Annotated in this window: 43 protein-coding genes and 1 CRISPR repeat array (1 of these 44 running past the window's edge); of the genes, 25 read left to right on the top strand and 18 right to left on the bottom strand. The window is 60.2% G+C overall.

Features of this window, described 5'->3' with window-relative positions; all coding sequences use genetic code 11:
- The 7 genes from HHJ06_RS08880 to HHJ06_RS08850 all read right to left on the bottom strand — a co-directional run.
- Positions 1 to 77: the start of a NuoI/complex I 23 kDa subunit family protein gene (locus HHJ06_RS08880; protein ID WP_215428980.1), read on the bottom strand. It extends 487 nt beyond the left edge of the window; only the first 77 of its 564 coding nucleotides appear in the window; it begins with the start codon at positions 75 to 77; its stop codon lies off the left edge, out of view.
- Positions 78 to 104: 27 nt separating this feature from the next.
- Positions 105 to 1,373 carry a complex I subunit 1/NuoH family protein gene (locus HHJ06_RS08875; RefSeq protein ID WP_215428979.1) on the bottom strand — a complete coding sequence of 423 codons (1,269 nt, stop codon included), beginning with the start codon at positions 1,371 to 1,373 and terminating at the stop codon, positions 105 to 107.
- 35 nt (positions 1,374 to 1,408) lie between these two features.
- A complete protein-coding gene (locus HHJ06_RS08870) occupies positions 1,409 to 3,145 on the bottom strand; it encodes a molybdopterin-dependent oxidoreductase (protein ID WP_251841478.1) in 1,737 nt (578 codons plus the stop codon).
- Positions 3,146 to 3,196: 51 nt separating this feature from the next.
- Positions 3,197 to 4,597, bottom strand: a complete 1,401-nt coding sequence (nuoF, locus tag HHJ06_RS08865; RefSeq protein ID WP_215428978.1) for an NADH-quinone oxidoreductase subunit NuoF — start codon at positions 4,595 to 4,597, stop codon at positions 3,197 to 3,199.
- A 29-nt stretch (positions 4,598 to 4,626) separates the two neighbouring features.
- Positions 4,627 to 5,208 (bottom strand): complex I 24 kDa subunit family protein, encoded by a 582-nt coding sequence (locus tag HHJ06_RS08860; protein WP_215428977.1) that lies wholly within the window; start codon positions 5,206 to 5,208, stop codon positions 4,627 to 4,629.
- A gap of 49 nt (positions 5,209 to 5,257) precedes the next feature.
- Positions 5,258 to 6,502, bottom strand: coding sequence for an NADH dehydrogenase (quinone) subunit D (nuoD, locus tag HHJ06_RS08855; protein WP_215428976.1), 1,245 nt, complete (start codon positions 6,500 to 6,502; stop codon positions 5,258 to 5,260).
- 439 nt (positions 6,503 to 6,941) lie between these two features.
- Positions 6,942 to 8,375 (bottom strand): polysaccharide deacetylase family protein, encoded by a 1,434-nt coding sequence (locus tag HHJ06_RS08850; RefSeq protein WP_215428975.1) that lies wholly within the window; start codon positions 8,373 to 8,375, stop codon positions 6,942 to 6,944.
- Between the two features lie 225 nt (positions 8,376 to 8,600).
- On the opposite strand from HHJ06_RS08850, the gene HHJ06_RS08845 reads away from it, so the two are divergent.
- Together HHJ06_RS08845 and HHJ06_RS08840 are read left to right on the top strand one after the other, a co-directional pair.
- The gene (locus HHJ06_RS08845) at positions 8,601 to 10,214 is read left to right on the top strand and encodes a putative Na+/H+ antiporter (RefSeq protein ID WP_215428974.1); all 1,614 of its coding nucleotides are present in this window, start codon (positions 8,601 to 8,603) and stop codon (positions 10,212 to 10,214) included.
- Between the two features lie 24 nt (positions 10,215 to 10,238).
- A complete protein-coding gene (locus HHJ06_RS08840; RefSeq protein ID WP_215428973.1) occupies positions 10,239 to 10,841 on the top strand; it encodes a riboflavin synthase in 603 nt (200 codons plus the stop codon).
- 142 nt (positions 10,842 to 10,983) lie between these two features.
- Here the strand turns inward: HHJ06_RS08840 and HHJ06_RS08835 are convergent, their stop codons facing one another.
- Together HHJ06_RS08835 and HHJ06_RS08830 are read right to left on the bottom strand one after the other, a co-directional pair.
- On the bottom strand, positions 10,984 to 11,844 hold the full coding sequence (locus tag HHJ06_RS08835) for a 50S ribosomal protein L11 methyltransferase (protein ID WP_215428972.1): 861 nt from the start codon (positions 11,842 to 11,844) through the stop codon (positions 10,984 to 10,986).
- 158 nt (positions 11,845 to 12,002) lie between these two features.
- Positions 12,003 to 13,874 (bottom strand): 4-alpha-glucanotransferase, encoded by a 1,872-nt coding sequence (locus HHJ06_RS08830; protein WP_215428971.1) that lies wholly within the window; start codon positions 13,872 to 13,874, stop codon positions 12,003 to 12,005.
- 279 nt (positions 13,875 to 14,153) lie between these two features.
- On the opposite strand from HHJ06_RS08830, the gene HHJ06_RS08825 reads away from it, so the two are divergent.
- Complete coding sequence (locus HHJ06_RS08825; protein ID WP_215428970.1) at positions 14,154 to 14,771, top strand: hypothetical protein; 618 nt, start codon at positions 14,154 to 14,156, stop codon at positions 14,769 to 14,771.
- 97 nt (positions 14,772 to 14,868) lie between these two features.
- On the opposite strand, the gene rimO is transcribed toward HHJ06_RS08825, so the two are convergent.
- Together rimO and HHJ06_RS08815 are read right to left on the bottom strand one after the other, a co-directional pair.
- Positions 14,869 to 16,227 (bottom strand): 30S ribosomal protein S12 methylthiotransferase RimO, encoded by a 1,359-nt coding sequence (gene rimO / locus HHJ06_RS08820; RefSeq protein WP_215428969.1) that lies wholly within the window; start codon positions 16,225 to 16,227, stop codon positions 14,869 to 14,871.
- A gap of 28 nt (positions 16,228 to 16,255) precedes the next feature.
- On the bottom strand, positions 16,256 to 17,692 hold the full coding sequence (locus HHJ06_RS08815) for an NfeD family protein (RefSeq protein WP_215428968.1): 1,437 nt from the start codon (positions 17,690 to 17,692) through the stop codon (positions 16,256 to 16,258).
- Positions 17,693 to 17,900: 208 nt separating this feature from the next.
- On the opposite strand from HHJ06_RS08815, the gene dnaG reads away from it, so the two are divergent.
- The 7 genes from dnaG (at position 17,901) to HHJ06_RS08780 (ending at position 25,995) form a co-directional block, all read left to right on the top strand.
- Positions 17,901 to 19,706 (top strand): DNA primase, encoded by a 1,806-nt coding sequence (gene dnaG / locus HHJ06_RS08810; protein ID WP_215428967.1) that lies wholly within the window; start codon positions 17,901 to 17,903, stop codon positions 19,704 to 19,706.
- Positions 19,707 to 19,764: 58 nt separating this feature from the next.
- On the top strand, positions 19,765 to 21,837 hold the full coding sequence (gene rpoD, locus HHJ06_RS11880) for an RNA polymerase sigma factor RpoD (RefSeq protein WP_215428966.1): 2,073 nt from the start codon (positions 19,765 to 19,767) through the stop codon (positions 21,835 to 21,837).
- A 74-nt stretch (positions 21,838 to 21,911) separates the two neighbouring features.
- On the top strand, positions 21,912 to 22,607 hold the full coding sequence (locus HHJ06_RS08800; RefSeq protein ID WP_215428965.1) for a M15 family metallopeptidase: 696 nt from the start codon (positions 21,912 to 21,914) through the stop codon (positions 22,605 to 22,607).
- A gap of 93 nt (positions 22,608 to 22,700) precedes the next feature.
- A complete protein-coding gene (locus HHJ06_RS08795; RefSeq protein WP_215428964.1) occupies positions 22,701 to 23,753 on the top strand; it encodes a TQO small subunit DoxD in 1,053 nt (350 codons plus the stop codon).
- 179 nt (positions 23,754 to 23,932) lie between these two features.
- The gene (locus tag HHJ06_RS08790) at positions 23,933 to 24,340 is read left to right on the top strand and encodes a hypothetical protein (RefSeq protein WP_215428963.1); all 408 of its coding nucleotides are present in this window, start codon (positions 23,933 to 23,935) and stop codon (positions 24,338 to 24,340) included.
- A 216-nt stretch (positions 24,341 to 24,556) separates the two neighbouring features.
- The gene (locus HHJ06_RS08785; RefSeq protein ID WP_215428962.1) at positions 24,557 to 24,970 is read left to right on the top strand and encodes a hypothetical protein; all 414 of its coding nucleotides are present in this window, start codon (positions 24,557 to 24,559) and stop codon (positions 24,968 to 24,970) included.
- Positions 24,971 to 24,975: 5 nt separating this feature from the next.
- On the top strand, positions 24,976 to 25,995 hold the full coding sequence (locus tag HHJ06_RS08780; protein WP_215428961.1) for a lipase family protein: 1,020 nt from the start codon (positions 24,976 to 24,978) through the stop codon (positions 25,993 to 25,995).
- 128 nt (positions 25,996 to 26,123) lie between these two features.
- On the opposite strand, the gene rpiB is transcribed toward HHJ06_RS08780, so the two are convergent.
- Positions 26,124 to 27,812, bottom strand: coding sequence for a ribose 5-phosphate isomerase B (rpiB, locus tag HHJ06_RS08775; protein ID WP_286010600.1), 1,689 nt, complete (start codon positions 27,810 to 27,812; stop codon positions 26,124 to 26,126).
- 174 nt (positions 27,813 to 27,986) lie between these two features.
- Positions 27,987 to 30,200 (bottom strand): carboxy terminal-processing peptidase, encoded by a 2,214-nt coding sequence (locus HHJ06_RS08770; RefSeq protein ID WP_251841477.1) that lies wholly within the window; start codon positions 30,198 to 30,200, stop codon positions 27,987 to 27,989.
- Positions 30,201 to 30,753: 553 nt separating this feature from the next.
- On the opposite strand from HHJ06_RS08770, the gene HHJ06_RS08765 reads away from it, so the two are divergent.
- The 12 genes from HHJ06_RS08765 (at position 30,754) to HHJ06_RS08710 (ending at position 49,003) form a co-directional block, all read left to right on the top strand.
- Complete coding sequence (locus HHJ06_RS08765) at positions 30,754 to 31,716, top strand: phosphatidate cytidylyltransferase (protein ID WP_215428958.1); 963 nt, start codon at positions 30,754 to 30,756, stop codon at positions 31,714 to 31,716.
- A 38-nt stretch (positions 31,717 to 31,754) separates the two neighbouring features.
- Positions 31,755 to 34,340, top strand: coding sequence for an ATP-dependent helicase HrpB (gene hrpB / locus HHJ06_RS08760; protein WP_215428957.1), 2,586 nt, complete (start codon positions 31,755 to 31,757; stop codon positions 34,338 to 34,340).
- A 114-nt stretch (positions 34,341 to 34,454) separates the two neighbouring features.
- On the top strand, positions 34,455 to 36,695 hold the full coding sequence (locus HHJ06_RS08755) for an inorganic phosphate transporter (protein WP_215428956.1): 2,241 nt from the start codon (positions 34,455 to 34,457) through the stop codon (positions 36,693 to 36,695).
- Positions 36,696 to 37,221: 526 nt separating this feature from the next.
- Positions 37,222 to 38,454, top strand: a complete 1,233-nt coding sequence (locus tag HHJ06_RS11945) for a TlpA family protein disulfide reductase (RefSeq protein WP_215428955.1) — start codon at positions 37,222 to 37,224, stop codon at positions 38,452 to 38,454.
- Positions 38,455 to 38,462: 8 nt separating this feature from the next.
- Positions 38,463 to 39,845 (top strand): CCA tRNA nucleotidyltransferase, encoded by a 1,383-nt coding sequence (locus HHJ06_RS08745; protein ID WP_251841476.1) that lies wholly within the window; start codon positions 38,463 to 38,465, stop codon positions 39,843 to 39,845.
- A gap of 71 nt (positions 39,846 to 39,916) precedes the next feature.
- Entirely contained in the window at positions 39,917 to 41,641 is a 1,725-nt protein-coding gene (locus HHJ06_RS08740) for an alpha-amylase family glycosyl hydrolase (protein WP_215428954.1), read from the top strand.
- 134 nt (positions 41,642 to 41,775) lie between these two features.
- Positions 41,776 to 44,292, top strand: coding sequence for an Amuc_1098 family type IV pilus outer membrane protein (locus HHJ06_RS08735; RefSeq protein WP_215428953.1), 2,517 nt, complete (start codon positions 41,776 to 41,778; stop codon positions 44,290 to 44,292).
- A 21-nt stretch (positions 44,293 to 44,313) separates the two neighbouring features.
- A complete protein-coding gene (locus HHJ06_RS08730) occupies positions 44,314 to 45,957 on the top strand; it encodes a hypothetical protein (protein ID WP_215428952.1) in 1,644 nt (547 codons plus the stop codon).
- A gap of 15 nt (positions 45,958 to 45,972) precedes the next feature.
- A complete protein-coding gene (locus HHJ06_RS08725) occupies positions 45,973 to 46,701 on the top strand; it encodes a lysophospholipid acyltransferase family protein (protein ID WP_215428951.1) in 729 nt (242 codons plus the stop codon).
- Positions 46,674 to 47,549, top strand: coding sequence for a bifunctional methylenetetrahydrofolate dehydrogenase/methenyltetrahydrofolate cyclohydrolase FolD (gene folD, locus HHJ06_RS08720; protein ID WP_102725101.1), 876 nt, complete (start codon positions 46,674 to 46,676; stop codon positions 47,547 to 47,549). Before HHJ06_RS08725 ends, folD begins: the two co-directional genes overlap by 28 nt.
- 67 nt (positions 47,550 to 47,616) lie before the next feature.
- Positions 47,617 to 48,399, top strand: coding sequence for an enoyl-ACP reductase FabI (locus HHJ06_RS08715; protein ID WP_102714142.1), 783 nt, complete (start codon positions 47,617 to 47,619; stop codon positions 48,397 to 48,399).
- Positions 48,400 to 48,670: 271 nt separating this feature from the next.
- The gene (locus HHJ06_RS08710) at positions 48,671 to 49,003 is read left to right on the top strand and encodes a hypothetical protein (RefSeq protein ID WP_215428950.1); all 333 of its coding nucleotides are present in this window, start codon (positions 48,671 to 48,673) and stop codon (positions 49,001 to 49,003) included.
- Between the two features lie 36 nt (positions 49,004 to 49,039).
- Here HHJ06_RS08710 and HHJ06_RS08705 read toward each other — a convergent pair whose 3' ends face one another.
- From HHJ06_RS08705 to HHJ06_RS08695, 3 genes are read right to left on the bottom strand one after another with little or no spacing between them, the layout of a single operon-like run.
- Positions 49,040 to 49,897 (bottom strand): diacylglycerol/lipid kinase family protein, encoded by an 858-nt coding sequence (locus HHJ06_RS08705; RefSeq protein WP_215428949.1) that lies wholly within the window; start codon positions 49,895 to 49,897, stop codon positions 49,040 to 49,042.
- The gene (locus tag HHJ06_RS08700; RefSeq protein WP_215428948.1) at positions 49,894 to 51,033 is read right to left on the bottom strand and encodes a transglutaminase-like domain-containing protein; all 1,140 of its coding nucleotides are present in this window, start codon (positions 51,031 to 51,033) and stop codon (positions 49,894 to 49,896) included. The genes HHJ06_RS08705 and HHJ06_RS08700 overlap by 4 nt, the downstream gene beginning before the upstream one ends.
- 12 nt (positions 51,034 to 51,045) lie before the next feature.
- Positions 51,046 to 52,104, bottom strand: a complete 1,059-nt coding sequence (locus HHJ06_RS08695; RefSeq protein ID WP_215428947.1) for a tRNA dihydrouridine synthase — start codon at positions 52,102 to 52,104, stop codon at positions 51,046 to 51,048.
- Between the two features lie 70 nt (positions 52,105 to 52,174).
- Between HHJ06_RS08695 and HHJ06_RS08690 the strand changes: the two genes are divergently transcribed.
- Positions 52,175 to 53,374: a 4-hydroxy-3-methylbut-2-enyl diphosphate reductase gene (locus tag HHJ06_RS08690; RefSeq protein WP_215428946.1), complete on the top strand. Its 1,200-nt coding sequence runs from the start codon at positions 52,175 to 52,177 to the stop codon at positions 53,372 to 53,374.
- Between the two features lie 147 nt (positions 53,375 to 53,521).
- On the opposite strand, the gene HHJ06_RS08685 is transcribed toward HHJ06_RS08690, so the two are convergent.
- Both HHJ06_RS08685 and rpsT read right to left on the bottom strand, forming a co-directional pair.
- Positions 53,522 to 53,743, bottom strand: coding sequence for a hypothetical protein (locus HHJ06_RS08685; protein WP_102714130.1), 222 nt, complete (start codon positions 53,741 to 53,743; stop codon positions 53,522 to 53,524).
- Between the two features lie 78 nt (positions 53,744 to 53,821).
- Positions 53,822 to 54,085, bottom strand: a complete 264-nt coding sequence (gene rpsT / locus HHJ06_RS08680) for a 30S ribosomal protein S20 (RefSeq protein WP_102714128.1) — start codon at positions 54,083 to 54,085, stop codon at positions 53,822 to 53,824.
- A 160-nt stretch (positions 54,086 to 54,245) separates the two neighbouring features.
- Between rpsT and HHJ06_RS08675 the strand changes: the two genes are divergently transcribed.
- Both HHJ06_RS08675 and ilvB read left to right on the top strand, forming a co-directional pair.
- On the top strand, positions 54,246 to 54,854 hold the full coding sequence (locus HHJ06_RS08675; protein ID WP_215428945.1) for an HAD family hydrolase: 609 nt from the start codon (positions 54,246 to 54,248) through the stop codon (positions 54,852 to 54,854).
- A 194-nt stretch (positions 54,855 to 55,048) separates the two neighbouring features.
- Positions 55,049 to 56,857 carry a biosynthetic-type acetolactate synthase large subunit gene (ilvB, locus tag HHJ06_RS08670; protein ID WP_251841475.1) on the top strand — a complete coding sequence of 603 codons (1,809 nt, stop codon included), beginning with the start codon at positions 55,049 to 55,051 and terminating at the stop codon, positions 56,855 to 56,857.
- Between the two features lie 488 nt (positions 56,858 to 57,345).
- Positions 57,346 to 57,637: a CRISPR direct-repeat array (repeat unit 31 nt; unit sequence GTCGCACCCTCACGGGTGCGTGGATTGAAAC).
- Positions 57,638 to 57,671: the final 34 nt, after the last annotated feature.

Genomic DNA, 57,671 nt, shown 5'->3' with positions numbered 1-57,671 from the left:
AGACCGCCAAGGATGGATTGCAAGTAGAACCGCTCTCCGAGGGAAATCTTCGGGCGCTTGATCGTTTTGAAGGCCATAATAGTGATGTTGTCGGGATGAAGTGATTACTTGACGAAGTAAAGGATGGCGGCCGTGATGAAGATGTTGATGACGGCCAGTTCAAAGAAGACCATCCAACCGAGTTTCATCACCTGGTCGTAACGGAAGCGGGGAAGCGTCCAGCGCACCCAGACGAAGAAGAAGACGAAGAAGAGGAGCTTGAGCACGTACGCGATGAGCTGGCAGATGACCGCCACCCAGTTGGCCACATGTTCGTTCAGCCACCCGTCCAGGCCGAAGCCGATGGACCAGCCGCCCAGGAACAGGGTGATGACCAGGGAGGAGCCCACCACCATGGCGGCGTATTCGCCCATGAAGAACTGCGCGAACTTCATGGAGGAGTATTCCGTGTGGTAGCCGCCCACCAGGTCCGTTTCACATTCGGACATGTCAAAGGGCGTGCGGTTGGCCTCCGCGAAGATGGAGGTCAGGAAGATGATGAAGCTGATGGCGATGGGAACCAGCAGGATCCAGCGCTGCCAGCTCAGGCCCTCACCCCACACGGGGAGCATGAGCCAGCCGTTGGCGGCCTGGTATTCCACGATGTTGGAGAGGTCCAGCGTGCTGTAAATCATCAGCACGGGGATGATGGACAGGCCCATGCTGATTTCATAGGAGATCATCTGGGCGGAGGAGCGCACGCCGCCCAGGAAGGGGAATTTGGAGTTGGAGGACCAGCCGGCCAGCACCAGCCCGTACACGGAGAGGGAGGAGATGGCGAACATCCACAGGGGGCCTACGCTGAGGTTGGCCACCGCCATGTTCACGTTGCCGTAGGAGGTATGGAGGTCTCCGGCAAAGGGGACCACGGCCGCCGTCATCAGCGGGGGGGCCAGCACCAGGATGGGAGCGATCCAGAAGTACACGCGGCGCACGAAGGGGGGCGTAAAGTCCTGCTTCAGGAACAGCTTGCCGCCGTCCACCATGGGCTGTACGAGGCCGAAGATGGGGATGTCCCGGTCCAGGCGGAAGAAACGGCACAGGTTGGCGATTTTTCCGTCATGGGGCAGGCCGAAGTAGTCCAGCGTCTTTTTGAACGGCAGGTCGGATTTCGCGCCGAAGCGGCGGAAGATGCTCAACGGGATGCCGGCGCGGTTGGGGCCCACGCGGTCCTGGATCCAGGCGGCCACCCGGCGTTCAATGTACACGCAGACCGGAATGAACAGAATGGTGATGGCGAAGCAGATGACGATCTTGATCAGCAGGGTGATGATGTAGAACCACACAGGGTTGCTGAGCACCTCGTCGCAAAAGGTTAGAATCGAATCAAACATGGCGGATTAACGGGTTGTGTGCGTGTGAAGTGTGATTAGCGGCCCTGGCTTTGTTCGTGTTCCACCACGGGGATGGTGACGCCGGTTTCCAGAATGGGCTGGCCCCCGTCTCCGATGGAGCCCCAGGTGACGCCGTTGAGGGCGTCGTATTCCGTGCTCATGACGGTGAGGACGTCCAGGGCGGAGTTGAAGTCTTTGAGCGCGGGGTTGCCTCCCAGTAGGAGGGTGATGTCCCGGAGAATCTGCCAGTCATCCCTGGCGTAGCCCACGGGCTGGATGGCGCGGTTCAGGCGCTGGATGCGGCCCGTGACGTTGATCATGGTGCCGAATTTCTCAGCGTAGGTGACGCCCGGAAGAACCAGGTCCGCATGGCGCGCCGTTTCATTCGCGCTGTGGGCGGTCATGAACAGGTAATCCAGCTTTTTCAGGTCTTCCGCCGTGAAGCCGGCTTCCGGAGCGGTGAGGTCTTCCCCCAGAGCAAGGATGCCCTTGACGGAGCCGTTGCGCACGCCGTCGCGGATGGCGGCCAGCCTGGAACCGGGTTCAATGCCCAGCACCAGCTTGGCCCCGTTCGTGTTCGGGTTGCGGTCCGCGGCGATCAGCATGCCGTCGCTTTCGCCCATGCGGGGGACGATGTCCACCATGTCCGTGCCTATTTGCGCGGCCAGGTGGCGGACCATGTAAAGTTCTTCATTGGTCATGCGCCCGGAGGCGATGATGGCGATCTGGTGCGGGGCGACGCGCTTGACGGCTTCCGTGACGGAGGCCAGGGCGGGTTCCCAGGTGGACGGGCGGTGCGGCGCCCCCGCGTCCGTGCGGATGACGGGCTGGGGAATGCGCGTTTCCGCGTTGATGTACTTGTAGTTCAGGCGGTGGGAGTCCGGCATCCAGCAGGAGTTCACGGCGTCGTTCGGACGCGGCGTGATGCGGTACACCTTTTCTTCACGCGTCCAGAGGGTGATGTTGGTGCCTGTGCCGCAGTCCACGTCAATGGTCTTGGTTTCCTTCAGGAACCAGACGCGCATTTTGAAGCGGAAGTCCTTGGAGGTGAGGGCGCCCACCGGGCAGATGTCCACGGTGTTCAGGGAGTAGTTGCTGTCCAGTTCGCGGCCGGGATAGACCGTGATGGCGTTGAAGGTGCCGCGCTGGGACATGGTGAGCACCTCGTCGTGCATGATGTCGCGCATGAAGCGCACGCAGCGGCCGCAGAGCACGCAGCGCTCCTGGTCCAGGTTCACGCGCGGGCCGATGCTCAGGTTCTTGCCCTTCTTGGTTTTCTTTTCCTCATAGCGGCCTTCCACCTGGCCGTAGTCGTTGGAGTATTCCTGGAGCTTGCATTCTCCGGCCTGGTCGCAGATGGGGCAGTCCAGCGGGTGGCTGGTGAGCAGGAATTCCATCACGCCGCGGCGCGCCTCGCTGGCCAGCGGGCTGTCCGTGCGGATGCCCATGTTTTCCGCCACCGTATTGGCGCAGGAGATGATGGGGCGCGGCATCCACTGGATGCGCTGGTAGCCGTTTTCGTCATAGGAGGGCGTCTGGCCCGGAGCCAGCCTGGGCGGCATTCCCTGTTCCACCATGCACATGCGGCAGGAGCCGACGACGGCCAGCTTGGGGTGGTAGCAGAAGCACGGGATGGGCACGCCTACGGAACGGCAGGCGTCTGCAATCCGCGTGCCGCGCGGGAACCGGTGCCACGTTCCGTTGATCTGGACGTTCACCTTGCCTTCAGCGGCGGCAATGTCTTTGGGGAGTTTGGAAGCTTCTTCACTCATGATGACGGATGGGAGGGAAATGGTATTGAAAACTGGTGTTGCGTGCTGCTGTTAGCGGGTGAGGAAACGGGTTTGCTCCCTGCCTTCCCTGGTGTGGGGCAGGCAGGCGTTGAAGGGGTCCGTCAAGGCCACGAATTCCTCCTTGAATTTGGAAACCATGGCCTGGGTGGGCCAGGAAGCGGCTTCGCCGAAGGCGCAGACGGTTTTTCCTTCAATCTGGTTGGCCACTTCAATGAGCAGGTCCACGTCTGACGGGGCGGCCTTGCCTTCCAGAATGCGGGTGCTGAGCTTCATCATCCACGGGCAGCCTTCCCGGCAGGGGGTGCACTGGCCGCAGGATTCATGGGCGTAGAAGCGGTTGATGTTGTTCATGGCCCAGGGCATGGAACGGGAGTCGTCCATGACGATGACCGCGCCGGAGCCGGACATGGAGCCGTGCTGGGCGATGCTGTCCAGATCCAGAGGAATGTCGAAGAAGGAGATTTTGCCCACGGTGCCGTCCGGGTTCTGCACCTTGTATTCCGCATCCGTGCGCATGACCTTGGAGGAGGAGCCGCCGGGAATCACGGCCTTGAATTCGCGGCCGTCCCGGGGGCCTCCGCAGACGTCGTACAGCAGTTCGCCGAAGGTCATGGAGCCGGAGACGATTTCATAGAATCCCGGGCGTTTCACATCGCCGGAAACGCCGATGATGCGGGTGCCGGGGGAGCGCTTGGCGCCTTCCTGGCTGTAAGCTTCTCCGCCCATGGCGATGACGTGCTTTACCTGGCAGAGGGATTCCACGTTGTTCACGATGGTGGGGCAGCCGTACAGGCCGATGGCGGCCGGGAAGTAGGGGGGCTTGATGCGCGGGTAGGGACGGACCCCCTCCAGAGAGTTGAGCAGGGCCGTTTCTTCGCCGCAGATGTAGGCGCCCGCGCCGCGGTGCAGGCGGATTTCCAGATCGTAGCCGGACCCCTGGATGTTGTTGCCCAAAAAGCCGCGCTCACGCGCTTCCTGAAGGGCCTTGAGCATGATTTCCGCGGCAATGGGGAATTCCTCCCGCATGTAGATGTAAGCCAGATGCGCGCCCACCGCGTAGCTGGAGATGACCATTCCTTCAATGAGCTGGTGGGGGTCCTGGTGGACGATGTAGCGGTCCTTGAAGGTGCCGGGTTCGGATTCGTCGCAGTTGCAGACCAGGTAAACGGGCTTGGTGTTGTTCGGCGGGATGAAGGTCCATTTCACGCCGGTGGGGAAGCCCGCGCCGCCGCGGCCGCGCAGGCCGGATTTCTTCACCTCGTCAATGACGGCCTTCGGCTCCATGCCGAGCGCCTTTTTCAGTTCTTCATAGCCGCCGTCGGCCAGGTAGCAGTCAATGGACGTGTTCCAGCCTTCGCGGTTGACGTTTTTCAGGATGCGGCGCGTTTCCCTGGGGTGGGGTTCTTTACCGGGAAGATAGGTGATGCTCATGGCGAAAATCTGGTGCGGGGTGGAAAGGGTTAGGCGTTCTGGTGCTTGGCGATCACTTCCTCCAGCAGTTCCGGAGTGACTTTTTCATACAGGAGGTCGTTGACCATCATGTTGGGGCCGAAGCCGCAGTTGGCCAGGCATTCCACTCCCTCCACGCTCCACAGGCCGTCCGGGCTGACGCCGATGGGGTGGTGGTGGTCAATGCCGCTCTTGTCAATGCCCAGGCGCGTGCAGATGGTGTCAAACAGGCTGTCCGCTCCCGCCATGGCGCAGGAAAGGGTGCGGCATACGCGGAAGTGGGTTCTGCCCGGGCACATCTGGCGCAGGCCGGGATAGAAGGTGACCACGCCCAGCACGTGGGCGGCGGAAATGTTCAGCTTTTCCGCTGTCCAGGTGATGGCGTCTGCGCAGATGAAGCCGAATTTTTTCTGGATTTCATGCAGGATGGGGAGCACGGCGGACTTCTGCTTGCCTTCCGGATAATGCGTGATGTATTCGCTTGCGGCGGCGTCAAGTTCCGGCGTTACTTCAAAAGGCGGGTAAAACCGTTCGCCCGGGCTGGGCTGGTGGGCAATAGTCGCGTCGATGGCGTTTTCAGCGTAATCGGACATGGGAAGGAAATTTGGTGTTTGAGTTGGAAAGGAAAAAGGGAGCGTGTGTTTAGCGGTCGCATTCGCCCATCACGAAGTCGAAGGAGCCGAGAATGGCCGGAACGTCGGAAACCAGGTGGCCTTTCAGCAGTTCCGGCAGGATGGACAGGTTGCAGAAGGAGGGGGAGCGCATGCGCAGGCGGTTGGGAAGGCCGCCTCCCTTGGAGTCCAGGAAGAAGCCCAGTTCCCCCTTCGGGTTTTCCGCAGCAAAGTAAACCTGCCCGGCGGGAGCGTTCACGCCCATGGTGGTGGTCATGAACTGGCGGATCAGGGATTCCATGTCCGTCATCACCTTCTTCTTTTCAGGCAGCGTGCCCTTGGTGTCCACCATGTTGATGGGGCCGTCCGGCATGGTTTCAATTACTTGGCGGATGATGCGCAGGGACTGGCGCATTTCTTCAATGCGTACGGTAAAGCGGTCGTAGCAGTCGCCGTGTTCTCCCACGGGGACGTCAAACTCGTAATTTTCATAACCCAGGTAGGGATTGGTCTTGCGCAGGTCCCGCTTGACGCCGCTGGCGCGCAGGTTGGCCCCGGTCAGGGCCCAGGAGAGCGCCTTTTCACGGCTGATGGTGCCCACGCCCTGGAGACGGTCAATGAAAATCTTGTTCCGGAGCAGCAGGGCTTCCGTTTCATCCAGGGTCTTGGCGGCTTCATCACAGAACACCAGCACTTCCTTCAGCATTTCATTGGAAACGTCGCGCGTCTGGCCGCCGATGCGGGTGTAGGAGGAAGTGAAGCGCGCCCCGGTGAGCTGTTCGTAAAAGTTGTGGATTTTTTCACGTTCCTCATAGCAGTACAGGAAGACGGTCATGGCGCCTACGTCCATGCCGTACACGCCCACGCCCAGGATATGGGAGGAGAAGCGGGAAAGCTCCAGGGCCAGCACGCGCAGGGCCTGCCCGCGGGGCGGCAGTTCCCAGCCCAGCAGTTTTTCCACCGCGCAGGCATAGGCGATGTTGTTGGACAGGGGGGCCAGGTAGTCAAAACGGTCGGTGTACGGGACGAACTGGTTGTACTGGATGGTCTCCCCGATCTTTTCCATGCCGCGGTGCAGATGGCCCAGTACGGGATCACACGTAATGATTTCTTCACCATCAAGTTCCAGCACCAGGCGCAGCACGCCGTGGGTGGCGGGGTGGGAGGGGCCCACGTTCAGGGTCATCGTTTCTCCGAGCGGTTCGGAAGTATTGGTGAGATAGTCTGCGTTAGCGGCTGTATCTGCAATGGCGAAAGTTTTAGTGCTCGTCTTCATGTGGATGTCCGTGCCTGGCTGAACCTGATAATGGTGCCGAATGATTATGCCACTTCACACCATGCGGGCAAGCCAAATGTCAGTTTTTTTGGCATTCCGGGGGAGCTTTCCGTGTTGATGCGGAAGTCTCCTCAACTTATGAATGTTAGTTAATTCTAACAATGAATCCCGCAGGGGACGGTAATGAATATGGAGCGGGAGGGATTTGGAATCCGGATGCGGTCCACGGGGGTGTGGTTAGCCTCGCGACGGGATGCGCCCCTCCGGTGGATGGCGGAAAAGACGTGGCTTTATTTCAGGAAGAGCCTTTCCGGAGCAAGGAGAAGGTTTTTCAAAGCGCAACCGGGGAATCAGGGGGATTTTTCCGCCTCCAGGGTTTTACGAGGGCCGGGGAACAGGACTTGCCGCAAGGGGTTGCGGCACTCCTGCGGTTATTTATTTACTTCACGACATTCTGGGGAATGAAGTGCATTTCCTGCTCCGCGATGCCGAATTGCCAGGTGGCCGTCTGCCAGAGGTTGGCGGAGAGGTTCTTCCACCGTACCTGCACCGTTACGGGGCTGAGGCGCAGGGGGCGGGAGGGCGTCCACTTCAGGATTTTCTCCTTGGGGTCAAACTGGGCGTTGACCAGGCCGAAGCCGGAGACGCGCATTTCCACCTGCTTGGGGTCAAAGGCGGGTTCACGGGCCAGGGAAATGGAGATGTCCGGGCTCTGGCTCTTCACCACGGTATTGGCCGCCGGATAGACGGGCTGGGCCGGAGCGGGATAGGAGTCCAGCGTGTTTCCGTGATTGTTGCCGGGAGTGGCCGATGGAGTTTCCGGAGCGGTGGGAGTGTTGAAGTTCAGGGCCCTGGTGAAGGTCTTGGGATCCTTGCCGAAGACCATGTAGCGGTGCACGCGCCAGCGGTCCGTGTCCTTGGTCACTTTTTTGGGAATGACGGTGAAGGCCGCCTGGAATCCGGCTTCCTCCGCTTTCGTGATCATGTCCGGCAGGACGAAGCCGCCCGGATAGCAGTAAGCCTCCACGGCGGAGCCGGGAAACCTTTCCTGGAGGATTTTCCGGGAAGCGACTATTTCCGCCTCCGCCAGGTCCAGCACGCCCTGCGTTCCCTTCCGCTGGGCGGCGCGCCAGGATTTGGGGTACAGGTGGCTGACGGAGTGGCTGCCCAGCGTGGCGCCGTTGTCCAGCATTTCCTGAATCTGGTCATGGCTCATGGCGGAGCCGCGGCCCGTAATGAATTTGGTATAAGGGAAAACGGTGAAAGGGAATCCCGTTTCCTTCAGGATGGGGTAGGCGTCCGTGTAGACGCTCTTCCAGCCGTCGTCAATGGTGATCATTACGCATTTGGCGGGAAGCTGCCTGCTGCCGAGTTTCCATTCCAGGAACTCCTTCATGGAAATGACGGGCACGCCGCTGGCTTTCAGCGCCTGCATCTGGGCGCGGAACACATCCGTATTCATGCGCATTTCCGTAGCGGGCAGGGTGCGGCTGAAGTCATGATAGCCCAGGATGGCAACGCGGGTTTCATGCTGGGGAACCGGAACGGGCGAGAAAGCCGTGGGAGGAATGACCGGGGCCGGGCCCGCGGGCTGGGCCGGGGCGCGCAGGTGCGTTTCTCCGGGGATAGGCTCCGCATTCGGGATGGGTTCCGCGGAGGGAATGGAGGCTCCCGTTTCTCCGGGAATGGGTTCCGCCATGGGGATGTTTTCATCCCTGCGGTTGGCTTCAATCAGTTCCCGTACGGGAACGACGCCGGCAGCCGGGTCTCCCTTGATGGAGCCTCCGATGACCGGGCCGGGCGCCAGGGGCAGGGGCGCGGCAGGCGGCAGGTCGGGAGGAAGTTCGGCCCATGCGGCACCGGCTGCAATCATGAAAATGGAAAGGAGGCCTGAGACGGAGCGCATACCTGCAACTACTATTTTTAAGTTTCCTGTTCAACCTTAAACTCAGGCAGGCATGACAGGCTTTCCCTGCCGCATGCGCTCCCTTTCAGTTCCGTACGGATTTTTCCGGACTGAACCCGTTCCCGTTAAAAAGCATACAGACTCATTTTCCGCTCGCCGAAAAAAGGGGAGGTGTTTAGTGTGTCCGCAGACATGAGCTGTATTTGTCATTTCTTCAAAGTTCTGGCGCGCCGTGCGGGGCTGCTCACTACCGTGGCCGCCGCCGCCTTTTTTCTGGGTGCATCGGCCGCCGAGGCTTCTGTACGAGTGACGGAACCCGCGTATCCCGCCACGGAAGTGGGGGGAGAGTCCCAGTACAGCCATTTTCCCATTCCCCTGAACCAGTACAAGCCCGCTCCGCCGGATGCCAGCCTGATGCAGGTGCTTACCGAGCGCAACGAGCAGTCCGGCGGTTTCAACCTAGCCGTGACGCTCGTCTTTATGGGCGCCATTATCCATACCTTCCTGGCAGGGCGCTTTGAACGCTATTCCCACAAGCTGGCGCTGCGCTACAAGGAAAAGCTCAAGGAAACCAACTTCCGCGTGATGCACCCGGAGGAGCGCCTGCCGGTCTCCTTCGCGTCCGCCATTTTCCATTTCCTGGGGGAGGTGGAAGCCGTGTTCGGCATCTGGATCATCCCCTTCATGTTCGTGTGCTGGAAGTATTATTCCTTTGAGGACTTCTCAGCCTATTTGAATTACGACTGCTCTTTCACGGAGCCCATGTTCGTGATGATCATCATGATCATCGCCTCTTCCCGGCCCATCTTCAAGCTGGCGGAATCCGTGGTCAACTACGGCGCCAAACTCGGGAAATCTTCGCCCGGGGCCTGGTGGATTTCTGTGATGACCCTTGCTCCCCTGCTCGGTTCCCTGATTACGGAACCTGCCGCCATGACGATCGGCGCCCTGATCCTGAGCAAGAAGTTTTACGACCTCAAGCCGAAGAAGACCCTGATGTACGCAACGCTGGGGCTGCTCTTCGTGAACATCTCCATAGGCGGCACCCTGACGCATTTTGCCGCGCCGCCCGTGGTGATGGTGGCGGAAAAGTGGGACTGGGGCCTTGCGCACATGATCCAGCACTTTGGCTGGAAGGCTGTTTCCGCCATCATCATTTCCAACCTGGCCTACTTCTTCCTCTTCCGCAAGGAGTTCGGTCGGCTGGCCGCCCAGCAGCGCGAGTTCAACGAGTTTGACGACGCCGTTCCCCAGTCCTGGGAAGACCGCAATGACAAGATTCCGGCGTGGGTGACGTTGGCGCACGTCTGCTTCCTGACCTGGACGGTCCTCTTTGCCCATGAACCGGTCATGTTCATCGGCAGTTTCCTCTTCTTCATCGGCTTTACGGTGGCCACCCCCCAGTACCAGAACCAGATGTCCCTGCGTGTTCCCATGATGGTGGGCTTCTTCCTGGCGGGCCTGGTCATTCTGGGCGGCGTGCAGGCCTGGTGGCTGGAACCGGTGCTGACGCGCCTGGGGGACTACGCCATGATCGGCGCCACGCTGCTGACGGCGTTCAATGATAACGCCGCCGTCACCTTCCTGGCGTCCACGGTGCCCAACCTGCCGGAAGCCGTCAAATACTCCGTGGTGGCCGGCGCCGTAACGGGCGGCGGCCTGACGGTCATCGCCAACGCCCCCAACCCGGCGGGGCAGGCTATTCTGGGCAAGTACTTCAAGGGCATCAATCCCCTGTGGCTGTTTGCCTGGGCGGCTTTCCCCACGGCTGTCGTGTTCATCTTCTTCACCTGCTTCGGCCATTAAGGGGCGGAGCCGGACGTTACTTTTATGTTTACCGGACTCGTTGAAACAACAGGAACCGTGGAAGGGTTTACGCCCATCAACGGCGGAGCCAGGCTGACGCTGGTAATTCCGTTTGGCCGTGAACTTTCCCTGGGTGATTCCGTAGCCGTCAACGGCTGCTGCCTGACCGTGGACGCGCTGGACGGGGAGCGGGTCTCCTTTGACCTGCTTTCCCAGACCCTCCGCGTCACCAGCCTGGGGAACCTCCAGCCCGGGGGCCTGGTGAACCTGGAGCGCGCCATGTCCGCCATGGACCGCTTCGGCGGCCACTTTGTGATGGGGCATGTGGACAATACCGGGACGGTTACGGCCCTGGAACCCGTGGGACAGGACCACCGCCTGGAAGTCCGCATTCCGGATGAACTGGCCCGTTACTGCATTGACAAGGGCTCCATCACCATTGACGGCATTTCCCTGACAATCGCCAATCTGAACGGCTCCCTGCTGGAATTCTGGATTACGCCCCATACCTTTGGCCGCACGAACCTGCAACGCGCCGTTTCCGGCCAGCCGGTAAATCTGGAAGTGGACATGCTGGCCAAGTACGTGGAAAAGCTGTTTACTGCCCGCGAAAACGCGGAGGGGTGAGGCTTTCCGGGAGGGGTGAAGGTGAAGTGTGAGGCCCGCAGGACGGATTGATTTTGTGCAGGGGAAAGATGTATTCCACTGGCTTGTGAAGGTACGTCCTGCCGGGACAAGCGTTATTCCAGCGCCCCCGTAAAGGAACGCCCTACTTCGCCATTCCGCCTTTGGCTGTGACCCATTTGCCGCGTTTGATGACCCGATCAAAGGAGAGGCCGTGATGTTCCGCTGCCGCCTTCGTTTCTTCCCACTGGGAGGCCAGAATCCCGGAAATGACCAGCACGGCATCCTTCTGCATCGCCGCGATAATATGGGGAAAAGCCTTTTGCAGGATGGTGGAAAACAGGTTGGCGACGACCAGGCTGCCCTTCTGCCGGGCTGCGGGCGTCCATTCAAAAACGTCCCCGACAAATAAATCCAGTTGTTCAGGCGTGACGGCGTTGCGTTCCATGTTGTGCCGGGCCACTTCAACCGCCATGGGGTCAAAGTCGAAGGCTGCGGCGTGCTCCGCCCCCAGTTTCAGCGCCGCAATCGCCAGTACGGCGGTTCCGCAGCCGATGTCCGTCATAGTCCAGGCTCTTCCCTTGCGGGAGTGCGCAAAGTCGGCAATGAAGCGCAGGCAGGCGGACGTGGTGGCATGGTCTCCGGTGCCGAAGGCCATTTCCGCCGGAACGCTCAGAATACGGCGTCCGGGGAATTGTTGCCGCAGGGCGGCAAGCTTTTCTGCGGAGCTCTGTTCCGTGATGACCAGGGAATTCCTTATTTTGAGCGGAGCGCGTTCCTCCCGGTTCTGGGCCGCTACCCAGTCCCGCGTCTTGATTTCCCGGACGGAGCCGCCAAAATACTGCTTCAGGGTCAGGGCGTCTTCTTCCTGGTCACAGTAAACGGTAATTCTGATGGTCTTGCCCCCTTTGATGATGGTGATGGAGGCATTGGGATTTCCGGCAATGCGTTCGCTCCACGCGTCTTCCCATTTGGCGGGGGACAGTTTGTTCCAGCTCCAGGTCATGCGGGGAGTATGGAAGCTTTTCCGGCAGGAGGCAAGGACGGATGCAAAGGAAGGAACAGTTAAAGGAAGCTCCGGGGATTATCCATTTCCGGGATTATTCCCTTAAAGGCCGTGAAGCGCCGCAAGGTCTTGAGGGCCTTCCGGAAACTGGCCGGAACTTACAGGGATTTTCCGTTGGGCCACATCAGCATCCGTTTCAGGAAGCGTTCATTGTTGACGGTGACCTTCGGGAAGAGGCGCCTGCTGGATTCCTTGAGCGCTCTGATGGCGTCTTCCCCTTGCAGCGGCGTGCGGTCCGAACCGCTGATGACGTTGCGCAGCCATGCGGTCTGGGGCATGTCATAAGCTTCCACAGCCTTGAAGGGCATGCGCTCCCGCCAGTTGGTGCCTCCCGTGGTTCCGGGAATGTTCAGGCGCTTGTTGACGTCAAAGAGGGCGGGCCAGAGGATGGCCGCATAACGGGAGTTGGAACGGAACAGGGCATTGTACATGGCCGTCTTGATCTCCAGGTTCCAGTAGGAGAGCCATGTTTCCGGCTGCATGCCCGCGAAGTCCGCAAACCATTTCAGCAGGCGCGCTCCGTCTTCCGCCTGGTGCACAATGCTTTCCTGCTCCGGGCCGGACGGCGTTTTGGGAGAGGTGCCCTCCCACAGGCCCAGTTTCCGTGCACGTTCAATCTTGGCGTAGCTGTCATTCCAGGTCCGCATGATGGTTTCAAAGTCATGCGTGCCGAACGCCGCAAAGGAGCATTCATGGTATTCCTTTCCGGGAGTGATGGTGCCGTCCGTCCTGATTTCCCAGTGGGGTATCTTGAAACCGGGAATGTTAAGCTGGCGCATGTTCGGGCGCACGTAATCCGGCACGCACCCCAGGTCTTCCCCCACCACGCTGACGCCGGGGGCGGCGGAGAGCAGGAGGCGCAGGTAAAGGTCTCCGTCCGTCAGGTTCAGGTTGCGGTCCACGGCGTTGTCATCCGCGCGCGGCTTGAAGCCGGGGAGCCTGCCTCCCGTTCTCTGGGCCGCCTGCTCAAGGGTAAGAGGCAGGAAAACCTCGTTTTCCGTGGGTTTCCACGGGAAGGAGTAAATGCGGTAAAAGCCCAGGATGTGGTCAATCCTGTACATGCTGAAAATCTTGGTGCAGTACTTCACCCGGCGTCTCCACCAGGCAAAGTTGTCCTGGGCCATGACGTCCCATTTGTACAGGGGAATGCCCCAGTTCTGCCCCCATTTTGCCGTGAACGGATCCTCCGCGTAATTGCCTTCCGCCGGGGCGCCGCCGCACCAGTCCGTATCAAACAGGTAGCGTTCAAAGAAGACGTCCGCGCTGCTCAGGGAAACGCCGATGGGGATGTCCCCCATCAGTTTCACGTTGCGTTCGTCCGCGTAAATCCGGATGAATTCCCACTGCTTTTCACAGAGCCACTGAAGCCAGCGGGCAAAGTCCTTTTCCTCCTCGTAATCGGCGGCGATGGCCTTGGCCCGCGCGGGGTCCTGCTCCGGCCAGTGCCACCAGATCTCCGTGCCGAACAGGTCGCAGAGAACCTGGAAGCAGACAAAGTCTTCCAGCCAGCTTCCCTGTTCCTTCACCCATTCCCGGAACTTGGGCATGATGCCTTCATATTCCGGCTTGGTCTTAAAATTGTTCCACGCTTCCCGCAGAATCCACATTTTCCAGAACCTGACCTTGGGGTAGTCCACCAGGTTGGGGCCGGAGGGCTGTTCCCACGGCAGCGTATCCCCGGTTTCATTGAAGACGCGTTCTTCCAGGCCGGGGATGGTCCAGGGTTCCAGGGAAAGGTACAGGGGCTCCAGGGCAATGGAGCTGATGGCGGAATAGGGGGAAGGGCATTCGTCCCGCCCCAGAGCATTGACGGGCAGGAGCTGGAGAAATCCCACATGGGCGTCCGCCGCCCAGTCAATCCACTGGCGCAGGGCCGTCAGGTCCCCGATGCCGTGGTCGTTGTTGCGGCGCAGGGAGAACAATGGCAGAACTACGCCGGCTAATCTCTTTTCATCCATATCAGAACGCATGCTTGAACGGTTTCCCGGATGGACCTGTGCCAGCCGTGGAAACCGTGAGTAGCAGAATAGCATCTCCCGGAGGAATGCGGCAAGCCTAATACGTTGCCTTTGCGCCATGATTCCGCGGTTTCCGCAGGAAGAGCGCGCAGAAGTTTTCCTGGCTGCCCGGAATGAACGGAACGCGCATGGACATGAAAGACGGGATTTTTCTTTTGAAATGGCATCCTGCGCAAACAGGCGCAAATTCTGCTTCCATCCGCAATCTGTGGCAGTTAAAATCATACGCAAATGAAATTGGCACTTCTCCCTTCCGCCCTGCTGGCGCTTCTGGCCTCCTGCGGCCCGAACAAGCATATGAATGCCTGGGAGCGCCAGAGTTCGGCGCTGGACCCCGTGGGCATCACGTCCAAGAAAATGGCGGCCAAACACAGGGCGGACCAGGCGTCTTACAAGCCGGGGGAATCCGTCACGTTCAAGAAGGAGAAGCTGATGGTGTTCGAGCAGAATCCGGAGAATAATTTTTCCACGAGCGGAACCGTCAAGGGTGGCGTGAAAACAGCCAAGGTGCTGGTTTGCGGAGACTTGTTCGCCAAGGTGGAATTTGAGGACGGCAGCCAGGGGTACGTGAGCCTGTCTGAAGTAGTCAATCCGCAGGAAATGATGGGCTTTTATCCCGTCACCGCTCCCGACATGGTAGGGCCGGACGGAGCCCTGCTTCCGCTGCCCGCCAATATGGGCGCCGTCAGCCCGGAAGCCGCAGCGGCTTCCCGTGAGCTGGATATGTCCCGCATGGATACCTCCCTGGTTCCGGTGCCGGCCTCCGCTTCCCCGTCACCTTCGGGAGCCGCGCCGCAGGAACCTCCTCCGGTCAGTGCGCCTCTCCCGGAATCCAGCGTGAAGCAATAAGCGCCTTTGGCGCAGACGCCGGAGAGCGGGGATGAATTTGTTACCCGCCTGCGCTGGTCTCTCTAACCTTGTTTTCTCCTGTCTGATTGGCTGAAACCTATTCCGCCGTCAGCTCATACGCCACGGCGTCCGTTACAGTGACCGTGGCGAATTCTCCCACGGGCAGGGTGAGGGGGACGGAGACGGTTCCGTCAATGTCCGGGGCGTCCCATTCCGTTCTGGCGACGCCGGGCGCGTCCACCAGCACGCGGATTTTTTTGCCGATCTGGTCCTGGCCCGTTTCCGAGGCAATGCGGGTCAGCAGCAGGGTGGCCTCATTATAGCGGCGCGCCTTGGTGCGGTGGTGCACCTGGTTGGGCATCTTGTAGGCCTTGGTTCCCTCCTCCCGTGAGAAGGTGAAAATACCGGCCCGTTCAAAGCGGAATTCTTCAATGAACTCCATCAGCTCCTGATGGTCGTCCTCCGTCTCTCCGGGGAATCCGGTGATGAAGGTGGTGCGGATGGCGATTCCCGGAACGGCTTTCCGGATGTCCCGCAGGAGGTTGCGGATGTAGTCCCCGTCCGTCACGCGCTGCATGGCGCTGAGCATGTTGTCGGAAATGTGCTGGAGGGGGATGTCCACGTAGCGGGCCACCTTGGGACTCTCCGCAATGGCGGCGGTCAGCTCGTCGCCCCAGTGGGCGGGATGGGTGTAAAGCAGGCGGATCCAGAATTCCCCTTCAATGGCGTTCAGGGCGCGGATCAGGGTGGCCAGGGATTCCCCGCGGGAAGAGTCCACCGCGCTGCGGCGGTTGGGGCGGGCGTCCGTCCATTTGTCCATGCCGTAATAGGTAATGTCCTGGGCAATCAGGCAGATTTCCTTTACTCCGGACCGGATGAGGGCTTCCGCTTCACGCACCACGTCCTGCTGGGAACGGCTGCGGTGGCGCCCCCGGATCATGGGGATGATGCAGTAGGCGCAGCCGTGATTGCACCCTTCCGCTATCTTGATGTAGGCCGTGTGGGAGGGGGTAAGACGGTAGCGCGGCGTGTCCCAGTCCGGCACGTACTTGCACTTGCCTTCAATAAAATTTTTGTCCGGAGCGGTCCGCTCCATCACTTCCGTGATGATTTCCGGGAGTTTGGTGATCTGGTCCGGGCCGATGAAGGCGTCCACCTCCGGCAGCAGGGCAGGGAGTTCCTTCTGGAAGCGCTGGGACAGGCAGCCCGCCACAATCAGCTTCTGGTTTTCCGGATAGGCTCCGCTTTCCCGGGCGCGCACGACGTCCAGAATGGCGTCGATGGCTTCCTGCTTGGCCTGGTCAATGAAGGCGCAGGTGTTGACCACCATCACGTCCGCCAGCTCCGGGTCCGGGGTCATGGCCATGCCGGCCTTCTGCATGTGGCCGATCATGATTTCAGAGTCGATCAGGTTCTTGGGGCAGCCCAGGGAAATGAGTCCAACGGTGAGAGGCATGGCAGTGAGTGAAGAGAGCGTGGTGAGGTCAGTCCCCGGCAGGGGAGTCGTCCCTGACGACGACGAGGTCGAACGGACGGATGTCCACGACGCGCACAGGGGTACCCTTAATCAGTATGCCTTGTCGAGAGAAAACCTCGCATATTTCGCCATGGATCATGGCCTTGCCGTTGGGTTTCAGCTCCGTTACGGCGTTCCCCCGGTCGCCTACCTGCACGCGCGGAATGTTGACGGCTTCCCCGGCGGGGCCTCCGCTGACCGTGGCGTTCGTCACGCGGCGCATCAGGATGGAATCCGGCAGGTACTTCATCAGCACGGCGATCAGGATGGCGCCTCCGGTCAGGCCCAGGGCCAGTTTCAGCAGGGGAATGCCCAGGACCATTGCCAGCGTGTTGACGTCGTCCCACTGTCCGTCACGGATAACGTGGTCCCATTCCCAGGAGCTGATCATGCCGCCGAACAGGGCCAGGAAGATGCAGATGCCGCCCGCAATGGCCGCAATGAAGGTGCCGGGGATGACAAAGAATTCCACGCACAGCAGGACCACACCCAGAATGAGCAGGGCCGCCGTTTCATACCCCGCCAGGTTCCCCGCAATGTTGTTGCCGAAGAAGAAGAGGGCGAACGCGGCAATAGCCACAATGCCGCCGATGCCGAACCCCGGAGTCTTGAATTCCATGTAAATGCCGCCGATGCCCAGCAGGATCAGGACGGGGGAGGCCCATGCAATCCAGAGGCCGATGCGTTCAAAGGCGGTGGGCTCCGCCGTGACCGCGGGGGCATCCACCTTCTCCTGGGCCAGCAGGTCCGTGACGGAGGTGGCCGTTCCCTGGGCCAGCAGGGGCTTGCCGTCTTCCAGCCGCGTGGCGGCCTCCTTGCCCGTCAGGGTCAGGAGCGCGCCTTTTTCCAGCTTGACGGGGCCGAACTGCTGGTCCTTGTCGGACGGAATCATCATGGCCTTCACCACCTCCGGGCGGTAGCCCTTTTCCGTGACTACGGAGCGGGTGAAGGCCCAGAAGGCGCTTTCCGCCTTCTTGCGCATGACGGGGTCCATTTCCTCCCCGGAGGAGGTGATGATGCCCGCCGCGCCGATGGAGGAGACGGGCGCCATGTAAATCTTGTCGCACGCCGCGGAGATAAGCGCTCCGGCGGACATGGCCTTGGGGTTCACGTAGGCATAGGTGGGAATGGTCAGCGGCTGGATGCTTTTCATCATCATCTCGCTGGTTTCCCAGGCCAGGCCGCCGGGCGTGTTCAGGTCAAACACCACGGCCCGCGCCTGTTCCTCCTGCGCCCGCTTCAGGATGCGGTTCATGAAGCCGAAGCTCTGCTTGCTGGTCAGGGAGTCTTCTCCCACGGGGATGACCACTACCCGGTCGCGGAAGGATTCCTCCGCGGCCGCCCGGAACGGGGACCCGGCAAACAGGGCCAGCAGAGCCAGCAACAGAAGGTGAATATGCTTCATGCCTGCAAGCTAACACGTTCCGCGCCCGCGCTCAATGGGGAAATGCGTTTCACGCGCGCCGTGGCGCCGGATACCGCCGCGCCGCCTCAACCGGCCTGGGGCCGGAGCATGGCTGCGCGCCCGTTTTTTCCGGTTTGTGCCTCTCCCGGGTATCCTGATTCTGTCTCCTTGTGCATGCGCCGGGGCTGTGCTAGACTGGCCGCGCCTTATGGGAAGGATTGATGAAGACAGCATTCGGCGCGTTCTGGAAGCCACGAACATTGTAGATGTGGTGGGTTCCTACCTTTCCCTGAAAAGGGCGGGGTCCCGCTGGAAGGCGTGCTGCCCGTTCCACAATGAGAAAACGCCTTCCTTCATTGTGGACCAGACCCGGCAGAACTTCAAATGCTTCGGCTGTGGGGAAGGGGGGTCCGCCATCACCTTCGTGATGAAGATGGAGAACCTGGGCTTTGCGGACACCGTGCGGCGTCTGGCGGAAAAAGCCGGAATCACCATTGCGGAAGAGGTGTATGACGCCGCGGAGGAAAAGCGGCGCAAGGCGCGCACCGCCCTGCTGGTAGCCCACAAGAAGGCGGCTGAATTTTTTCACAGGCTTCTGCTCCGTTCGCCGAAGGCGGCGGAGGCCAGGGCCTACCTGAATTCCCGCGGCTACGGGGCAGACATGGCCAAGCGCTGGCAGGTGGGCTGGGCGCCGGATTCTTCCCGGGAGTTTCTGGCCTGGGCGCGCACGGAAGGCCTGCCGGACCAGGTTCTGATAGATTCGGGCCTTGCCAACCGCGGAGAGCGGGGGGACCTGTACGCCCGTTTCCGGGACCGGCTGATGTTTCCCATCAACAACGTGTATGGGGAGTGCGTGGCGTTCTCCGGCCGCATCCTGCGGGCCCAGGAAAACGTGGGCAAGTACGTCAACTCCCCGGAGACGGCCATTTTCAAGAAAGGAGACGTGGTATTTGCGCTGGACAGGGCGCGCGGCCCCATGGGGAAGACGGGAAAGGCCCTGTTGTGCGAAGGGCAGATTGACGTCATCGCCTGCCATGAAGCGGGGCTTTCCTTTGCCGTGGCTCCGCTGGGGACGGCGTTCACGCCGGAGCACGCCAGGATTCTTTCACGCTATGCCTCCCGGATTGTACTGTGCTTTGACGCGGACAAGGCGGGCATGGCGGCGGCGGACCGCGCGTTCAGGGAACTGGCCCCCTTCGGCAAGGATATTTTCCTGGTGAATTTGCCCGCGGGGGATGATCCGGACTCCTTCATGAAGAGGGAAGGGAAGGAAGTTTTTTCGGAAATGGTGGAGCAGGCTCATTCCTTCTTTGAAGTCCGCATTGAACGCGCCCGGGAACGGGGGCTGCTGAATGACGCCGGCTCCAGCGCCGCCTTTGCCCGTGAGCTGACGTCCCTGCTGGCCTGCATGAGCGACCCTGTGGCGCGTGACCTGGCCACGGCGGACATCGCCGCGCGCATGCGCATGACGGCGGACAACCTGCGCGGCGCGGTGAGAACGGCGGGCAGGCGCCGGGAGAGGGAAAAGACCCAGTCCGCGGGCCGTTCCGCGCCGGAGGAGGATGTTCCGCAGGTGCTGCCCCCCGTGAAGATGAACCGGGCGGTGGCCGTGCTCTGCGAGTTGTCCCTTCAGAACGCGCGGGCGCAAAGCCTCATCGTGGACCGCATTGAGGAATTGCTGGAACCCATGCGGATGCTGCAAGGCGGGGAAATCCTGAAAAAAATCCTGGCCCGGCTTCCTTCTCCGGACAGCCCCGCGGCCATCCAGGCCTTTCTGGCGTCCCTTCCCCAGCCGGAACGGGACGCCCTGCACCTGCTGAATCTGGACCCGGTGCCCATTCCGGATGTGGACAGGAGCGTTCAGGAGGCCTGCTCCGGCATTGCGAAGGCTGCGCTGGAAAGGCACATCGCCTCCCTGAAAGCGGAGATTGCGGACCCCTCCACGGATGCCGCCAGAAAGCTGGAGTTATCCAAACTTAGTGTTGACTTGAAGCGTTTACTGGGTACAATGTAGTGCTTCGATACCTCCGGGTATTGTATAATGGTGAATTGTGCCCTCTTCTTTTCAAGATATGTCCAAATCCGGTGACCCATCCTCCTCTTCTCCCAAGAAGACTTCCGCCAGCAAAAAAGCTTCTGAATCCAAGGAAAAAGTAGCGGCCAAGCCTGCCGCAAAAACTTCCAAAACCACTCCCAAGGCGGCACCTGCCAAAAAAGCCCCCGCCAAGGCTGCCGCTCCGGCGGCCAAAAAGCTCGCAGCCGCCAAGCCCGCTGCGGAAAAGAAGGCCCCGGTGAAAAAGGCCGCCCCGGCTACTGCAGCCAGGAAGGCTGCGGCGCCCGCTAAAAAGGCCCCCGCCGCCGCTCCGGCCAAAAAAACGGCAGCCCCTGCCGCAACCGGGAAGGCCCCGGCCAAGCCTGCGGAAAAGAAACCCGTGGAGAAGAAGTCCGCCAAGGCGGAAGCCCCCAAGAAATTGAGCGAAATCCTGGAAGAGGAACGCAAGAGGGCTGCCAGCCGCAAGATCACGAATCCGATTGACGCCCCGGAAATCCAGGAAAAAATCCGTGAACTGATCAAGCTTGCCAAGGAGCAGGGCTACCTGACCTTTGACGACATTAATGACTCCCTTCCCAACGACATTGTTGACCAGCAGGATTACGAGGCCATCATGGACCGCCTGCGCAGCATGGCGTTTGACATCATTGACGCGTCCGACGTGGACAGTTACACGGACCGCACCCGCATCAACACGGAGGAAGAAGACGAAGAGGAAAAGCTGGAAGCCAAGATGGACATTCTGGACGATCCCGTCCGCATGTACCTGAAGCAGATGGGCCAGGTTTCCCTGCTCACCCGTGAAGAGGAAGTGGCCATCTCCAAGAGGATTGAGGACGCGGAACAGAACGTCCAGCGCTGCGTGCACCGCTTCGGCTTCATTGCGAACGCCTATCTGGACGTGGCCTACCGCCTGCTTGACAACGAGGAACGCTTTGACCGCGTCATCCTGGACAAGAAGATTGACTCCCGGGAACGCTACATGAAGGGCCTCGCCCAGCTTTGCGCCCAGATCCAGCAGACCCATCAGGACGCTTCCAGCGCCTTCCGCAAGCTGTACCGCAGCCGGGAAGCCGCCAAGTCTGTGAAAGCGCGCCAGGCGGAGTTTGACAAGATTGCCGGCGTGCTGGTGAAGCTCTTCGGTCGCCTGTACTTCAAGCACAAGGTGATTGAAGATTTCTGCTCCATGATTGACGAGGCCCGCGACCGCGTGCTCCGCATGCAGAAGAAGGTGGCCCAGGACCCGGAAAACAAGGAACAGAAGGAACACCTTGCGGAACTGGAACTGCGCATGTGGATGACGGCGGATGAAATGACGGAAGCCTATCAGGAGCTCCGCAAATGGCTCCGCGAAGCCCGCAGGGCCAAGGACGAGATGGTGGAAGCCAACCTGCGCCTGGTCATCTCCATTGCCAAAAAGTACACCAACCGCGGCCTTTCCTTCCTGGACCTGATCCAGGAGGGCAACATGGGCCTGATGAAGGCGGTGGAAAAGTTTGAATACCGCCGCGGCTACAAGTTCTCCACGTACGCCACCTGGTGGATCCGCCAGGCCATTACCCGCTCCATTGCGGACCAGGCCCGCACCATCCGCATTCCCGTGCACATGATTGAAACCATCAACAAACTGATGCGTGTTCAGAAACAATTGGTGCAGGAATACGGGCGCGAACCCACGCCGGAGGAAATCGCGGAGGAAATCCACCTTCCCGTGGAACGCGTGCGTTCCGTGCTGAAGATGGCCCAGCAGCCCATTTCCCTGCAAGCCCCCGTGGGGGATTCCGACGATACCTCCTTTGGCGACTTCATTGAGGACAAGGCAGCGGAAAACCCCATGGAGGAAGCCTCCTTCTCCTTCCTGAAGGAAAAGATCAAGGATGTGCTGGACACCCTCACGGACCGCGAGCGAGAGGTCATTGAACAGCGCTTCGGACTCCGGGACGGCAGCCCCCGTACTCTGGAGGAAGTGGGCCGCCAGTTCAGCGTCACGCGCGAACGTATCCGCCAGATTGAAGCCAAGGCCCTCCGCAAGCTGCGCCACCCCACGCGCATCAGCAAGATCAAGGGATTCCTGGAAATGACGGAATCCTGACCGGATTTACGCCGTATGCCGTGCTACGCTCCAGGGTCATGAAGACCTGCGTGGCCGCGGCATGCGGCATTTTTATGTTACTGGCTTCCTGTTCCGGCACCGGGGACTTCAAGCCTGCGTTCAACCAGCCGCTCCAGCCCGTGATGCAGCCGGGCTTTGTTTATGTGGACCAGGTGGCCCCGCTGGTAAAGACCAACCTGAAGTATGCCGGGTATGACAATTTTGTGGGGCGTCCGCTGGACGGCTACCACGGCAGGCGCGCCATCCTGCGCACACAGACGGCGCGAGCCCTGAAAAAAGTCTCGGAAGACCTGTACAGGCAGGGCTATGTGCTGGAAATTTATGACGCCTACCGTCCCCATACCGCCGTGCTGGACATCTGCAAATGGGGCGCGGACGCGGGTGACCAGAAGATGAAGGCCCGGTATTACCCGAACATTGACAAGGCAAAGGTATTCGGGGACCACTATGTGCGCGATTTCTCGGAACATTCCCGCGGCGTGGCCGTGGACGTCTCCCTGCTGTATGCTAAAACAGGAAAGCCCGTGGACATGGGCGGCCATCATGACCTGCTGGACCCCAGCTCCGCCACGGACAGCCCCCTGGTGACTCCGGTCCAGCACCGGAACCGGATGATTCTGAAAAAGGCATTTGAAAAACAGGGGTTTGCCAACTATTCCCCGGAATGGTGGCACTACCGTCTGCTGAATGAACCTGCGCCCTCCCTGCATTATTACTTCCCGGTATGGGACGGCATGGCCGCGCGGTAGGCACGGGCACTCCCGCTGTCACGGACGCGCATTTTATCCTTTGATTTTTTTCCGGTGGAAATAGGATAACGGAATACTGTAAAATTTGACCAGATGAAAGAAGAACGTTTCCATGATTCCTCCCTCCGGCCTGAGGCCTACCGCTGGGCCGCGGTGATAGCCCTTCCTCTCCGCCTGGTGGTGGGCTGGACGTATTTCTCCGCTTTCTGGCGCCGCCTGGTTCTGGAAAACAAGCTGATTCCGGATGATCCGGGGTACATCGGCGTCAAATTCAACCATTTTCTTCCCAATGCGCTGGGCATCAAGCCGGTCATTGAATATCTGGTGACGCATCCGTCCGAACTCTGGTGGTTTATGGCGGCGTTTACCATCATTGAATGCCTGGTAGGGCTGATGCTCATGCTGGGGTTGCTGACGCGTCTGGCGACCGTAGGGGTTTTCTCCCTGGCGCTGGGGATTCTGCTGGGTTCCGGGTGGCTGGGAACCACCTGCCTGGATGAATGGCAGATAGGCATTCTGGGAATGTGCGCCGGGCTTCTCCTCTTCCTGACGGGGGGCGGTTCCTGTTCGCTGGACGGCAGGCTGGCACAGCTTCCGTGCTGCGCGCGCCGGGCTTCCCTGTTTGCGTGGGTGGCCTCCGGTCCGCTGCCGCTGGGGTACCGGAAGCTGGCGAAGGTTTCCATCTGGTCCGCCGTGTTCATGATGTTCGTCACGCTGGGAACCAACCAGTTCTTCCATGGCGGGGTTTGGGGGCCGCTCCATAACAAATCCGTGAAACCGCTGCTGGAAGTCAGCGGGGCCTCCCTCTCCGGGGATGGCCTGCGCTTCAACGTATACCGCACGGAGGGCGTGGACACCTACGGTTCCTTCCTGGTCCGCGTCCGGCTGACGGACGGACAGGGAAATACCCTGTGGAAGATGGAGGCGGACGAGCTTTCCGCCCTCCCTCCTTCCGCTATTGAAAATAGTTTTATCGCGTGGATTAAGCCGGGAGCTTTCGGTCTGGTTATTCCACTGGGGGCGAAGGCCGGCGTGACGCTCCCCGCCGCACTGCCCGTGGTCCCGGAAGGTCCGGTCTCCGTGGTGCTGACGGACGTGAGCGGCAAGGAATGGTCCGCTCCGGTCCGGAAGGCTGGCGGTGCGTGAGCGGTCCCGGAAGATGGAGAAAGACAGGATAAGGAGAAGAGTTCCCGTGGGGGAAATTCTTCCGGACGATAAGCGTGTTCGTTCGCGACAAGCTGCTTGTCTTCCGCAGGAGCTTTTCTTTTTCAGAAGGATACGTTCATTTCCATCTTGACAAGGGTGGCGATGGCGATAAAAGGGGAATGATGAAAACTACCCTGCTCATATTCTGTCTTGCCTGCTTTTCGCCCGCTTCTCTGGCGGAAGAAACCTTGAATTCCCTCCTCAAGCAAAGGGAACAGCTTTTGTCCAGCATGGCTGAACTGGCGCAGGAACAGTACAAGTCCGGCCTTGCCCACTGGGATGCCGTAATCCGGGCCAACGTGAATTTGCTGGAATTCCGCCGTGACAATGCCGCCTCTCCGGAAGATGCCCTTGCCATCCAGAAGGAGCTGGCCAAGTCTCTGGAACAGGCCTTCCGGGTGGCGGAAAAAGCCTGCGCCTCCAATACGGGTGATAAAATGGAGGTTCTCAAGGCCCGGGACGCATGGCTTGCCGCCAAATGCACCCTGATGTCCATGGAAAGCCGTTTGGGCGGGGAGGGGAAATAGCCGGCTTCCCGTATGGCTTTGTAATGGCATTTGTTCATGCCGTGCCTCTCCATGCCGCTGCAAGGCGCGCATGGCTGTTGTGAATGATGGTTCCCCGTATTGGGAAAGCCCCTGTTTTCTTTCCGGACGCAGGAGGCCAGGGTATTCATGCAGCGTTTGCCGTTGGACGCATCCCTTCCGGATGCGGCGGTAAACCGCAACCCATGTTGAAACATCATGTCTGACGAGAAAAATAATGATTCATCCTTCCATTTTCCGGAACCGGATGAAAAGCAGTTCCTGGAAAAAATGGAACGGCTGGAAGGCAAGCTGGATGATCTGGAGCAGCAAGTGCTCCAGGCTCTGGCTGAAGTGGAAATCCCGAATACCTGGCTGGAGGAGTGGGAAAAGTTTGCGGACTCCGCGCCTGAACCCGACGAAGGGAAAATCCGGGAGTGGGTGGAAACCCAGCTGGGCAAGCTGAAGGGGTTTGAAGCCCTGGACCAACTGGAACAGAACCAGATCGCGTCCCTGTATCAGGATGTTCTCCTGTTCTCCCGGGAGATTTTGTCAAGAAAAGAGCAACTGGGCGGCACACTCACGGATGAAGAACGTGATGTGCTGAATTATGTTCAAAATTCAATTCGATAAATACCATGACTCCATTACTTCATCTCAGACACCTGCTTGATTTTATTGCGACCAGGTATTTTTCCCACCGGGATGGGAGACGCAGGCTGGATGCCTTTCTCGTTCAGGAAGGCCATGCGGCGCTTCCTCATTATAATTACATCATGGAAAGACTTTCGGGGTTGCCTCTGACCCGGCATTCCGCTCTGGTTCAGATATTGGCCGGCATTGTCACGGCCAGGTTAAGTTGCCGCCTTCATTACCGCGATAATACGCATTATCCTGCCCGCATTCCCACTTGGGTCACTTTTTCCCGGTATGCCTACCTTAATCCGGGTGCTGGAGGGTACCTGATGGGAATGGCGCCGCATCCTGACGCAGCCCTGCTGCCGGGCGTTCCATTGGCCTCCCTGAATCATGCTTTCTCTCCTTTTGGCGGTGCAACCGGCTACGATCCCGCCAGCGGGCATGTCCATGTGCGCCATGGGTTTAATGCCTACATCAAGCAGGAGGCCGACGGGAACGGTGGCTGTAACGTGTATGTGGCGTTTCGCGGGACGGATACGGGACATTGGGGTGTCTTTGCCCCCAATTTATTGACGGATATTTTCCAGTTGTATTCCTGTGATATTTGCTACATCAGGGCGGCGGGACTGATCCGCCATTTGTTGAATAATGTGCCGGGAATAGTGTCCTTGCAGACCACCGGGCATTCCCTGGGCGGCGGCATGGCCCAATTCGGTGTGGCGGCCAATGTACCGTCTCCTCTCCCGGTTGGCGGCGTTGCGGTCAATGCTGCAGGTTTATCCGGTAATTCCTTGCGGGTGCTGGGGGCAGCCCATTTGACGGCCGCTGCCGGCGTGCTGGACCATATAACCACTTACTGTGATCGGGTCAGTACGTATGGCGGAGGATTGGTGGGCGGCCGGTACCGCATCCCCAGGCAGAATGCGCCTCTTTCCAACGGCCACGGCATTGCTGATGTAGCCGCCTGTTATATGGCAGCTACAGGGGGAGGAGGAAACATTCCGGCAGATCCCCGTTAGCAGAGCGCTGGGTGCCGGACCGGAAGGCCCTTTGATGCGATCCCCTCCCGTTCTCATTATTCCCATGAAAAGCGCAAGCCGTCCCATTGCTGGCAATGGGACGGCTTGAACGTGAAGAGGCAATTCTCTTAATGAGGCAGGCGGAAGTTGCGGTTGAAGGCGGAGACTTCTTCCTTGAGCTGGGCAAAGCCGTCCGGATTCGGGCAGACCTGGTCGCCCACGTACAGGGCCAGGGCGCGGGCGATGAATTCCGCCACTTGTTCCACATCCTTTTCCTTCATGCCGCGAGTGGTTACGGCGGGCGTGCCGATGCGGATGCCGGAGGGCTTCATGGGGGAGCCCGTGTCAAACGGAATGGCATTCTTGTTCACGGTGATGCCCACACGGTCCAGGGCTTCCTGGGCGTCCGCGCCGTTGATGCCCTTGTTGCGCAGGTCCACCATGAATACGTGGTTGTCCGTGCCGTTGGAGACGACGCGGAAGCCGAGTTCCGTCATCTTGTCCGCCATGGCCTTGGCGTTTTTCACCACCTGGGCGGCGTAGTCCTTGAATTCAGGCTTGAGCGCTTCACCGAAGCAGGCCGCCTTGGCGGCGACCACATGCATGAGCGGGCCGCCCTGCATGCCGGGGAACACGGCCGCATCCAGCTTCTTGGCGTATTCCTCCTTGCAGATCACGAAGCCGCCGCGCGGGCCGCGCAGGGATTTGTGCGTGGTGGAGGAGACGAAGTCCGCATAGGGGACCGGGTTCGGGTGCTGGCCCCCGGCCACCAGGCCGGCGATGTGGGCCATGTCCACAAAGAGGTACGCGCCGCAGGCCTTGGCGATCTGGCCCATGCGTTCAAAGTCGATCGTGCGGGAGTAGGCGCTGGCGCCTGCCGTGATCATCTGGGGCTTCACTTCCATGGCCAGTTTTTCCAGGGCATCGTAGTCAATGGCTTCCGTTTCCTGGGAGACGCCGTAGTGAACCACGTTGTACAGCTTGCCGGAGAAGTTGGCACGGTGGCCGTGGGTGAGGTGGCCGCCGTGGGAAAGGTCCATCGTCAGGATGGTGTCGCCGGGCTTGAGCACGGAGAAGTAAACGGCCATGTTGGCCTGGGAGCCGGAGTGGGGCTGCACGTTGGCATGGTCCCCGCCGAAGATTTTCAGCACGCGGTCAATGGCGAGCTGTTCCACCTTGTCCACCACCTCGCAGCCGCCGTACCAGCGCTTGCCGGGGTAGCCTTCCGCATATTTGTTGGTCAGCAGGGAGCCCTGGGCTTCCCGGACGGAGGGGGAGGCGAAGTTTTCAGAGGCGATCAGCTCAATGTTGTTGCTTTCACGGCGCCCTTCCTCCTGGATGAACGCGGCCAGTTCCGGGTCCGTCCACTGCAGGGGGCTGCCGGAGGATTTGACGACGCGGCGTTCATGGCGTCCGCCTTCAAAGTCTGCGTGCAGCCATGCGTCCAGAACGTCTTCCACGCTTTCATTGTCCACATAGGCGGAGGCCAGGCACAGCAGGTTGGAGTCATTGTGCTGGCGGGAGAGGGCCGCGGCGGGAGCCGTGCGGCAGAGGGCGGCGCGCACGCCCACCCAGCGGTTGGCGGCGATGCTCATGCCGATTCCGGACCGGCAGATGAGGATGCCGCGGTCGTTGGTACCGTCAGCAATGCTGCTTGCGACTGCATTGGCGTAGTCGGAATAGTCGCAGGAATTCTTGGTCATGGTACCCATGTCGGTCACTTCATGGCCCCATGCCTTGAGGAGTTCTACTACGGTTTCCTTGAGGTCGACTCCGGCGTGGTCTGCGCCGATGGCAATTTTATATGTCGTATTCATGGTGGTGCTCATTGCTGACGGGCAGGGATTCTGCCTTATTTCACCCCGGCTGGCAAGCCCCGGATTCACTCCGGACCGTTTCAGGATGTACCGGGCCCGGTATTTCCCCGGAAAAAGAGGCGCCCCGGTTTCTGGAGAAAACCGGGGCGCCTGGAGAGGGATGTGGAATGGCCGTTATTTTCCGGCGGATTCCAGCTTCAGCATGTCCTGGACGATGTTGATGCCTTCCCGGAGTTCGGGGTCCAGACCGGAGGGATATTCCGGGGAATCATCCAGTTCCGCCGTGGGGTCTTCCGCCAGGTGCATGAACTGTTCATTGTCCTTTTCAGGGTCCGCCAGGGGAAGTTCCTTGGCGTTGACGTCATCCAGCGTCAGGCGGTAAATCTTGTACCTGGTGGCGTCTTCCTTGGCCATTTCCGCAAAGCGGGACTTGCGTTCCTTGTTGATGGATTTGCGGCGCGCTTCCAGGGTGGCGTTTTCCTGCTCCCTGGCTTTCTTGTTCAGGGAGAGCTTGTTCTCCTTGATGCGCTGCTTCATCATGGAGATGTCTTCCTTGGCAAGCTGGAGGTCGCGGTCTTTTTCCACGCGCTTTGCGCTGGCTTCCTTCAGCGTGGGGAGCATGGCCGCGATGGAGGAGTCCTTTTTGTAGTTGGTGCAGGGCGTGATCTGGTCATAGGGCATGGCGTAGTCCAGGATGTCTTCCCCCAGTTCAAACGCCGCCGTAGCGGTGGGGAGCTGGATGTCGCTCTCCACGCCCTTGAGCTGGGTGGAGCCGCCCGCCACGCGGTAGAATTTCTGCGTGGTGACTTTCAGGAGGCCGGCGCGGTCCCTGGCGGCAAAGAAGGGCAGGTACTGGCCGATGTCCACCGGCTGCTGCACGGACCCTTTTCCGAAGGTGGATTCATCCCCCACGATGACGGCGCGGCCGTAGTCCTGGAGGGCCGCCGCCAGAATTTCAGAGGCGGAGGCACTGAGCTTGTTGATGAGCACCACGATGGGGCCGTTAAAGAGCTTCTGGCGGTTGTGGGCGGATTTGATGTCCACGTTGCCGCGGGTGTCCTTGATCTGCACCACGGGACCGTTTCCGGTAAAGAAGCCCGTCATCAGGCGCACTTCTTCCAGGGAGCCGCCGCCGTTGCTGCGCAGGTCAATGACCAAGCCGTCCACGTTTTCCTTGTTCATCCGTTCCAGGATTTTCTTGACGTCCTTGGCGCAGCGGCGGTCGCCGCCTTCCATGTCCGCATAAAAGGAGGGGAGGCTCAGCACGCCGATGCGGTTCTGCCCTTCCGGAGCTCCGGAGAGTTCAATGATTTCTCCCTTGGCCAGTTCATCCTTCAACGGCACCTTGGACCGGGTCATCGTGATGATCTTGGCCTGTCCGGGGGCGTCCGCAGGTTCCACCTTCATGCGCATCTGCGTATTTTCAGCCCCGCGGATCATGTCCACCACCTTGTCCAGCTTCAGGAACAGGATGTCCACCATTTCCCCGGAGTTGTTGGAGTCAATGGCCACGATGCGGTCATTCAGCTTGATTTCCCCGGATTTGTCCGCAGGACCGCCCACGACGATGCCGGTGATTTTGGTGGAGCCGTCGTCCTCGCTGCCCAGCAGGGCGCCGATGCCGGTGAGCTCCGTGCCCATGGAAATCTTGAAGCGGTCCACCTGGCGGGCGCCCATGTAGTCCGTATGGGGGTCATAGGTCATGGCCACCGCGCTGAGCAGGGTTTCCGCCACGTCTTCCAGATCCGTTTCCTGAATGTTGCGCTGGATGCGCTCATAACGCATGAGCAGTTTTTCCTCCGCGGGCTTTTCATTGGCCAGGGGGTCCGGCTTGTTCTGTTCCTTGGCCAGGCGCGCCACGGTTTCACGGCGCAGGATTTCAGACAGGAGCTGTTCCTCCACCATGTCTTTCCAGACCTGCTGCATTTCCGCCTCATCCTTGGGCCAGGCGGCGGTCTTGCGGCGGGAGCGTTCAATGCTCCTGTCCTTGTCAAAGGTAAAGCCGCCCTTTTTCAGCAGGTCCCGCGCATAGGCGATGCGCTGCATGGCGCGCTGGCGGTACAGGGCGTGCATGGCCTGTGCCGCGTCCATCATCTGGCCGGACATCAGGTAGTCGTCCAGCTCCTTGCCGTATTTTTTCTTGAGGGCGTCCACGTCCTGCTGGGTGAAGAAAATCTTGTTGGGATCCACCTTGCGGAGGTAGGTTTCCAGGAATTTGCCGGACAGTTCATCACTGAATTCCTTGCGGGAGAAGTGGAAGTTCTGGAGCAGGAGGGACATTTGCTTGCCCACCTGGTTGAAATCCGTGGCCGCAGAGGCGCAGGAGGTGATGGCTGCCGCGGCCAGGGCCGAGAATGCTGTGAGTCGAATCCAACGGAATGAGTGCATGTTCATAACGGAAAATGGTGCAGTTTTCCCCCTCAGGGAGAAAAGCTAGTGCTGGGATGTAATTTTTACTGATTTGGAGGTGTTTGTCTATCTTATAAAACGTCTACATGACGCTATTTGATGCGCCGGGTTTCCGAATGGGGAAAAGAGAAGCCGGACGGGGGAAGAGGCTTCGTCCGTCCGGAAATAATGCCGCGCGCCGCGCCGGAAACCGTCTGGGGGAGCACGGAAAGGAAGAGAGGGAAAAGGGGTAAATTCATTGGAGAACCTGTACACCATAAAGTTTGAATTTCTGTGAGGAAGTCCGGCATTTGTCATATTAAGGCTGCCGGGAGGCGGGGCCGCGTGTTTACGCATGCCGCGGAGCTTTTTAACAGCGGTTTCCTGATCCCTTCCGCCATGGCGGTTCAGGGGTGGAAGGGGTGGAAGGAGCTTTTCCCGTGCTTGCGGCGCGGCTGACAGGAAGGGGAGCGGGCGTTTCCTGCCGCGGAGGCGGCGGAAAGAAGTATTTCAGTGTTGAGGTCACGGAGGTTTTCTGTACACTTCGCGTGAGATGAGAGCACCAGATCAGGACAAGAACCCTTCCGGAAGCAACATGGGCGTTCTGCTGAAGCGTTCGTTCAGCACCGTGATTCTGCTGGGTTTGCTGGCGGGCGCCCTGTGGTGGGACAATGAACTTGGATATTACGGGCTCGTTTGCATTTTCTGCATTTTGTCCGCCTGGGAGTGGCGGCATATGCTGCTGCGCTCCAGAAAGGCGTCCCAGCCGAATTTGAGCTTTTTCTTTGGCGCGGCGTATCCGGTGCTCCTGTCCCTGGCGTGCTGGATGACCAAGTTCCGGGCCACCGCCACCATGCAGGAGGGACCTTTCCTTATTCCTTTCCCCCTGATGCTGGCCCTTGGCGCTCCTGTTCTCCTGGTGGTGATTTCCTTCATCCGTGAGATGAAGAATCCGGTAGTGGGCAGCCGTGCGCTCCGTTCCGTGGCAACCACGCTGCTTTCTTTCATTTATCCCGGCTGGCTGTTCGCCTTTACCATCCTGGCCCTGCATCTGGCTTATATGAGGGTAGGGTATGTTTATCCGGCCATCGTCATGTGCGTGCTGTGGGTCATCCTGGTGACGAAGCTGGCAGACATTTTTGCCTATGTCAGCGGGTTTCTGCTGGGGGGGCGCTTGTTCTCCCGCAGGCTCATCCCCCATATCAGCCCCAAGAAGACGTGGGAGGGCATCCTGGGCTCCTGGGTGCTGACGAATGCGGCGGCCATCGGGCTGGTTTTTCCGATGTTCAGGGTCTCCGCCCTGTCCACGGCCCAGGTGCTGGTGCTGGCGGGCTGCACCTCCTTCATTTTCCTGCTGTCCGTTTACGGGGACCTGGCAGGCTCCCTGGTCAAGCGCAGCCTGGCTATCAAGGATTCCGGCTCCCTGCTTCCGGGGATAGGCGGTATGTTTGACCTGATTGACAGTCCCTCCTTTACCATTCCGTTCTTCTGGCTCCTGCTGGCCTTCATCGGCTGAACCGTCCCGGCGGAATGGATTCCCCTGTAAAAGCCGGTATGGTTCCTCCCTCCCTTCCCATTGAGGAAATCCGCGGTGAATTGCTGGATGCGCTTCAGGCCGCCTCGCCGCGCATTCTGCTGAAAGCGCCCACGGGCTCCGGCAAGTCCACCGGCGTTCCCCCCATGATGGATGACGCGGGGCTTGGGGAACGCGGCCTCATAGTGGTGGTTCAGCCGCGGCGCATGGCCGCGCGCCTGCTGGCGCGCCATGTGGCCCGTATGCGCGGGGTGGAGCTGGGGAGGGAAGTAGGGTACGTGGTGCGCTTTGAACGGCACATTTCCTCCCGCACCCGCATTGCCTACGTGACGGACGGCATGCTGGAGCGCTGGCTGACGGAGCGGCCCGGCCTGGAAGGGGTGAGCGCCGTGGTGTTTGATGAATTTCATGAACGGAGCCTTTCCGGGGATTTATCCCTGGGGCGCGTGCTGGATTTGCAGGAAGGGCCGCGCCGGGACCTGGCCGTGGTGGTGATGTCCGCCACGCTGGAAATATCCGGCCTGCGGGAGTATATGGGGGATTCCTGCCGCATGCTGGAGGCGCACGGCAGGCAGTACCCCGTGGAAACCGTGTACCGCGCTCCCCGCCTGGTCAGCGACGGAAGGGGCAGGGTGGCTCCCCCTCCCGTCTGGGAGCAGGCGGCGGACGCCGTGCGGGAGGCGGTGAAGGCCGGGGACTGCGGGGACGTGCTGGTGTTCATGCCGGGCGTGTATGAAATCCGGAAGACGGCGGAGCTGCTGGCGGGCAGGCCGTGGATGGGCGGCCGGGATGTTTTTCCCCTTTACGGAGCGTTGACCCCGGAACAGCAGAACCGTGCCGTGGAGCAGGGGGAGAATCCCCGCGTCATCGTCTCCACCAATGTGGCGGAAACTTCCCTGACGATTGAGGGGGTGCGCACCGTGATTGACTCCGGGCTGGTGCGCCGGTCCGGCTGGGACCCGTACCGGGGCATGGATACGCTGCACCTGACGAAGATTTCCAAGGCGTCCGCCGCCCAGCGCATGGGCCGTGCCGGGCGTGTGGCCCCGGGCCGCTGCTTCCGGTTGTGGAGTGAGGCGGAGCAGGCGCGGAAGGCGGATTTTGACCCGCCCGAATGTTTCCGGGTGGATTTGGCGGGAGCCGTGCTGAATCTGGCCGCATGGGGCATTACCGCGCCGGAGGGCTTCCGCTGGCTGGATACGCCGGATAAGCTGGTGATGCGGCGTGCCGTGAACCTGCTTGCCGCCCTGGGCTCCACGGAGGAGGACGGCAGCCTGACGGACGTGGGAAGGAGGATGACGGCTTTTCCCCTGCCGCCGCGGCTGGCGCGCCTGATTGTGGCCGGGCAGGATGAACAGTGCGTGGTGGAGCTGGCCGCCATTGCGGCCCTGATGCAGGGAGAGGGAGTAGCGATGAAGGGCGGCTTGAATGACAATCTGCGGGATTCCGGGGATTATACGGATTTTCAGGCTGAGTGGCGCGCGGTGGAAAAGGCCGTGGCCGCCGGGTTTGATGCGGGGGCCTGCACCCGCTGGGGAATTTCCGCCCGCGGAGCGCGGGAGGTGTGGATGGCGTACAGGCAGCTTCTGTCCATCGGCAGCCGGGGAAAGTTCCGTGACGTGCCGGAACCGGATTTCACGGCGGCGCGTCCCGCCGTCGTCCGCGCGATGATGGAGAGTTTTGCGGACCATGTGGGCGTCCGGAACGGCGTGGCCGCCAACACGTGCCGCATCACCGGAGGCGTGGGGGGCAGGCTGGCGGAGGGCAGCGTGGTTTTCCACGGGGAGCATTTTGTGGCCGCGGAAGTGGCGGAATTGTCCGGAAAGGCGGTGGAAACCCGCGTGGGCCGCTGCACGCTCATTGACCCGGAGGAGCTGCGCGCCGTCTGGCCGGAACGTTTTTCCGGCGGGGAGGAGGCCGTCTTTGATGCCGTGCTGCGCCGCGTGCGCCTGCGCCGGAGGCTGATGTATGAGGACCTGGTGCTGGAAGACCGGGACCGCGGAGACGCGCCCCCGGAACTGGCCGCACCCATCCTGGCGCAGAAGGTGGTGGATGGCACCCTGAAGCTGGTGAAGTGGGATGATTCCGTGGAGCAGTGGATCCGCCGCCTGAACGGTTTGAGCGTGTGGATGCCGGAGCTGGAACTGCCCCGTTTTTCAGAGGAGGACAAGCTGGTGGCCATCTCCCTGGCTTGCGAGGGGGCCGTGGGCTACAAGGATATCAAGGAGAGGGAGATCCTTCCGGTACTGCGGGACTGGCTTTCCGGCTGGCAGGCGAAGGCGCTGGAAGATTATGCCCCGGTAAGCATGACGCTGTCCAACGGCCAGCACGCCAAGGTCAGGTACGGGGAGGATTCCACGCCGGTGATCGGCCTGACGGTGCAGCGCCTGTTCGGCGTGGCGGAATCCCCGCGCATCGCGAACGGAGCCATGACCGTGAAGGTGGAGGTGCTGGCTCCCAACCAGAGGCCGTGGCAGGTGACGGGGTCCCTGGAAAGCTTCTGGCGGAACGGCTACGGGCAGATGAAAAAAGACCTGGCGGGGCGTTATCCCCGGCACCGCTGGCCTGAGCCCGGAGAGCTGGATTTCCTCCCCCGTTCCCGTTGAGGGAAAGAAAGGATTTTTCTGTAACAAAACAGTGGCAAAATCGTCCGTTTCCGTGTAAAGAGGCGGTGGTGCAGCTCGCGGACGCCCTCCGCCCACCGATCACAAGAGACAGTTATGGACTCAATTTACTGGATTATCATCGTAGCCCTGCTGCTTCTGGCGGCATTTGACTTGATCAACGGCGTAGCAAATGACGCCGTCAACTTCCTTAACTCCGCCATTGGTTCCAAGGCTGCCCCGGTGCGGGTGATCCTGACCGTGGCCTCCATCGGCGTGCTGGTGGGCGCCTGCTTTTCCGGCGGCATGATGGAAGTGGCCCGGAACGGCATCTTCCACCCGGACATGTTCAGTTATCACGAAGTGATGCTGCTCTTCCTGGGGGTGATGATCAGTGAGGTGATTCTCCTGGATACCTTTAATACCTTCGGCCTCCCCACGTCCACCACCGTTTCCCTGGTGTTCGGCATTCTGGGGTCCGCCGTAGCCACCGCCATCTTCAAGATTTCCCAGTTCCACATGACGCAGTCCGTGTGGGACTTCATCAATACGGACAAGGCGTTTGAAATCGTCACCGGCATTCTTCTTTCCGTAGCCATCGCCTTTACGGTGGGCACCATTGTCATGTGGATTTCCCGTCTGGCGTTCACATTTAAATACCAGTCCCGGTTCAGGTGGTTCGGCTGCTTCTGGTGCGGCATCGCTATGACGGCTGTGGCTTACTTTGCCGTATTCAAGGGCTTGAAGGAGTCTACCCTGATGGAGCCCGAATTCATTCAGTATGTGGACCAGAACCTGGGCATGTCCCTGCTGGCGGCCTTTGGAGGTTTTTCCGTGCTCATGTTCCTGCTTCAGCACCTGTTCATGACGAACATCCTGCGCCTGACCGTGCTGGCGGGCACCTTCTCCCTGGCCCTGGCGTTTGCGGGGAACGACCTGGTGAACTTCATCGGCGTGTTCATGGGCGGCCTGGATTCCTTCCAGTACGCCAGCGGCGTGGTGGCGGCGGGGGGCTCCACCTCTTCCATCACCGCCATGGAGTGCCTGATGCCCGGGCAGGGAGCCCCGGTGAACCATTATATTCTTTTTGCCGCGGGCTGCATGATGATCTTCGCGCTGTGGTTCTCCAAGAAGGCCAAGACGGTAATCGCCACCGGAGTGGAGCTTTCCCGGCAGGGTGAAGGCGGCATAGAACGCTTCGGCTCCGTTCCCCCGGCACGCGCCATCGTGCGCAGCGCCATTGCGCTGGGGCGCGGGGTGAAGAAGCTCATACCCGCCCGCATGCTGGTGCGCATGAACCACCAGTGGGATGCGGCCCCCCAGCCTCTGAACCCCAAGGACCGCGTGGCGTTTGACCTGATCCGCGCCACGGTGAACCTGACGGTGGCCTCCCTGCTGATCGCGTGGGCCACCGGGAAGCAGCTTCCCCTTTCCACCACGTACGTGACGTTCATGGTAGCCATGGGTTCCTCCCTGGCGGACAAGGCGTGGGGCCGGGAAAGCGCGGTTTACCGCGTGACCGGCGTACTGACGGTAATTTCCGGCTGGTTCATGACCGGCCTGGCCGCCTTTACGCTGGCCGCTGTCATGGCCACCGTCCTGCACTACGGGCAGGTGTACGCCATCTTCGGGCTTCTGGCCCTGGTAGTCGTCATCCTGGTGAAATCCACCATCATGCACCGCAAGCGGGAGAACAAGCTTTCCGTGGAGCGTTTTGACCAGATTACGGAAGAAAATATTCTGGACGTGTGCAGCCACCAGGTGGTGGACAGCACGCTGAAGTTGCGGGAGATTTACAATGACACCATGGAAAACTTCTTCCAGAGTGACCGGAAGGCCCTGAAGGAACTGGCGGACGCCGCGGAACGGCTGGCCCTCTCCAGCAGCGAGCACCACAAGTACGACATTCTTCCCATCCTGTACAAGATGCAGTCCCGTTCCCTGGACATGGGCTACCACTTCGTGCAGGCCCTGGAGCATTTGAACGAAGCCACGCAGAGCCTGGCGCAGTTTTCCGAGTCCATTTTCACTTATGTGGACAACAACCATACGCCGTTCACCATTGACCAGGTGGATGACCTGAAAGAGGTGCATACGGCCCTGATGAAGCTGCTGGACGAGTACTGCAAGATGCTCCAGACGGGAACGTATATCCAGTTTGATTATACGATGGTGGCGCAGGAACAGCTTCTTCAGCTGGTGGCAAGAGCCACCAAGCGGCAGATCAAGCGCGCCCAGCGCAACCAGACGCGCACCCGTTCCTCCCTGCTTTACCTGAACATGCTTAATGAAATGAGGTTCATGGCCGTGCAGGTGCGCGCCCTGACGAACGACGAACGGAACTTTGTGGCCGCGTAAGGCGGCGGGAATCCGGAATTTTGCGGGAAAAGGAAAGAAAAACCTTGAGCGTGCTCCGGATGCAGGTATGTTTAAAGGACAGGGTTGTCCGGCAAGGGAGGAACGAAAGCCTTCCTGGCCATTAGGAATAACCCTGATTTCATAGGTAGTTAGTTGGAGCGGCTGCGGAAGGAATTCCGCAGCCGCTTTTTCATGCAGGGGAGCAGAGGTGTTTCCAGCCTTGTGTCATACAAAAACGGAATGTTTGAACGTATTTCCGGCCCGGCTGTCTCACCCATAACGGTTATGATCCGGGTGCAGTGAAAGAGAGAGCACTTCATCCACTAAAGGATTCAACCGTCTTCATAGGTAGTTAGTTGAACAGCAGCCCCGGCGAAGGGATTCGCCGGGGTTTGTTCGTCTTCAAACGGCGCGTTCCGCGCCGTAAAAGGCTGGAAGGAAGAATGTTTGACGGTTTGCCGCGGGGTTTGATTGACGGCGCGCGCGCGTCAGGGCATAGTGGCTGGGTATGAAGAGAGCGTTTTGCGTGATAGCCGGTGCATGCAGCCTGCTTGGATGGGCTCCGGCGGATGAAGCCGGCATGAAGAATGCGCTGGCGGATTGGCAAATGAGGCAGTCCGACTGGGAGTCCGCATTCAAGACGGCTGAAAGCGATGGTAAAAGAGAGGAACTGATGAAGAGCCGTCCGGACGCCGTTCCGGTGGCGCGGGAATTGTGGAGGCAGGTGGGCCGGGATTTGCAAAAGCCGGAGACTCAAAAGCCCTACCTGCTTCCGGCCGTGCTCTGGTTTCTGGACCATCCGGAGGCTGTGGCGCAGGCGTTCCCCAACGGAGAGTCAGCCAGGAAGATTGTGGTGCTTTGCCTGGACGCCCTGGAAAACACCCTGTTCCGGGAAAAAGGGGCCGGGAAGGCGGCGTATGCGCTAAGCAATTCCCGCGAGTTGCGCTGCCGGGTCATTCTGGAACAGATCAAGGACTACAGCCAGTTCCCGGAGGACCAGGGGCTGGCAGCCCTGGGGCTGGCCATGGTGATGAAGGAAACGACGGGGATGCTCCAGGATGACGTCCGGCTGGTGGCGGCCCGCGGAAAGCTGTTGAAGGATGCCATCATCAAGTGTTATGATTCCAGTTTCGGCCCGGTTCCGGTCCGGAATCTGGTGCAGGAGGAACTGTATGAAATACGCAATCTTAACATCGGGCAGACCGGACCCGGAATCAGCCTGCCTTCCTCCGCCACGGGGGCGGAAGTGAAGCTTCCCGGCGGGGAGAAGCCCGTTCTGGTGGTGTTCTGGGACCCGCGGGACGCGCGTTCCGTCCAGTTTCTGGGGAAGGCCGCTTCCCTCCGGGGAGAATTTCCGGGCTTGACGGTGATGCCGGTGGCTCCGGGGAGCAGTGAGAATGTGAAGAAGGCCCTGTTGAATTTGAATTTGGACATCCCCTCCCTGATTGATGAGAAAGCGGCGGCATTCAAGGATTACCGAGTGAGGCACACGCCGCAGGTGTACCTGCTGGACCCCAAGGGAAAAATCCTGATGCGCGGCACGCCGGACATGCTGTTTGATGCCAACCTGTACGCCGTCATGGGCAAGTTTGAAGGGAAAAAGAATGGAAAGGCGGAGGAGAAAAAGGCCCCCGCCGCTCCTCCCGCCGCCAGGCCTGCGCCGCTGCCTGCTAAAATCAATTCTCCGGAGACGCGCGTTCCGGCTGTGCCGCCGGCCGCCCCTCTTGCCGCGCCGCCCCTGCGGCCCATGCCCGAATAGCCCGCTTCATGGAGAACCTTCCGTTGAGAAAGGCCGCTGAGGCTGTGGCGCGCGTGCTGGCTGGGGCCGAGCATACGGTGTACTTTGTAGGGGGCTGTGTCCGGGACCGGCTGCTGGGGTACCCGGTAAAGGATATTGACATTGCCACCTCCGCCCGTCCGGAGGAGGTGCTGCGCCTGTTTCCCGGAGCCTGGGAGGTGGGCGCCGCCTTCGGTGTGGTGCTGGTGCGCCGTGACGGCTTTTGCTTTGAAGTGGCTACGTTCCGCAGGGACGGCCTCTACCGTGACGGAAGGCGTCCGGAATCCGTCTGCTTCACGGACGCGGAGGAAGACGCGCGCCGCCGTGATTTTACCATGAACGGCCTGTTTGAAGAGCCTTTTTCCGATCCTCCGGGCCGCGTGGTGGATTATGTGGGCGGCGTGGCGGACATAAGGGACCGGGTGTTGAGGTGCATCGGTGAGCCGGACCTCCGTTTTGAGGAGGATTCCCTGCGCCTGATGCGCGCCGTCCGTTTTGCCGTTACTAGGGAAGTGAAGGTGGAGGCGGATACTTATGCCGCCATTTGCAGGAACGCCCCTCTGCTGGCCCGCATTGCTCCGGAGCGCATCCGAGAGGAGCTGGACAGGATTCTCCTGTCGCCCGGAAGGAGGAGGGGCGTGGAAATGCTGGTGGAAACGGGGCTGATGAAGCATGCCATTCCGGAGCTGTACGGCATGATCGGCTGCACGCAGCCCCCCCAGTGGCATCCGGAGGGGGACGTATATACCCATACGCTGATGATGCTGGACGCGCTGGGGAAGGACGGCGCCCCCGTATCCCTGGAGCTGGCGCTGGGCGTGCTGCTGCACGATGTAGGGAAGCCCCCCTGCCGCCAGGTGGATGAAACGGGGCGCATCCGTTTTTCCGGTCATGACAAAAAGGGGGCTGTCATGGCACGGGAGATTTTAAGGCGGCTGAAGTATTCCAACGCCGTGGTGGATGCGGTAAGCGCCATGGTGGAGCGCCACATGCGCTTCATGAATGTGCAGCAGATGAAAAAATCCACCCTGCGGATGTTCATGAGCGCCCCCCGTTTCCGGGATGAACTGGAGCTTCACCGCTTGGACTGCCTTTCCTCCAACGGCTTGATGGACAACTGGCAGTTTGTCAGGGACGCCATGGATTCCTACCGGAACGCTCCCCTGGTGCCTCCTCCGCTGGTGACTGGCCGTGACCTGGTGAACCTGGGCCTGCCTCCGGGGCCAGGTTTCAAAAACTGGCTGTCCCGTTTGCAGGAACTTCAGTTGGAGGGAATGCTCCGGACGCGGAAGGAGGCCCTTCTTCTTCTGGGGCAAATTGCCCCGGTGGAACAGAATACACTTGCAGAGTACCTGGAAAAGTTAGCATTATAGGCCGCAAGACCTCAACCTTTCAGCTCATGCGCCCGGTCATTTATCAACTGTTTGTCCGCCATTTTTCCAACATGGAAACCCATGGAGTGGACTGGGGGACCCGGGAGACGAACGGGTGCGGAACGTTCAACGGCGTAACGGACAGGGCCCTGAGGGAAGTAGCCCGGATGGGCTTTACCCATATCTGGCTGACCGGGGTGCTGAGGCACGCCACGCAGACGGCCTATCCCGAGCTGCCCGCCCAGCCGGAATCCATCGTAAAAGGCCTGGCCGGCAGTCCCTATGCGGTAGTGGATTATTTTGACGTGGACCCGGACCTGGCCTCCACGCCGGAAAAAAGAATGGAGGAGTTCAAGGCACTCGTGAAGCGCTGCCGGACGGTGGGGCTGGTGCCGTTGATCGACTTTATCCCCAACCATGTTTCCCGCGCCTACCTGGCGGACTGGGACGGCCATGACGATTTCGGGGAAGGGGACGACCACCATACGTTCTTCTCTCCGGAACAGGGATATTTTTACCTGACCTCCAACAGTCCCGGGGACGGGCCGCCCCTGCATCTGCCGGACGGCCTGTTTGAAGGGGAAATGACCTTCGGCCGCGTGACGGGGAACAATGCCGTGACGTGGAACCCCAGCAAGTACGACTGGTACGAGACGGTCAAACTCAACTACGGCTATAACTTCATGGCCGGACTGCCGGCCCTCCGCCTGCTGCCGGACTGGACCAGCCCCAAGCAGCACGTGCCCAAGACATGGCGCATCATGGACGACATCCTTTCCTTCTGGCAGGGCCTGGGCATCGGCGGTTTCAGGTGCGACATGGCCCAAATGATCCCCATGGCCTTCTGGAAATGGGCCATTTCCCGTTCCCGCGTCCGTCTGCCGGACGTGTTTTTCATGGCGGAGGCGTACAACGACCACATGAAGACCACTCCCGGCGATCCCTGCGCCGCGCTGCTGGAAGCCGGGTTCAATGCCGTTTACGATTCCGATTGCTATCATCTGGCGCTCCACATGTACACGGAGAATAACTGGGCCAACGATTTCGACCGTCTTTTCCGCAGCAACCCCAAGTACATGACCAACGGCGTCCGCTATGTGGAGAACCATGATGAAACGCGCGTGTGCTCCCCGCTCTCCTGGGGTGGCGTGGGGCGCGTCATTCTGCCTGCGATCATGACGCTGGTGTACGCTTCCGGCCGCGGTCCCGTGCTGGTGTACAACGGGCAGGAAGTGGGGGAACGGGCGGAAAGCCCCGGCGGTTACGGCGGCCATGACGGGCGCACCAGCATTTTTGACTATACCTGCCTGCCGCAGCTCCAGCCGTGGGTGGCGGACGGGCGGTTTGACGCCTCCCTGCTGCCGGAGGATTCCGCGGAACTGAGGGACTTCCACCGGCGCCTGCTTCCCCTGATCCAGCATCCGGCGCTGGACCGGGGGGATTTTTACGGCTTGAACTGGGCCAACATGAAGAATACCACGTTCGGCAGGGAACCTGCGGAAGACACCTCCGGCCACTGGGTATACGCCATGCTCCGCCATGATGCCCATGCCGGGGCCACCGTGCTGGTCGTGGGCAACCTTTCACCGGACATCAACTTCTACAATCTGCGCATTTCCATCCCCCAGCACGCCTTCGGCTGGTGCGGCATCCAGACGGACCGGGTGCGGGTCAGGGACCTGATGGACGGGCAGGCGCAGGAGAAGGAATTTGACCGGAAGGAACTGATGGAACGCGGGCTTCCGCACCCCCTGAAACCGGGGCATGTGGGCGTGCTGGAACTGTCTCCCGTTTAAAGGGGCATCCTCATGGAAAGGGCCGCGCGCCTTTTCCGATATTTTTTGCTCTGCTGGGCGTTTTTATAATGACGGGCCGTTTTTAATTCGGTATAGTCCCGGAAATTCCTATGACTAGACGTTTCCCTCACTCCATGTCTGCCATTCAGCAAATTGCTCTGGCTCTTGCCGTGGCCGGTATTGGCGCCGGCCAGGGGCTGGCGCAGGAAGGGGCAGGGGCCTCCCGGCGGGCCGCGGCCCGGATGGAAGAGCAGGCCCAGGCTTCCATGCTGCTGCTGGGGCAGGCGCGTCAGCAGTATTCCGAAGGCAAGTATCAGGAAGCCCTGGAAAATTACCGCAGGAGCCTTTCCACGCTGCCCAAGTCCCCCAACATGGAGAAGCGGCGCCGTTTTCTGGAAACCAGCATTGCGGACGCCAGCGTGGCGGTGGCCCAGGAGTACATCAAGGTGGGGCGTTATGACGAGGCTGTCAAGCTGCTGCAGGACGCCCTGAAAACCACCCCGACGCATGCGCTCGCCAAGCGTACGCTGGAGATGGCCCAGGACCCGGTGAGGACGAATCCGGCCCTTTCCCCGGAACACGTCAAGAATGTGGAGGAGGTGAACCGCCTGCTCCATCTGGCTTACGGTTATTATGAACTGGGCCAGTATGATGCGGCCCTGAAGGAATTCACCTCCGTCCTCCAGGCGGACCCTTACAATACGGCGGCGCGGCGCGGCATGGAGCTGGTGAACCGCGCCAGAACCACTTACTTTGACGCCGCACGGGATGAAATGCGCGGGAACGCGCTGGCGGAGGTCTCCCGGCTGTGGGAGCGGCCCGCGCCCCTGACGGAAACGCCGGAGGAACCTTCCTCCTTTTCCGAGCCGCTGGACAATCCCGTGGTGAACGTGGACCAGAAGCTGGGCATGATCCGCCTGCCGCGCGTGCAGCTGGACGGCGCTACGGTGGAGGAAGCCGTGGACTACCTGCGCAGCCAGGCCAGGACGCATGACACCACGGCCATGACCACGGCGGAGCGCGGCGTGAACATCTCCGTGGACCCGGGGCCGGCGGACAGCAGTTCCGCCAGGGAAGTCGCTGAAAAGAAAATTACGCTGAATCTTCAAAACGTGCCGCTCCGCGACGCCCTGGAATATGTGGCGCGCGCTTCCGGCCTCCTGCTGCGCACGAACGCCTTTGGCGCGGAACTGGTATCCAGTGCGGACGGCACCACCTACATGGTGACCAAGTCCATCACCCTTCCGCCGGGCTTCTTTTCCGGCTTGTCCGAATCCTCCGATACGGAAAATGCGGACCCCTTCGCTTCCGGGGATTCAGGCTCCTCCGGCATGACCCTGAAACGGGTGGACCCGCAGAAGGCCCTGGCCTCCCTGGGGGTGAAATTCCCGGAGGGCAGCTTCATCAAGTACAATTCAGGCAACTCCACCCTCCTTTTCCATGGCACCCCCCGGGACTTGAGCCTGCTGGAGGAGCTGGTGGCCTCCAAGAGCGCGGAACAGCCCCTTCAGGTGGTTGTCAGCGCCACGTTCCTGGAAGTGAACCAGACGGACCTGGAAGAATTGGGCTTCAACTGGATCGTGAACCTGAACCTGGACCCGTCCAAATGGTTCATGGGCGGTGCGGGAACCAACAAGAACGATTATAACAACACCGTGCTGGACAGCGCCGCCCAGGTGGCGGGAGCCGCCGTTCCCGGAGGAGTGGTGGGCGGTCTGAGGTCCGGCAACCAGGTCTTTACGGAAGACAGCATTGACGGCATGATTGAGCGCGGGTCTTCCGCCAGAAGCACGGGCGTGGCCTACGTTCCCGGTGGCGCCCCCAGCATCCTCACCATGCGCGGCATGTGGAGCCAGGCGGACGTTACCATGATTATGCGCGGCCTGAGCCAGAAGAAGGGCACGGACATCATGCAGCATCCTTCCGTCATTGTGCGGCCCGGTGAAAAAGCCACGTTCTTCAGCGGCAGGGAACTGATTTATCCCACGGAATATGATCCGCCCGAAGTCCCCAACAGCACGGGCAACAATAATAATAACGGCGACGACTGGGGCAACTATGACGACGACAACGGGGACCGCCTCCAGGTCATGCCCATGACCCCGGCGCATCCCTCCGCCTTTGAAACAAGGCAGCTTGGCACGCTGTTCAACGTGGAAGTGACCGGCATCAGCGACGACAAGTCCATCGTGGAAATGACGGTTGTGCCTGAAATCGTGGAATTTGACGGCTTCATCAACTACGGCACGCCGCTCTTCATTCCCGTGGCCTCCCGGGAGAAGAACCCGAAGGAAGACATCGTCATGGTGAAAGCTTCCGACAACTTCATCCTGCAGCCCGTATTCTCCACGCGCCGCCTGACCGCTCCCGTGCGCATCGCCACCGGCAGCACGCTCGTCATCGGCTCCCTGAAAAAATCCACGTCCATCACGTATGAGGATAAAATCCCCATTCTGGGCGATATTCCCTGGGTGGGGCGTCTGTTCCGCTCCAAGGGCGCCAAGGAACAGCGCAAGGCCATCATCATCATGGTGAAGGCGGAAGTGGTGGACCCGGGCGGCAAGCAGCTTTACACGCCGAGCACCTCCGTTCCGGACGGGGATGTCCCGGCAGGTCTGGCGCCTCTTCCCGCCCTGAGCAATGCCGAATAACCTTTAACCGGATTACAATCATTGAAGAACAGCGATTCCGATCCTGAGTCCTCTTCTTCCTCCCAGGGGACCGACAATATCATGCGCCAGCTGCATGCCTCGGACTCCCGGGGCGTGGAGCGGAAAAGGGAAGTGGTGGTGCGCCCGGACGGCACCAAGGTCATCCGGGTGGAAAAACGCCGCCGCACCTATCATGACGACCGTAATGACGCCAAACAGGCTGTGCTGAAAAACAAGCGTTTTCTGATCGCCCTCTGCATTGCGGTCCTGCTGGCCGTGGGTGCTCTGGCGGGAACGTACATGTACCGGCTGACGTCATTCAACACGGAGGAATTCACCAGCCGCCTGCAATCGGACCTTTCCGCCGCGTGGGGGGGGAAGGTGGAAATCTCCGGCATGGCGATGGACGGCCTTTCCATGAAGGCTTCCCGCATCAAGGTAGCCTTTCCGGAGGATTCCTGCCTGTCCTTCGTAATTCTGGAAGGCATCTCCGGGGAAATCTCCCCCACCTCCCTGTTCATGGGGAAAATCAAGGGGGAGAGCATGAACGTGGCCAAGGCCGTGGTGGCCCTGCGTCCCGGATTCGCCAAATTTGCCGTGCCGCAGACGGGCAGGGAGCTGCCTTTCGTCTTCCGGCGTTATACCGCTCCGCGCCTGGAAGTAGGTTATGCCCACCAGACGGAGGAATTCACCCTGGAACGTAATGACGGGCCCTTTTTCCTGACGGCGGAGGCCTATATCCGCACGTCCGGAGCCGGTGCTGAGCCGGAATACGTGCTGGACCTGTCACAGCAGAAACTGAAAATCAAGGGCTGGCCGCTGATGAGCATGGATGCCGGTTCCCTTATTTTAAACGGAAACGGCATCAGGCAGCTTACCTTTTCCGGCTTTCTGGACAAGGGGCGCCTGCTCAACAAGCCTGCGGAGGTGAGTACCTTCATGATTACGGGGAATTTCCCCCTTGGCATTGATTTCCGCCACCAGGCGTGGACCCTCACGGGGAGGAATTTTGAGCTCCATTCCCTGGTGGGGAACGATTTTTCCTCCTTCCTCAAGGTGCAGATGGGGGACCAGGAAGTGGATGAAAAGCATGAATTGAAGGTAGAATTCGGGCTGCCCGTCATGGCGGAGCAAAAAAGGCCTTCCGTGAAGGGGTACAGCGGTTCCGTCGTCAAGGCGAACATGCTCAGGCTGCCCGTCTTCCGCCTGCTGGCGGCCATGACTGCCCAGAACTCGGAAATAAAGCTTCCTTATTCCTCACCCGTCTTTACGTCCGGCTCCTTCCTTCTGGAAAGCGACGGCACGGACCGCTCCGTTTCCCTGACGGAAATTTCCCTGTTTGAGCAGGGCTTCCTGGGAGTGACGGGCTTCGTGGCCAGCGACGGAACTGAACTGGCGGGAGAACTGGTCTTCAAAATTCCCTCCTACATGGTGAACGGGGTCCGCATTCCGTCCGGCGCCACGCAGGAAGGGCGTGACATCGTTCTTTCCGTAAAAATTTCCGGTTCCCCGTCATCCCCCCAGGACAGTTCCGGTCCCATGCTCCAGGAAGTGGAGCCGCGTGCGGAGCGTCCGGGAATGCAGGCCGCCCCCTCCCGCGGGATGGTCCATCCCGCCCCCTCAACTCCTTCTCCGGCCCGGGTTACTGTGGACGGATTCATGTGATATTGCCGAGGATTCATGTTCATACTCAAACCTACTGTCCGCAAAACATCCGAGAAGCGTTCCCGCTGGTGGACCAGGCTGGCCGGCTTTGGCCTGTGGTCCGTGCTCCAGCCTCTTTGCATGAGCCTTAATATCCGTTCCATCAAGGAGGAGCACGACGATGTCTACACGACGCCTTTTCTTGTGGCCCTCTGGCACAACCGCACGACCGTGCCGGGTTATGCCTGGTCCCTGGCCCAGAAGCCGCTCAAGATGTGCGTGCTGACCAGCGCCAGCAAGGACGGGGCCCTGGTAGAGTCCATTTGCAGGCACTTTGGCCTGGATTCCGTGCGCGGTTCTTCCGGACGGCGCGGCGCCCTGGCCTATATAGAGATGATGCGGAAGCTTCAGGAAGGCGACGTCTGTTTCTGCCTTACCCCGGACGGCCCCCAGGGTCCCATTTATGAGGTGCACCACGGCATCATTAAAATGGCCTCCCAGTCCGGCCTGCCCATCGTCCCCGTGTGCATAGAGTATGAAAGCTGCTGGCGGCTGAACAAGGCCTGGGACCGTTACGCCATTCCCAAGCCGTGCTCCAACGTGAACATTTTATGGAAAAAGCGCCTGTTTATTCCTCCGGACGTAACGGAGGAGCAGGTGGCGGAGTATGCGCGCCTGCTGGCCGGGCTGATGCGGCAGGGGCTTCCGGATTTTCCACCACTTAAAGAATCATTATTATGCAAATCATCGACGGAAAACAAGTAGCCTCCCAGGTGCTGGAAGAGGTTGGAAGGGATATTGAGCGGCTCAGGGAACAGGGAATCACTCCCGGCCTGGCCGTGGTGCTGGTGGGGGAAGACCCCGCCTCCCAGGTGTACGTTAATTCCAAGGTAAAGAAATGCGCGGAACTGGGAATGAATTCCCGGAAAATCGTTCTGCCTTCCGACGCCTCCCAGGAAGAACTGCTGCAGGTGGTCCGTGACTTGAATGCGGACCCATCCATTCATGGCATTCTGGTGCAGAGCCCGCCTCCCCCCCATATTGACGAGGCGGCCGTGGTGCTGGAAATTGACCCTGCCAAGGACGTGGACGGCTTCCATCCGGAAAACGTCGCCAAGCTGGTGCTGGAGGATGAAACCGGATTTGTGCCCTGCACCCCTCTGGGCTGCATCAGGCTGCTGCAGGCGGCGGGCATTGAAACAGCCGGGGCGAATGCCGTGGTCATTGGCCGCAGCATGATCGTAGGCAAGCCGATGGCCCATCTGCTGATGTCCAAGCAGGCGAACGCCACCGTGACTGTGGCCCATTCCCGCACAAAAAATCTGCCGGAGCTCTGCCGCTCCGCGGACATCATCGTGGCGGCCATAGGCAGGCCCGCCTTCGTGACGGCTGATTTTGTGAAGGACGGCGCCGTGGTGGTGGACGTGGGCATCAACCGCGTGGAAGACGCCGCTGCCAAGCGCGGCTACCGGATTGTGGGGGACGTGGCCTATGATGAAGTGGCTCCCAAATGCCGGGCCATCACTCCCGTGCCCGGCGGCGTGGGACCGATGACCATCGCCATGCTGATGGCTAACACGGTCAAGGCCTGCCGCCAGCAGACGGGCGCATGAGGAAGCGCGGGTGACGTCCGTTTTCCTTGTCAAAAGCAGGAAAATAGGGCAGTATCCACTTACCATTATGTCAAGTAAATTACTCGAAGGCAAAGTTGGTGTCGTAGTCGGCGTGGCGAACAAGCGCAGTATCGCGTTCGCAATTGCCAAGGCATGGCATGAAGCGGGCGCAAAGCTCATCTTCAATTACCAGGGTGAACGCCTCAAGGACGGCGTGCTCAAGCTGGTCCATGAAAACTTTGGCGAGGATGCCCCCGTCTACGATCTGGATGTCAGCGATGATGAATCCATCAATGCATTCTTTGAAAATGTCCGGAAGCATACGGACAAGGTGGACTGCATGCTGCATTCCGTGGCTTTTGCCCCGAAGGAAGCCCTGGGCGGCAGTTTCCTGGAAACGGGACGCGACGCGTTCAAGATTTCCCTGGATATTTCCGCCTACTCCCTGGTGGCCCTTTCCCGCGCCGTGGAGCCCATGATGTCCGACAACGGCAGCATTCTGGCGATGTCCTACCTGGGTTCAGAAAAGGTGGTGCCGAACTACAACCTGATGGGCGTGTCCAAGGCCGCCCTGGAAGCCTGCACCCGTTATCTGGCGTACGACCTGGGCCGCGCCCGCGGCATCCGCGTCAACTGCATCAGCGCCGGCCCCATGCAGACGCTTGCGGCGCGCGGCGTGTCCGGTTTCAGCACCATGTTCAAGGTGTATGAGGAACACGCCCCCCTGGGCCGTTCCTGCACGGGCGAGGAACTGGGCGCCACCGGCGTGTTCCTGGCCAGCGATGGCTCCGCCGCAATCACCGGACAGGTGATTTACGTGGACGGCGGCTATCAGATCATGGGCATGTAACGTTTTCCTTACGGAAGATTCCTCCTTCCTTTCAGGCCGTGCCGCTTGCGGTACGGCCTTTTTGCGCCGCATCCGCCAGTATGACAGGGATGCCCTTTTTCTTCCGTCAAAAAATCTTGCCTTGCGGGGTTTCATTTTTATAAATAAAAAAATGACAGCCTCCCATCGTTATCTGTTTAACGGAGAAACGTGCGGCAGCTTGGATGAAATGTTCCTCCGGTACGGGGACGCTTCTCATAACGCCCATATTTTCCTGGATGGCAGGAATGGAATGCACATACAGTCCGTTCCCGTGGGCAACGGACTGTACTATTGCGAAGTGGGGGATTCCACCCATGGATTTGTATGCCCCCATGAAATGATGGTGGAGGAATTGAAGGAGCAGTTCCGCCGTTTTGATTCCGGGGAGGATTTTTCCTTTGTGGCGGAAGAGTGGAATGTATATGAACCCTCCCTGTCGCCCTTGCCGGCCATCATCAAATGGATTGCCGTGGCAGGACTGATGGATATTGCCATTATCCTGGCCTTTACCGGGTTTCCGGCGAGTCAGATGAACCGCCTTTCCTGCATGCTGAATACGTTTGCCAACTTTTTACTGAGTTGAAGCGGCACAGGAAATGGCCGCCTGAATGGGGCCGTTTCAGGGGACGAGCACCTTCAGCGTGCCGTGCCGCGTGATCCGGACCGGCGCGTTTCCCGCGTAATCCCCGTCCAGTTCACAGGCGGCCTGCCCGGCGGAGGTGACGGTTCCCCCGGTCATCTGGATGTATTCAAAGCGGCCGTGCCTCCGGGAATGGAAGCCGCCATGGACAGCGGCCATCAGGCATTCCCCGATGATGGAGGGAATGGAGTGCTGGAATACCACTGCATCCAGAAGTCCGTCATCATTGCCCGCTTCCGCAAAGAAATTCAGCGGTCCGCCATACCTGCGCCCGTTGCCGAAGAGGATGGCGCCGCCTTCCAGCACCCGCCCGTCATCCGTGGCCAGCGTCAGGCGCGGCTGCCGTTCCGTACAGACCCTGGCTCCGGCAATCACGTACGCGAAGGCCTTCCATCTCTTCTTCATCTCCCAGGTGGTCAGTTCCACGGCCCGGGCGTCCGCGCCGATGCCCGCCATCTGGAGAAAAGGGCGTCCGTTGAAGGCAAACAGGTCCACCTCCCTGGAACGCCCCGTGTTCAGAACGTGCAGGGCGTGGTCAAAATCCTGCCGTACTCCTATTTCCCGGGAAAAGACGTTCATGGTTCCCGCGGGGAAGGGGGCCAGCGCCGTCCCCGTATTGCAGAGGGCTTCCGCGGCCACTCCCAGCGTACCATCCCCTCCCGCCACGGCTACGACGGCGGCTCCGGAAGCCGCCCGGGCAGCCAGATGGCGCAGCATGTCCGCACGGCTCTCCGGCTCGATGACGTCAAAAAGGTCCCGGTGTCTGTCCAGCCAGCGGCGGAAGCGGTCCGCCCTGGCGCTGCGCGCCGTGTTATTGAAAAAAAGGGGAATCCTCATCGGGCGTTTACGGAGAAATTCAAAATCTGCACCGGAGCTTCCGTATGGGCCACGGGTTCATGGCGTACCGTTCCGTCCGGCATCATGAATTCCAGAAAGCCCCGGGAGACGTTATCCGGCAGGCGTATCTCCAGGAATTTCCTCATATCGTCGGACGGTCCGGGGGTGGTGCCCTCCGCCAGGATTTTCCCTTCTTCCGACTTGAGGACCACGCGCAGGGGCAGGCGGCGTTTTTTTGGGCCGTTTTCTTCCCTGATGTCCAGCATCAGCTTGCTGCCCGGCACATATTCCGGTTGAGCCGCCATCCAGTCTGACGCCAGTTTCATATAGCGGTCCGTGATCCGGACGGCGGGAACGGTCCGGCTTTCCGGGGGAAAGGTCAGGGCGCGCCGTTTTTCGTCGTAACGGGCTTCCCAGACCAGGGGGAAAAACTCGCCGGAAGGCTCTTTTTTCCAGGACGTGGCGTAAATGGCGTTTTCCGGCTTGCGGGGGTCCAGCATGCTGATGGCGGACATCACCCACGGGGTGTTGAAATCCTTCTCATTATATTCCAGCATCTGCCATTCCCCGTCACACCAGGCTTCCACCCAGTTGTGGTTGCCTCGCACGTGGTTCCAGGTAAGGACTCCGGCCATGCGGGCCGGAATGCCTACGGAACGGAGCGCGCAGACGAGCAGGATGCTCTGGCCCGTACAGGAGACCTTGCCGGATTCCAGGGACTCCTTCACGCCCTGGTGGGGAACCCTTCTTTCCGTGGAGTAGCGGACATTCAGGGTTTTCTGGATGCTGGAGGCGATGGTGAGAGCGGCTTCCCGTCCCGTTTTGCACGCGGAAACCAGCGGGGCGAACAGGTTGTGGAACTGCTCCCTCCATTCGTCCCGCGGTTCATTGACCACGGCATACGGGAGCACGTCGTTCTCATAAAGCTCCCACGGCACCTTGCCCGCCCAGGGAAACTGGGCGCGGACCGCCAGCGCCAGCCGTACCTCCCGGTCCAGACGCTCTTCCGTGATGGTTTCCCTGTCCTGCGCGGGCATGTAGGCGCGCAAAAAATCCACGCCGTCCGGGATGGCGTCATGGGCGGCGCAGAGGGCGGCGGTCAGTCCCAGGAGAAGGGCGGAAGGCAGCAGGTTCATGAACACTGGCATTCATACCCGAATTCCGGGCGGTAGACAAGCTTCCTCTTGCGCAAGCAGGGTATGGAAATGGGCAAACAGGTGCGTGTCCTCCGGCGGCGTAGGCGCGAAGGGCGTGTCGTTGTCCAGAATATCCTCGCAAAGACGCATGAAATCATGGGAAGTTTTAGCCCTCTTCATGTGGTGGTCAAAAGAATCCGGAAGTCCCCGCGCCGTGTAAACCAGGTATTTTTTCATGCGGTGGATGTGTTTCTCCTCCACATAATGTTCCTGCATTTCCAGCGTGCGTTCATAAAGGCGGCGGATGTAGTGCAACACGTCCCGGAAGGTGGGGGAGACCCCGGGCGCGCCCCGGAAGCGGGCGTGAAGCTGGGAGAATATCCAGGGATTGCGCAGAGCCGCGCGGCCGACCATCAGGCCCGCGGGCTGCGCCAGCCGCACCCAGGCGTCCGCCGTGGCGGCGTCCACAATGTTGCCGTTGGCGATGACGGGGCAATCCAGGACTTCCACGGCCCATTTCACCCATTCCGGATGAACGGGGGAGCGGTAGCCTTCCCGCACGGTGCGGGCGTGGATGCACACCCGGTCCGGAGAGTGCGCGGCAATCACGGGAAGGATGCGTTCAAACTCATCCGGAGTCTCGTACCCCAGGCGGCATTTGACGGTAAAGGCCCCGGCGGGCAGGGCGTCCCGGAGGGCTCCCAGGGCCGCGTCCATATCCTTCAGGGAGCGCAGCATGCCTCCCCCCGCGTTCCTTCTGCATACCAGGGGGGCCGGGCAGCCCATGTTCAGGTCCACTCCGGCGCAGGCGTGTTTCATCAGGTTCAGCGCGTCCCTGGCCAGGTACTCCGGCTCATGGCCTACGAGCTGCCCGTAAATAGGGCGTTCCGTGGGATTTTCATCAATGGAGCGCAGGATGTATGGCGACATCTTTTTATGGTGGGCCACCGTTCTGAAATACTCCGTGATGAAGTAATCCGGCAGGGAATTCAAGTCCTTCAACGTCTTGAGGAAAGCCAGATCCGTCACATCTTTCATGGGGGCCAGCGCCAGCAGCATGGGCCTGTGCATACCGTGAAAAGCCCCGGATGGCAAGCTGTGATTGTCTTGACGAAAGGAGGAAAGTGTGGAAGCTGTGGGCATGAATCAGGACTCAACCCGCAAAGCCAGAGTGAATGTGAGACGAGCCGAGGTAATGGAACAGGTGGAGAAGGAAATCCAGCAGCATTACCAGAGTGAATTGATTTCCCACATCCGGTCTGCGGGCAACGTATACAACCTGGGCCATACGGAATTCTTCCTGGCCCGGGAGTTCGGGTTCTGCAACGGCGTGCGCCGCGCCATTGACATTGCGTACGCGGCGCGCAGGGTGTTCCCCGACCGGAATATCTACCTGATCGGGGACATCATCCACAATCCGGAAGTGAACCGCCAGCTGGAGGAGATGGGCATTCAAAAGCTTCCCTGGAAACAGCTTGATTCCTCCTATGACCGGATTGCCGCGGATGACGTGGTGATTATTCCGGCCTTCGGCGTTCCCACCTCCTTCATGGAAGCGCTGGAAGAAAAGGGCGTGCAGATTGTGGACACCACCTGCGGGGACGTGATGAAGGTCTGGAAAAGAGTGAAGAATTACGCCGCCATGGGGATTACCTCCATCATCCACGGCAAGGCCACCCATGAGGAAACCAGCGCGACGGCCTCCCGCGCCCTGGGAGAAAAGGGAAAGGGAAAATACCTGGTGGTTTATGACCTGGAGGACGCCCGCATCCTGTGCGACTACATTCTGGGCCGCGGAGACCGCGAGGCGTTCCTAAAACGGTTTGAAGGGTGCTATTCCCCCGGCTTTGATCCGGACCGGGACCTGGAGGAAGTGGGCATCGCCAACCAGACCACCATGCTGAAGACGGAGACGCAGACGCTCCAGAAGATGGTGAAGGACGCCGTCGTCCAGCGGGACGGGGACGATGATAATTTTTACGTGTTCGACACGATCTGCGGCGCCACCCAGGACCGCCAGGACGCCTTGTACGAGCTGCTGAAGAATCCGCTGGACGTGATGTTCGTGGTGGGCGGCTACAATAGTTCCAACACCACGCACCTGGTGGACATTGCCAAGGAGCATGTGCCCACGTATTTCATTGAATCCGCGGAGTGCATCAAGTCCATCCAGTACGTGGACGCGTTTGACACGAAGACGCGGGAAGTGCGCCGCATGACCACGGAGCCGGTGGTGCAGAATCTGGGCAAATCCCTGAAGGTGGGGATAACGGCGGGGGCCTCCTGCCCGGCCAATCTGATTGAGGCCACTATCCTGCGCATTGCGGACCTGCGCAAGTAGCGGGGAACCATGCCGCCCGGTGAAGACCGGAAAGAGGGAACGCGCGTTGCCTCCGTAAAAGCGGAGGCCGCTTTTATCATTAAAACGGTCCGGAGGGCAGGATGGCGTAACAAGAAGCCCGCCGGGGAGCGGCGGGTACAGGGCGCCCTACTTTTCCAGGTCTTCCGGAGTGACGGAACGCTGTTCCCGGGAAGCGAGAAGCACGGCTTGCTCCACCACGTATTCCGCGTTGGCGTCAAAACGGTAGGCGTTGCAGTTGGGGCACACCGCGGTGGTCAGGGACACGATGGAGCCGCAGGCTTCACAAACCTTGAAGTCCCCGGGGCGGTCAATGATCAGTTTGGCTTTATCCAGGCGGGATTGCTGCATGGGAGGGGAAAATAAAACAAGCCGCTCAGCAGAACAGAGCGGCTTGCCATAAGATCGTCAGAAAACCGAAGTGAAAACTTAGGCGATTTTTGCAATGGCCTTGGCGGCCTTGCTCTTGTAGTTGGAGGCGCGGTTGGCGGGAATGGTGCCTACCTTGGCGGCCTTGTCAACGGCGGAGGAGAACGTGTTGTAGGCAGCGGTAGCGGCTTCCTTGTCAGACGTTTCCACCGCGGTGGCAATCTTCTTGCGGAGGGTCTTCAGCTTGGAGGAGACGGCGCGGTTGCGGGCGGTGCGGGTTGCGGTCTGGCGGATGCGCTTGAGTGCGGATTTGGTATTGGCCATGTTCTAAAAAAGGTTCGGTTTCCGTTTCGAGGTGGCAGAAACATTAGAATAACAGGACAAAATGTCAAGCTCCGGATATAATTTTTAAGGCATTCCTCCTAAGCGCGGGCAGACTGCGGGCTTTACCGGAAAAGGGGGATGTGGCATAAATGCCCCCGACATGAAGAAGCGCGTGGATTTGCCTGAAAAAAAATATGAAGGATATATTTTTGACCTGGACGGCACCCTGGTGGACAGCATGCCGCTCCATTACAAGGCATGGCGGAAGGCCCTGGCCCGCGCGGGCGCTCCGGATTCCGTGTTCCGGGAAGATGAGTTTTATTCCTGCGGCGGCAAGTCCGCCAATGACGTGGTAAGTTTTTTAAACGGCCGCTACGGCCTGGTGATGGACGCCGCGTCCACCGCCGCGGACAAGCGCCGCATTTATCTGGAAATGCTGGAGGAGGAAGGGATGGAGCCTATCCGTGAAGTGGTGGAATTTGTCCGTTCCCTGGGGGATGCCCCCAAGGCGATCGCCACGGGCAGCGCCATTCCGGGCGCCTCCCGCACGCTGGCCGCAGCGGGGCTGTCCGGCCTTTTTGACGTGATTCTGACGCCGGAGGACGTGGAGAACGGCAAGCCCGCGCCGGACATGTTCCTGAAGGCGGCGGAATTGCTGGGCGCAGACCCGGACCGCTGCGTGGTTTTTGAAGACGCCGCGCCCGGCATCAAGGCCGCCGCCGCCGCCGGAATGGACTGCGTCCTGGTCCGGCGCCCCTCCCTGGCCTGATTCCGCGCCGGGGCTTCCCACGGGGCCTGCTTTCCGGGCTTCCGGCCGTGCCGGGGCATGCTCCCGTATTTTAATGAAAAGGCTTCACATTGCGCGCGGAATGCGCTAGAACCTGTTTTCCTATTGAACAAATAAAATATTATTTGCACATGAGTACAAACGACAAAACATCATCCGCCCCGACGAAAACCCGCATGACAGGAGCCGAAGTGCTCGTGGAATGCCTCGTGCGTGAAGGTGTAGACGTCGTCTTTGCCTATCCCGGCGGCGCCAGCATGCCGATTCACCAGGCCCTGAGCCACCAGCCCAAAATCCGGACCATCCTGCCCCGCCATGAACAGGGCGGCGCGTTCGGCGCGGAAGGCTACGGCCGCGTCACGGGCAAGGTGGGCGTTTGCATCTCCACGTCTGGCCCCGGCGCCACCAACATGATCACCTCCATTGCGGACGCCTATCTGGATTCCACCCCTCTGGTGGCGATCACGGCGCAGGTCATGCGCTCCCTGATCGGCCGCGGCGCCTTCCAGGAAACGGACGTGTTCGGCATGACCGCCCCCATCGTGAAGCACAGCTACCTGGTGACGGATCCGGAAGAACTGCCCCGCATCATCAAGGAAGCCTTTTACATCGCCTCCACAGGCCGTCCCGGCCCGGTGGTGATTGACATGCCCAAGGACGTGCAGGAAGCCGTGTTCTCCCCGGACTTTGACATGGAAATGGACCTGCCCGGCTATAATCCGGTGTTGCCCGTTCCCACGGAAAAGCTGGAAGAACTCCTTCCGCTGATTGAAAACGCCAGCCGTCCCGTCATTTACGCCGGCGGCGGCATCATCTCCGCGGAAGCCTCCGCGGACCTGCTGGAATTTGCGGAACGCACCCAGATACCCGTGGCTACCACCCTGATGGGCATCGGGGCCATGCCGGAAACCCACCCCCTTTCCCTGCGCTGGCTGGGCATGCACGGAGCCGTGTTTGCGAACAACGCCGTGAATGAAGCCGACCTGGTCATTGCCCTGGCCGCCCGGTTTGACGACCGCGTGACCGGAGCCGTGAACATGTTCTGCCCGGACTCCACCATCGTCCACATTGACATTGACGCCAGTGAAATCAACAAGAACAAGAAGGTGGCGCACCCCATCCGCGCGAACGTGAAGGATGCCCTGAAGGTTCTCAATGCCGCCCTGGCCGCGAAGGGCTGGGACCGCAAGTCCTCCGGCTTTACCCGCACGCCGGAATGGTTCCGCACCATTGAAGACTGGAAGGCCCAGTACCCCTTCTCCTATGAAGACCGCAAGGGCTACATCTCCCCGCAGGCCGTCATTGAGGAGCTCTACCGCCAGACTGCGGACAAGGACCCCGTCATCTGCACGGGCGTGGGCCAGCACCAGATGTTCGCCGCCCAATTCTTCAAATTTGACAAACCCCGGCGCCTGGCTACTTCCGGCGGCCTGGGAACCATGGGCTACGGCCTCCCCGCCGCCATGGGCGTGTGCCTGGCCTGTCCGGACAAGCTGGTGGTGAACATTGACGGGGACGGCTCCATGCTCATGAACATTCAGGAGCTGGCTACCATCCACGTGGAGCGCCTGCCTGTCAAATGCATCATCCTGAACAACCAGCACCTGGGCATGGTGGTGCAGTGGGAAGACCTGAAATATGACTCCAACCGGGCCCAGACCTTCCTGGCGGACCCGCACGACAGCTATGATCCCACCCACAAGACGGAAGACGTCATTTACCCGAACTATCCGCTCATCTGCGCCGGATTCGGCGTCAAGTGCGAGCGCGTGCTCCGCATAGAAGAACTTCCGGCGGCCATTACCCGCATGATTGAATCTCCGGAAGCCTACGTGCTGGACGTGATGGTTCCCCATGACGTGCACGTGCTTCCGATCATTCTGGGCGGCATGAGCTACAAGGACGTGATTCTGGAACGCATTGCCGGCGACGGCTCCGCCAAAAAGGCGTCCGAACTGGGCAAGGAAATCCCGACGGCCCTGTAAGACTCGGAATTCCCGGTTATCCATCCATGGAGGGAGCCGTCCGAAAGGGCGGCTCCCTTTTTTAATGATGGCGGAAGTGGAGCGGAGGAAGCTTTCCCCATATGGGAAATGGGGATCGGGGCTTCCGTAAGGAAGAAGTTGATGGGTATGATTGTTGCCGGGGCCATGGTGCTGCTCATCGTATGAAGGGCCGTGGAAGATGTTGCTGGACGCGGCAGGGTAGAACGGCTAGCATGAATAAATCAAATTGGAAGCAAGCGGTACCGGACAAGGAATGTTCCGTCATGGGCCCATATCTGATGCCGCCTTGCGCCAACCCCAAGCTCACAGAAAATTCCCGGGAGACCGGCGCTCGCTGTAAGTAATTGGGAAACGAATATTGACAAAAGAACCACCTACTATTGAGCCTGGCAGTATCCGGTCTCCGAATCAGGTTGGCGCAAATCCCGTTTTGCACGCTTGATACTCAACCCGTATGCTTCCAGGCTGTCGCACCCTCACGGGTGCGTGGATTGAAACGTTCATAATGTGTTTTATGTTAATGGTTTTTGCTTGTCGCACCCTCACGGGTGCGTGGATTGAAACTTTAACTAATTGGTTTTTGGAGACACGGACTCCGGTCGCACCCTCACGGGTGCGTGGATTGAAACAAGTACTTGGACGTAGATTATTTTGGCGGTAAACGTCGCACCCTCACGGGTGCGTGGATTGAAACCTCAAAAAAGGGGTTGAACAAAATGTTGCGGCATGTCGCACCCTCACGGGTGCGTGGATTGAAACTTTCTGGCGGCTTGCTTTATTGTTGGTGGGGGTA

It is taken from the genome of Akkermansia muciniphila, from assembly GCF_018709685.1.
In the GTDB taxonomy this organism is placed as follows: Bacteria; Verrucomicrobiota; Verrucomicrobiia; order Verrucomicrobiales; family Akkermansiaceae; genus Akkermansia; species Akkermansia muciniphila_E.
Note: the sequence above shows the minus strand (reverse complement) of the source record. Positions and strands in the feature narration are given on the sequence as shown.

Excerpts from the sequence above, each read along its gene's own strand:
- HHJ06_RS08875 (WP_215428979.1), bottom strand. The coding sequence starts at position 1,373 with ATGTTTGATTCGATTCTAACCTTTTGCGACGAGGTGCTCAGCAACCCT.
- HHJ06_RS08870 (WP_251841478.1), bottom strand. The coding sequence starts at position 3,145 with ATGAGTGAAGAAGCTTCCAAACTCCCCAAAGACATTGCCGCCGCTGAA.
- nuoF (WP_215428978.1), bottom strand. The coding sequence starts at position 4,597 with ATGAGCATCACCTATCTTCCCGGTAAAGAACCCCACCCCAGGGAAACG.
- HHJ06_RS08860 (WP_215428977.1), bottom strand. The coding sequence starts at position 5,208 with ATGTCCGATTACGCTGAAAACGCCATCGACGCGACTATTGCCCACCAG.
- nuoD (WP_215428976.1), bottom strand. The coding sequence starts at position 6,502 with ATGAAGACGAGCACTAAAACTTTCGCCATTGCAGATACAGCCGCTAAC.
- HHJ06_RS08850 (WP_215428975.1), bottom strand. The coding sequence starts at position 8,375 with ATGATTGCAGCCGGTGCCGCATGGGCCGAACTTCCTCCCGACCTGCCG.
- HHJ06_RS08845 (WP_215428974.1), top strand. The coding sequence starts at position 8,601 with ATGAGCTGTATTTGTCATTTCTTCAAAGTTCTGGCGCGCCGTGCGGGG.
- HHJ06_RS08840 (WP_215428973.1), top strand. The coding sequence starts at position 10,239 with ATGTTTACCGGACTCGTTGAAACAACAGGAACCGTGGAAGGGTTTACG.
- HHJ06_RS08835 (WP_215428972.1), bottom strand. The coding sequence starts at position 11,844 with ATGACCTGGAGCTGGAACAAACTGTCCCCCGCCAAATGGGAAGACGCG.
- HHJ06_RS08830 (WP_215428971.1), bottom strand. The coding sequence starts at position 13,874 with ATGCGTTCTGATATGGATGAAAAGAGATTAGCCGGCGTAGTTCTGCCA.
- HHJ06_RS08825 (WP_215428970.1), top strand. The coding sequence starts at position 14,154 with ATGAAATTGGCACTTCTCCCTTCCGCCCTGCTGGCGCTTCTGGCCTCC.
- rimO (WP_215428969.1), bottom strand. The coding sequence starts at position 16,227 with ATGCCTCTCACCGTTGGACTCATTTCCCTGGGCTGCCCCAAGAACCTG.
- HHJ06_RS08815 (WP_215428968.1), bottom strand. The coding sequence starts at position 17,692 with ATGAAGCATATTCACCTTCTGTTGCTGGCTCTGCTGGCCCTGTTTGCC.
- dnaG (WP_215428967.1), top strand. The coding sequence starts at position 17,901 with ATGGGAAGGATTGATGAAGACAGCATTCGGCGCGTTCTGGAAGCCACG.
- rpoD (WP_215428966.1), top strand. The coding sequence starts at position 19,765 with ATGTCCAAATCCGGTGACCCATCCTCCTCTTCTCCCAAGAAGACTTCC.
- HHJ06_RS08800 (WP_215428965.1), top strand. The coding sequence starts at position 21,912 with ATGTTACTGGCTTCCTGTTCCGGCACCGGGGACTTCAAGCCTGCGTTC.
- HHJ06_RS08795 (WP_215428964.1), top strand. The coding sequence starts at position 22,701 with ATGAAAGAAGAACGTTTCCATGATTCCTCCCTCCGGCCTGAGGCCTAC.
- HHJ06_RS08790 (WP_215428963.1), top strand. The coding sequence starts at position 23,933 with ATGATGAAAACTACCCTGCTCATATTCTGTCTTGCCTGCTTTTCGCCC.
- HHJ06_RS08785 (WP_215428962.1), top strand. The coding sequence starts at position 24,557 with ATGTCTGACGAGAAAAATAATGATTCATCCTTCCATTTTCCGGAACCG.
- HHJ06_RS08780 (WP_215428961.1), top strand. The coding sequence starts at position 24,976 with ATGACTCCATTACTTCATCTCAGACACCTGCTTGATTTTATTGCGACC.
- rpiB (WP_286010600.1), bottom strand. The coding sequence starts at position 27,812 with ATGAATACGACATATAAAATTGCCATCGGCGCAGACCACGCCGGAGTC.
- HHJ06_RS08770 (WP_251841477.1), bottom strand. The coding sequence starts at position 30,200 with ATGCACTCATTCCGTTGGATTCGACTCACAGCATTCTCGGCCCTGGCC.
- HHJ06_RS08765 (WP_215428958.1), top strand. The coding sequence starts at position 30,754 with ATGAGAGCACCAGATCAGGACAAGAACCCTTCCGGAAGCAACATGGGC.
- hrpB (WP_215428957.1), top strand. The coding sequence starts at position 31,755 with ATGGTTCCTCCCTCCCTTCCCATTGAGGAAATCCGCGGTGAATTGCTG.
- HHJ06_RS08755 (WP_215428956.1), top strand. The coding sequence starts at position 34,455 with ATGGACTCAATTTACTGGATTATCATCGTAGCCCTGCTGCTTCTGGCG.
- HHJ06_RS08745 (WP_251841476.1), top strand. The coding sequence starts at position 38,463 with ATGGAGAACCTTCCGTTGAGAAAGGCCGCTGAGGCTGTGGCGCGCGTG.
- HHJ06_RS08740 (WP_215428954.1), top strand. The coding sequence starts at position 39,917 with ATGGAAACCCATGGAGTGGACTGGGGGACCCGGGAGACGAACGGGTGC.
- HHJ06_RS08735 (WP_215428953.1), top strand. The coding sequence starts at position 41,776 with ATGTCTGCCATTCAGCAAATTGCTCTGGCTCTTGCCGTGGCCGGTATT.
- HHJ06_RS08725 (WP_215428951.1), top strand. The coding sequence starts at position 45,973 with ATGTTCATACTCAAACCTACTGTCCGCAAAACATCCGAGAAGCGTTCC.
- folD (WP_102725101.1), top strand. The coding sequence starts at position 46,674 with ATGCAAATCATCGACGGAAAACAAGTAGCCTCCCAGGTGCTGGAAGAG.
- HHJ06_RS08715 (WP_102714142.1), top strand. The coding sequence starts at position 47,617 with ATGTCAAGTAAATTACTCGAAGGCAAAGTTGGTGTCGTAGTCGGCGTG.
- HHJ06_RS08710 (WP_215428950.1), top strand. The coding sequence starts at position 48,671 with ATGCACATACAGTCCGTTCCCGTGGGCAACGGACTGTACTATTGCGAA.
- HHJ06_RS08705 (WP_215428949.1), bottom strand. The coding sequence starts at position 49,897 with ATGAGGATTCCCCTTTTTTTCAATAACACGGCGCGCAGCGCCAGGGCG.
- HHJ06_RS08700 (WP_215428948.1), bottom strand. The coding sequence starts at position 51,033 with ATGAACCTGCTGCCTTCCGCCCTTCTCCTGGGACTGACCGCCGCCCTC.
- HHJ06_RS08695 (WP_215428947.1), bottom strand. The coding sequence starts at position 52,104 with ATGCACAGGCCCATGCTGCTGGCGCTGGCCCCCATGAAAGATGTGACG.
- HHJ06_RS08690 (WP_215428946.1), top strand. The coding sequence starts at position 52,175 with ATGAATCAGGACTCAACCCGCAAAGCCAGAGTGAATGTGAGACGAGCC.
- HHJ06_RS08685 (WP_102714130.1), bottom strand. The coding sequence starts at position 53,743 with ATGCAGCAATCCCGCCTGGATAAAGCCAAACTGATCATTGACCGCCCC.
- rpsT (WP_102714128.1), bottom strand. The coding sequence starts at position 54,085 with ATGGCCAATACCAAATCCGCACTCAAGCGCATCCGCCAGACCGCAACC.
- HHJ06_RS08675 (WP_215428945.1), top strand. The coding sequence starts at position 54,246 with ATGAAGAAGCGCGTGGATTTGCCTGAAAAAAAATATGAAGGATATATT.
- ilvB (WP_251841475.1), top strand. The coding sequence starts at position 55,049 with ATGACAGGAGCCGAAGTGCTCGTGGAATGCCTCGTGCGTGAAGGTGTA.